This is a genomic window from Xanthomonas campestris pv. campestris str. ATCC 33913 (assembly GCF_000007145.1).
Taxonomy (GTDB): Bacteria; Pseudomonadota; Gammaproteobacteria; order Xanthomonadales; family Xanthomonadaceae; genus Xanthomonas; species Xanthomonas campestris.
The window spans coordinates 3,398,770-3,456,440 of the sequence record NC_003902.1 but is presented as its reverse complement, the minus strand read 5'-3'; the positions used below and the strand labels follow the sequence as shown (position 1 = coordinate 3,456,440).

Annotated in this window: 41 protein-coding genes, 1 other RNA gene and 2 pseudogenes (1 of these 44 running past the window's edge); 21 read left to right on the top strand and 23 right to left on the bottom strand. The window is 63.3% G+C overall.

Features of this window, described 5'->3' with window-relative positions:
- Window positions 1-64 precede the first annotated feature (64 nt).
- Genes XCC_RS15090 through XCC_RS15080 form a run of 3 tightly spaced genes read left to right on the top strand, consistent with a single transcriptional unit; the run spans window position 65 to window position 2,800 of the window.
- The gene (locus XCC_RS15090; RefSeq protein ID WP_221261838.1) at window positions 65-1,195 is read left to right on the top strand and encodes a cytochrome P450; all 1,131 of its coding nucleotides are present in this window, start codon (window positions 65-67) and stop codon (window positions 1,193-1,195) included.
- Window positions 1,188-2,102, top strand: a complete 915-nt coding sequence (locus tag XCC_RS15085; RefSeq protein WP_011038034.1) for a sulfotransferase domain-containing protein — start codon at window positions 1,188-1,190, stop codon at window positions 2,100-2,102. Before XCC_RS15090 ends, XCC_RS15085 begins: the two co-directional genes overlap by 8 nt.
- Window positions 2,099-2,800 carry a sulfotransferase family protein gene (locus XCC_RS15080; RefSeq protein ID WP_011038033.1) on the top strand — a complete coding sequence of 234 codons (702 nt, stop codon included), beginning with the start codon at window positions 2,099-2,101 and terminating at the stop codon, window positions 2,798-2,800. The genes XCC_RS15085 and XCC_RS15080 overlap by 4 nt, the downstream gene beginning before the upstream one ends.
- Before the next feature lie 386 nt (window positions 2,801-3,186).
- Here the strand turns inward: XCC_RS15080 and XCC_RS15075 are convergent, their stop codons facing one another.
- Window positions 3,187-4,254: a sialidase family protein gene (locus XCC_RS15075; protein ID WP_011038032.1), complete on the bottom strand. Its 1,068-nt coding sequence runs from the start codon at window positions 4,252-4,254 to the stop codon at window positions 3,187-3,189.
- 399 nt (window positions 4,255-4,653) lie between these two features.
- Between XCC_RS15075 and XCC_RS15070 the strand changes: the two genes are divergently transcribed.
- Window positions 4,654-4,977 (top strand): RebB family R body protein, encoded by a 324-nt coding sequence (locus XCC_RS15070; RefSeq protein ID WP_011038031.1) that lies wholly within the window; start codon window positions 4,654-4,656, stop codon window positions 4,975-4,977.
- Between the two features lie 68 nt (window positions 4,978-5,045).
- On the opposite strand, the gene XCC_RS15065 is transcribed toward XCC_RS15070, so the two are convergent.
- The 7 genes from XCC_RS15065 to XCC_RS15035 all read right to left on the bottom strand — a co-directional run bounded on the left by XCC_RS15065 (window position 5,046) and on the right by XCC_RS15035 (window position 14,182).
- A complete protein-coding gene (locus XCC_RS15065; protein WP_006448659.1) occupies window positions 5,046-5,261 on the bottom strand; it encodes a hypothetical protein in 216 nt (71 codons plus the stop codon).
- 415 nt (window positions 5,262-5,676) lie between these two features.
- Window positions 5,677-6,423: a SprT family zinc-dependent metalloprotease gene (locus XCC_RS15060; RefSeq protein WP_011038030.1), complete on the bottom strand. Its 747-nt coding sequence runs from the start codon at window positions 6,421-6,423 to the stop codon at window positions 5,677-5,679.
- On the bottom strand, window positions 6,420-9,710 hold the full coding sequence (locus XCC_RS15055) for a type I restriction endonuclease subunit R (protein WP_011038029.1): 3,291 nt from the start codon (window positions 9,708-9,710) through the stop codon (window positions 6,420-6,422). Before XCC_RS15055 ends, XCC_RS15060 begins: the two co-directional genes overlap by 4 nt.
- Window positions 9,707-10,954 carry a restriction endonuclease subunit S gene (locus tag XCC_RS15050; protein WP_011038028.1) on the bottom strand — a complete coding sequence of 416 codons (1,248 nt, stop codon included), beginning with the start codon at window positions 10,952-10,954 and terminating at the stop codon, window positions 9,707-9,709. Before XCC_RS15050 ends, XCC_RS15055 begins: the two co-directional genes overlap by 4 nt.
- 267 nt (window positions 10,955-11,221) lie before the next feature.
- A complete protein-coding gene (locus tag XCC_RS15045; protein WP_019237405.1) occupies window positions 11,222-12,076 on the bottom strand; it encodes a BRO family protein in 855 nt (284 codons plus the stop codon).
- Window positions 12,069-13,577, bottom strand: coding sequence for a type I restriction-modification system subunit M (locus tag XCC_RS15040; protein WP_011038026.1), 1,509 nt, complete (start codon window positions 13,575-13,577; stop codon window positions 12,069-12,071). Before XCC_RS15040 ends, XCC_RS15045 begins: the two co-directional genes overlap by 8 nt.
- A gap of 17 nt (window positions 13,578-13,594) precedes the next feature.
- Window positions 13,595-14,182: a restriction endonuclease subunit S gene (locus tag XCC_RS15035; protein ID WP_016944158.1), complete on the bottom strand. Its 588-nt coding sequence runs from the start codon at window positions 14,180-14,182 to the stop codon at window positions 13,595-13,597.
- Window positions 14,183-14,351: 169 nt separating this feature from the next.
- Here XCC_RS15035 and XCC_RS15030 point away from each other — a divergent pair, with 169 nt between their 5' ends.
- Together XCC_RS15030 and xopK are read left to right on the top strand one after the other, a co-directional pair.
- Window positions 14,352-14,612 (top strand): XAC0095 family protein, encoded by a 261-nt coding sequence (locus XCC_RS15030; protein ID WP_011038024.1) that lies wholly within the window; start codon window positions 14,352-14,354, stop codon window positions 14,610-14,612.
- 521 nt (window positions 14,613-15,133) lie between these two features.
- Window positions 15,134-17,707, top strand: coding sequence for a type III secretion system effector XopK (xopK, locus tag XCC_RS15025; RefSeq protein WP_268271665.1), 2,574 nt, complete (start codon window positions 15,134-15,136; stop codon window positions 17,705-17,707).
- 61 nt (window positions 17,708-17,768) lie between these two features.
- Here xopK and XCC_RS15020 read toward each other — a convergent pair.
- A non-coding RNA gene (locus XCC_RS15020) (sX9 sRNA) lies at window positions 17,769-17,844 on the bottom strand.
- Window positions 17,845-18,176: 332 nt separating this feature from the next.
- On the opposite strand from XCC_RS15020, the gene XCC_RS15015 reads away from it, so the two are divergent.
- The 3 genes and pseudogenes from XCC_RS15015 to XCC_RS15000 form a co-directional block, all read left to right on the top strand.
- Window positions 18,177-18,794, top strand: a complete 618-nt coding sequence (locus XCC_RS15015) for a hypothetical protein (protein WP_155247756.1) — start codon at window positions 18,177-18,179, stop codon at window positions 18,792-18,794.
- A gap of 41 nt (window positions 18,795-18,835) precedes the next feature.
- A protein-coding gene (locus XCC_RS15010) for an IS3 family transposase (RefSeq protein ID WP_087942063.1) occupies window positions 18,836-19,980 on the top strand; the annotation gives its coding sequence in 2 pieces (ribosomal slippage) (window positions 18,836-19,073 and window positions 19,073-19,980; 1,146 coding nt in all).
- A 30-nt stretch (window positions 19,981-20,010) separates the two neighbouring features.
- Window positions 20,011-21,752: pseudogene (locus XCC_RS15000) on the top strand (Ulp1 family isopeptidase); the annotation flags it as partial.
- A gap of 233 nt (window positions 21,753-21,985) precedes the next feature.
- Here XCC_RS15000 and galC read toward each other — a convergent pair.
- The 9 genes and pseudogenes from galC to XCC_RS14955 all read right to left on the bottom strand — a co-directional run bounded on the left by galC (window position 21,986) and on the right by XCC_RS14955 (window position 42,075).
- On the bottom strand, window positions 21,986-23,827 hold the full coding sequence (gene galC / locus XCC_RS14995; protein WP_011038020.1) for a beta-galactosidase GalC: 1,842 nt from the start codon (window positions 23,825-23,827) through the stop codon (window positions 21,986-21,988).
- 217 nt (window positions 23,828-24,044) lie between these two features.
- Window positions 24,045-26,390 (bottom strand): GH92 family glycosyl hydrolase, encoded by a 2,346-nt coding sequence (locus XCC_RS14990; RefSeq protein WP_011038019.1) that lies wholly within the window; start codon window positions 26,388-26,390, stop codon window positions 24,045-24,047.
- 136 nt (window positions 26,391-26,526) lie between these two features.
- Window positions 26,527-27,957 (bottom strand): glycoside hydrolase family 125 protein, encoded by a 1,431-nt coding sequence (locus XCC_RS14985; protein ID WP_164923359.1) that lies wholly within the window; start codon window positions 27,955-27,957, stop codon window positions 26,527-26,529.
- Window positions 27,958-28,131: 174 nt separating this feature from the next.
- Window positions 28,132-30,798 (bottom strand): glycoside hydrolase family 3 C-terminal domain-containing protein, encoded by a 2,667-nt coding sequence (locus XCC_RS14980; RefSeq protein WP_011038017.1) that lies wholly within the window; start codon window positions 30,796-30,798, stop codon window positions 28,132-28,134.
- A gap of 261 nt (window positions 30,799-31,059) precedes the next feature.
- Window positions 31,060-33,741, bottom strand: a complete 2,682-nt coding sequence (locus tag XCC_RS14975; RefSeq protein ID WP_011038016.1) for a beta-mannosidase — start codon at window positions 33,739-33,741, stop codon at window positions 31,060-31,062.
- A 37-nt stretch (window positions 33,742-33,778) separates the two neighbouring features.
- Window positions 33,779-36,220 (bottom strand): annotated as a pseudogene (locus XCC_RS14970) (family 20 glycosylhydrolase); the annotation flags it as partial.
- A gap of 149 nt (window positions 36,221-36,369) precedes the next feature.
- Window positions 36,370-37,431 carry a glycosyl hydrolase family 18 protein gene (locus tag XCC_RS14965; RefSeq protein WP_011038014.1) on the bottom strand — a complete coding sequence of 354 codons (1,062 nt, stop codon included), beginning with the start codon at window positions 37,429-37,431 and terminating at the stop codon, window positions 36,370-36,372.
- Between the two features lie 14 nt (window positions 37,432-37,445).
- Window positions 37,446-39,131, bottom strand: a complete 1,686-nt coding sequence (locus XCC_RS14960; protein WP_011038013.1) for an alpha-L-fucosidase — start codon at window positions 39,129-39,131, stop codon at window positions 37,446-37,448.
- A 202-nt stretch (window positions 39,132-39,333) separates the two neighbouring features.
- A complete protein-coding gene (locus XCC_RS14955; RefSeq protein ID WP_011038012.1) occupies window positions 39,334-42,075 on the bottom strand; it encodes a TonB-dependent receptor in 2,742 nt (913 codons plus the stop codon).
- Between the two features lie 562 nt (window positions 42,076-42,637).
- Here XCC_RS14955 and XCC_RS22260 point away from each other — a divergent pair.
- Window positions 42,638-42,784, top strand: coding sequence for a hypothetical protein (locus tag XCC_RS22260; RefSeq protein ID WP_016944149.1), 147 nt, complete (start codon window positions 42,638-42,640; stop codon window positions 42,782-42,784).
- A gap of 14 nt (window positions 42,785-42,798) precedes the next feature.
- Window positions 42,799-43,797, top strand: a complete 999-nt coding sequence (locus XCC_RS14950) for a glucokinase family protein (protein WP_029216849.1) — start codon at window positions 42,799-42,801, stop codon at window positions 43,795-43,797.
- 472 nt (window positions 43,798-44,269) lie between these two features.
- Here XCC_RS14950 and XCC_RS14945 read toward each other — a convergent pair whose 3' ends face one another.
- Window positions 44,270-45,004: a 16S rRNA (uracil(1498)-N(3))-methyltransferase gene (locus XCC_RS14945; RefSeq protein WP_011038010.1), complete on the bottom strand. Its 735-nt coding sequence runs from the start codon at window positions 45,002-45,004 to the stop codon at window positions 44,270-44,272.
- Window positions 44,995-46,413 carry an adenosylmethionine--8-amino-7-oxononanoate transaminase gene (gene bioA, locus XCC_RS14940; protein WP_011038009.1) on the bottom strand — a complete coding sequence of 473 codons (1,419 nt, stop codon included), beginning with the start codon at window positions 46,411-46,413 and terminating at the stop codon, window positions 44,995-44,997. The genes XCC_RS14945 and bioA overlap by 10 nt, the downstream gene beginning before the upstream one ends.
- Before the next feature lie 41 nt (window positions 46,414-46,454).
- On the opposite strand from bioA, the gene nudE reads away from it, so the two are divergent.
- The 8 genes from nudE to gcvH all read left to right on the top strand — a co-directional run bounded on the left by nudE (window position 46,455) and on the right by gcvH (window position 52,598).
- A complete protein-coding gene (gene nudE / locus XCC_RS14935) occupies window positions 46,455-47,003 on the top strand; it encodes an ADP compounds hydrolase NudE (protein ID WP_029216848.1) in 549 nt (182 codons plus the stop codon).
- Entirely contained in the window at window positions 47,000-47,800 is an 801-nt protein-coding gene (gene cysQ / locus XCC_RS14930; RefSeq protein ID WP_011038007.1) for a 3'(2'),5'-bisphosphate nucleotidase CysQ, read from the top strand. Before nudE ends, cysQ begins: the two co-directional genes overlap by 4 nt.
- 34 nt (window positions 47,801-47,834) lie before the next feature.
- Window positions 47,835-48,659: a nucleoside triphosphate pyrophosphohydrolase gene (mazG, locus tag XCC_RS14925; protein WP_011038006.1), complete on the top strand. Its 825-nt coding sequence runs from the start codon at window positions 47,835-47,837 to the stop codon at window positions 48,657-48,659.
- Entirely contained in the window at window positions 48,656-48,991 is a 336-nt protein-coding gene (locus XCC_RS14920; RefSeq protein ID WP_011038005.1) for a YnfA family protein, read from the top strand. The genes mazG and XCC_RS14920 overlap by 4 nt, the downstream gene beginning before the upstream one ends.
- Before the next feature lie 351 nt (window positions 48,992-49,342).
- Window positions 49,343-50,308 carry an SPFH domain-containing protein gene (locus XCC_RS14915; protein WP_011038004.1) on the top strand — a complete coding sequence of 322 codons (966 nt, stop codon included), beginning with the start codon at window positions 49,343-49,345 and terminating at the stop codon, window positions 50,306-50,308.
- A 3-nt stretch (window positions 50,309-50,311) separates the two neighbouring features.
- Window positions 50,312-50,746: an NfeD family protein gene (locus tag XCC_RS14910; protein WP_011038003.1), complete on the top strand. Its 435-nt coding sequence runs from the start codon at window positions 50,312-50,314 to the stop codon at window positions 50,744-50,746.
- 207 nt (window positions 50,747-50,953) lie between these two features.
- The gene (gcvT, locus tag XCC_RS14905; protein ID WP_011038002.1) at window positions 50,954-52,063 is read left to right on the top strand and encodes a glycine cleavage system aminomethyltransferase GcvT; all 1,110 of its coding nucleotides are present in this window, start codon (window positions 50,954-50,956) and stop codon (window positions 52,061-52,063) included.
- 139 nt (window positions 52,064-52,202) lie between these two features.
- Window positions 52,203-52,598 carry a glycine cleavage system protein GcvH gene (gene gcvH / locus XCC_RS14900; RefSeq protein ID WP_011038001.1) on the top strand — a complete coding sequence of 132 codons (396 nt, stop codon included), beginning with the start codon at window positions 52,203-52,205 and terminating at the stop codon, window positions 52,596-52,598.
- 218 nt (window positions 52,599-52,816) lie between these two features.
- Here the strand turns inward: gcvH and XCC_RS22255 are convergent, their stop codons facing one another.
- Window positions 52,817-53,110: a hypothetical protein gene (locus XCC_RS22255; protein WP_075287632.1), complete on the bottom strand. Its 294-nt coding sequence runs from the start codon at window positions 53,108-53,110 to the stop codon at window positions 52,817-52,819.
- Between the two features lie 60 nt (window positions 53,111-53,170).
- On the opposite strand from XCC_RS22255, the gene XCC_RS14895 reads away from it, so the two are divergent.
- The gene (locus XCC_RS14895; protein WP_129588912.1) at window positions 53,171-53,632 is read left to right on the top strand and encodes a hypothetical protein; all 462 of its coding nucleotides are present in this window, start codon (window positions 53,171-53,173) and stop codon (window positions 53,630-53,632) included.
- Here the strand turns inward: XCC_RS14895 and XCC_RS22440 are convergent.
- Together XCC_RS22440 and XCC_RS14885 are read right to left on the bottom strand one after the other, a co-directional pair.
- Complete coding sequence (locus XCC_RS22440; RefSeq protein WP_020372506.1) at window positions 53,626-54,066, bottom strand: hypothetical protein; 441 nt, start codon at window positions 54,064-54,066, stop codon at window positions 53,626-53,628. The genes XCC_RS14895 and XCC_RS22440 overlap by 7 nt on opposite strands.
- Window positions 54,067-55,614: 1,548 nt before the next feature.
- Window positions 55,615-56,958, bottom strand: a complete 1,344-nt coding sequence (locus tag XCC_RS14885; RefSeq protein WP_014508534.1) for a serine hydrolase domain-containing protein — start codon at window positions 56,956-56,958, stop codon at window positions 55,615-55,617.
- Between the two features lie 375 nt (window positions 56,959-57,333).
- Between XCC_RS14885 and XCC_RS14880 the strand changes: the two genes are divergently transcribed.
- Window positions 57,334-57,671: the 5' end (the start) of an NTP/NDP exchange transporter gene (locus XCC_RS14880; RefSeq protein ID WP_011037997.1), read on the top strand. 1,027 nt of this gene lie beyond the right edge of the window; only the first 338 of its 1,365 coding nucleotides appear in the window; it begins with the start codon at window positions 57,334-57,336; its stop codon lies off the right edge, out of view.

Below are 57,671 nucleotides of genomic sequence, written 5' to 3'. Positions count from 1 at the left end.
CATAGGGAAGGCTGACCCTGACCCGGACCCGGGCATGCGGCGCCCTGCATTCCCTGCTTCTGTGATGAACAGCTCGGGCGCGGTCTGGCAGCATAAGCGGCGGACGCTTATGCCTGCATTTCGCGCTGCGCTGGTACGCGAATCTGCAATGCAGGCGTCGGCGGCCACCCGCTCGCTCTTGCATGAGCTGGGCGACTCATGCGCGACACAAGACATGCGCACGCTGATGACTGGGCTGTGCGCGCAGTTGGGAGCTGGCTTCCTGCTTGGAGATTCGGCGAATGCAGCGGACTTGCTCCGCATGCTGCCCATGGTCGATGCCATCTCCAAGCAGACGCGTCGTCAATCCCTGGCGCCGACCTGGTGGCCATCATCAGGCCGGCGTCGCTTGCGCCGCTTACGCGCGGACATCGACATGGCGTTGGATCGGATATTGATGCAAAGCACGCAGCGTCCGCCGCGCGCAGCATCGGTGCTGGCGCTACTGCTAGCCGAAACCGCGCGAGACGACGGCGACTGGTGCCGCGACGAAGCGGCGGCGATACTGATGTCGGCACTGGAGCCGATGTCGGCAGCGCTGACCTGGACCTTGTTATTACTGGCTCAGCACCCGCACATCGCGCAGGAGGTGGCGCAAGAAGCCAGCGCACTGGACGGCGCCGATGTCGCTTCAGGCACCAGCTTGCTTGACCGGTTGCCGCAATCGCGGGCCTGCGTCAAGGAGTCAATGCGTCTGTATCCACCGGCATGGATAACCGCAAGGATTGCGCAACGCGACGCCACATTGAATGGCTTCCATGTTCCACGTGGCACCCAATTGCTCGTCAGTGCATGGGTCGTGCATCGCGACGGGCGCCATTTTCCCGACCCTGAGATTTTCCTGCCCGCGCGCTGGCTTGACGACAGCGCCACCCACTCGCTGACGCGTTATAGCTACTTCCCCTTTGGCGGTGGCCCACGTAGCTGCATTGGTTGCATGTTGGCGCTGACCCAGATGACCATAGTCATCGCTACCGTGTTGCATGCATGTAGCCTGCATCTGGCTCCTGACGCGCGGCCGTCGCCCTTTCCCGCTCTTGTGTTGCGGCCAATGGATGTGCGTATCGCGCTGCGGCCACGAGTGATACGCTCAGTTGTGCCATCGCGGGCGCATGCCTCCCCGGTACGTCTCGCTTCGGTAACGCCCAATGATTAGTCAGCATGTTCGAAAGAAAACGCGGGAATATCCCAACCGATTTTTCGATTCCAGCGTATGGAATGATCTGGCGCTACGCCGGGGCGATATCGTAATCGCCAGTTACGCCAAAGCAGGCACGACCTGGCTGCAGCAGATTGTGGCCCAACTGATCTTCGGCGGTGAACCGAACATTGATGTCTCTGCCATCTCCCCTTGGGTAGACGGGGTCTATCCGGATAAGGCGACCAAGCTCGCGCTGCTGGAGGCGCAGAGCCAGCGGCGCTTCATGAAGACACACTTGCCGGCCGATGCGTTGGTGACTAGTCCGCTCGCCAGATACCTTTACATCGGCCGCGACGGCCGCGACATTGCACTGAGCCTGTACGACCATCAATGCGCGGTAAGCCAGGATGCGCAGGCACGCGTGCACGCTAATGGCGGCAAATCCGGCAAGTTGCGTGTGGTGTCGCCGCCGGGCCTGCCGCGTGATGCCTACGTGGCGCATTGGCTCGAATACGATGGAGCGCCGTTCTGGCCATTATGGGAAAACGTGCGGTCATGGTGGGAACGACGCGAGGACGCGAATGTGCTGCTACTGCACTACGCCGATCTGCTAGATGACCTGCCCGGCCAGATCCGTCTCATTGCCGCTTTTCTCGGCATTACGGTCGCTCAAGACAGGTGGGATGCGATTGTGGCGCACTGCCGCTTCGACTATATGCGGCAGCATGCGGCGCGCTACGTGCCGCAGGGTACCGGTTTGTGGCGCGAAGACGGAAAGGCGTTTTTCAACCAGGGCCGAATCGGCCGCTGGCGTGAGGTCTTGCCGGCTGAGCTAAATACCGCTTACTCCCGGCGCGCAGAGGCGGAGCTAGGCCGGGACGCAGCGCAGTGGCTGGCCCACGGCCAGACGCAAACGTCGTGAGTCTCCAGTTCATTGGAGCCGGCCTGGGTCGTACGGGCACTCTTTCGCTAAAGCTGGCGCTCGAACGGCTCGGTGTGGGCCGGTGCTATCACGCTATGGAATTGGCGGCGAACCTGCGTCAGGACTTGCCGCAATGGGAGTCTGCCATCGACGGGCGCCCCGACTGGGACAGAATTTTCGCCGGCTATGCGGCGACCACCGACTATCCCGGCTGCTGTTTTTGGATGGAACTGGCCGCGCGTTATCCACATGCCAAAGTGATTCTGACCGTGCGCGATCCTGACGCGTGGTTCGATTCGGTAAGCGCGACGATTTTCTCGGGTAGTAACAATTTACCGTCGCTGTTTGGTAGCCGTGGGCAGCGCCTGAGTCAGTTCCTGCGCCGCGATCTGGGCGCGCGCCTTGGAGAGCGCGCTTTTATGACCGACTACTTCCGACGCTGGAACCAGGCTGTGATCACGCATATACCGGCGCCGCGCCTGCTAGTGCTCGATACCGATACCGAATCGAGCTGGGAACGACTGTGCGCGTTCTTGGCGCTGCCAGTGCCGGCGTTCCCCTATCCGCGTGTCCATATGCGCGGAGCCAGCGTGCCACAGCGTCCGCTTCCAACGGAGCCTGCACTAATCGAACAACGCATGCGCACTTATCTGGACCGGCTCGCCGAGGAGGCCTTTGCTCCGCCGACGGCCCCATAGCGGCGGCATATGTATATGCATGCGCATGAGCGAGACTGGGCGGGAGCAGCCTTGCATGCCGCGAGCGGGTGGAAAAGGTGCGCGGTTGGGTCACCTGTAACGTTCGGGACTTGGGGTTGACTGCGGAGGCGGTGCCTCGGTGACAAGAAGCGTTGCGTCTGAGCAATTAATCATGGCAGAGCGTGGGCATGCGGACATCAAGAGTGAACACGGCAGATGCAGGTGCGGTGGTATCCGAAGACATCAGTGACGCCCGCATGATTCTTCCTATGTCCTTGAGGGTCCACGCAGCATCCTCCGTTGACCACTCGCTGTATCAGCTGTCGCGAACCCTGCAACCGTCTTTATGGAGCATCAGACCCGCTCACTCAGCGCACCAATCCCAATCAACGCACTTTTAATTTCGCCGGGTCGATCACCACATGCTTGATGCGCTGGCGCTTCCAGGTGTAGCTGATGTGCACCAGGCCATCGCGGGTTTGGATCACGGCCGGGTACGAGAATTCATCTTTCGGGCTGTCTTCCAGGGTGAGCACGCGGCGCCACTGCACGCCGTCGTCTGACACCGCAACGGCCAGCGTGCCGCGGCCATCCCACCATTGCTTGCCGGCAATGCCCGGGTTGTAGACGAGCAGGGCACGGCCGTCGTGCAGCATCACGGCATCCGTGCCGCTGTTGGGGTTCTCCACGTCCAGCAATTGCATTGGCTGCCAGTGCAGCCCGCCATCGTCGGAGAAGGCACTGAACAGTTTGTTTTGCTGGCTGCGGCCAAGCGCCTGCAGGCGGCCATCGGCGTGCAGCAACAGGCTGGGCTGGATGGCGCCGATGGTGGCGGCGTCGTTGAGCGGCAGGCCTCGCTGCCAGTGCGCACCGTCGTCGTCGCTCCATTCCAGATGCGCGCGCCAGCCACGGTCTTCGCCGCTGCTGGGTGCCAGGATGCGTCCGCTCGGCAATTGCACCGGCTTGTTCTTGATCGGGCCGAGAATGCCGTTGGGCAAGCGCTGCGGGGGCGACCAGTGCGCACCGTTGTCGCTGGAGGTGATGCGCAGGCCCCACCAATCGCGCGGATTCGGGCCGAGCTTGTAGTACAGCTGCACCGGCCCGGTGGCGGACTGAAACAGCACCGGATTCCAGGCCGGCAGTGCGGCGCCATCCACGCCTGCGTGTGCGCCGTCTGCGATGCGGCGCGGTGTCTGCCAGTGCTGCGGGCCGCGTTGGGCGAGCCAGATACCGACATCGGCCGCACCCTCGTGTGCGCCGCCGAACCAGGCCGCCAGCAGCGTGCCGTCGCGGGTTTCCAACAGCGTAGAGGCGTGCGCCTGTGGCGTCGGTGCCTGGTCGGCAATGAACTCGCTGAGCATGATCGGTGAGGGCGGCGGCATGGGCGATTTGGCTTGAACTGCGTAGGCAGCAAGGCTCGCAACAAGGCAGGTCAGCAGGCGTGACAGCGGCATTGTGGTCCAGTCCTGTGTAGATTTTAAAGATACCTATTTATCATCTATTAAATACCATGTGCTCTGGTCAACCCAGGCGGCCGTGGTCGCCGACCACTGCGAGGACCCGCGATGTCGTCACACCCGCTCTCCCCATTGCGCTGACTGGCCGCACTTGGCCTGACCGCGTTGACCCTGCCCACTGCCATCGCGCAGAACTTCGCTGCGCCTGCGATGTGCATTGCGTAGGTGTTGTGGGGATTCAGTCGCACGCGCGCAGGCCGTTATCGAGATGACACGGTGTGCGTGGGCTGCTGCATGGTCAGCGCACCGCGCGCAGTAGGCAGGTGCGGTTGGCTTCCAGCGCAGATCGGTCTGCAAACGCCCATGCCGTGTATCCGTCCACTCAGGAGCGCGCACATGGCTTTTCCAACCGCAGTCAACGATCACATCACCGATGCCGTCACGCAGACCAACGTCAAGGTGATCGGCGAAGCGCCTGCAATGGCGATGGGTACGATCTACCAGAGCATGGCGCATGCGACCGGCACCCTGTTTCAGAACGCGGCGCAACAACAGCAATACACCTTGGCGCAGGCGGCAACCACGCAGGGCGTGATGCAGATCTACAGCATCGATACGACCGCTACGGCGGCGGACGTCGAGAAGGTCGCGCAAGTGGGCGTGGCCGACAATCTGACCAGTCTGCTCACCGTGCTCAAGGCGTTCAACGGCGGCAAGTAATGGCGATTGGCGACAGCTGCAGTGCTGTCGCCACTGGTGCAGTTGCTGACGCGAGCGCGTCGTCTCGCTCAGGCCGCATCGTTGTCGCGCGCTTGTGGCGGCAGCAGGATCTGCGGCTGTTTGGCCGAGTGGGTCTGGCACAAGAACGTCATCAGGTGCGCCGCTTCGGTGCTGCCGATCGGCTGGCTGGGCGCGGGCTTGCTGTGGACGTGTTCGGCAAAGGCGTGCTGGGTCTGCTCCGGAACCGCGGAGACAGGGTCTTGCGTAACGGTGGACGACGACATGAAACGCTCCTGGAACTCACCAACCGACCGTCGCTCGATGGAACGACGGGAATGCGCCACTGCCTTCCACAACGGCGTGAGCCGGTGATCTTGCCTGTAATGCCATCCGTTCGATACAACAATTGGTAGCAGACGCTGCGCAGGCGGCGGACGTACAGATAACGGCGCGGGCGCGGCGGTCTGAAGGGCTGTTGCTGAGAGATGCAAACATCTCTGGCAGATCCGGTTCACGTTCTGGCAACGCATGCAGCGGAGTCAGCCAAGAACCATTGCCCCAGCAGACAGCAGACAGCAGTCAGCAATAAGCAGTAAGCAGTAAGCAGTAAGCAGTAAGCAGTAAGCAGTAAGCCTCCACTACGCCGACCACCCGAACGCTTGCCCCAGGCGGTCGGAGAAGCCCGACTGATCTAATTGCTCAGTGACGCAACGCCAGCTCGGCCAGACTATCCAGGCGTTGTTTGATCTCCCGCCAACCAGGCATATGGGCATCGAGCAGGCGATAGAAGGCCTTGCCGTGGTTGTGGATTTTCAGATGACACAGCTCATGCAGGATGACGTAATCGATACAGGCGCCCGGGACACGGATAAGACCGAGATTCAAGCTGATCCTTCCCGAGGGTGAACAACTTCCCCACTGGCGCTGCATCATCCGCAGTGAGAGAGGGGGCATCTGTTTGATCCAGCGGAGTTGGGCGGCCATGTTGGCCACGCGCTGCGGTATTAGCAACCTGGCGCGCTCGCGTTGCCAGTCTTCCAGCGCTGCGCGCACCACCTCGGGCGCACGGCTGGGCACCCGTGCTTCGACGTAACCGCAACGCAGGCGGACGTCATGCATCTGGTCGTCAAGGATTACCTTTAGCCGGTAGCGGCGCCCCAGATACAGCACAGTTTCGCCACTGACGTATTCGCGTGGGGTGACATGCCGCAGGCGTTGTTCGATCTCCACCAAGTGCAGGTGGATCCAGCGTGCGCGCCGGGTCAGCGCGCGTCTGATCTGAGTATCGGTCGCCTGCAGCGGCGCATCCAGCCGTACGCAGCCATCGGGTTCCACATGGATGGCCACGCGTTGGGTGCGCCTTAGCGCGGATCGCCGGATCTGGCAGTGGATGCGGCGCTCGCCGTAGCTCACCACCATCTCGGTGTCGGTCTGACCTGGTGTCACGTGCGGCTGAGCCCAATGCGCGTGATGTGCACGACCTGCTCCACGATGGCCTTGGCATGGTCCAGCCCGACCAGATCGAAGATGGGCGGAAGCAAGGTCTGGCGAATCTGCGACTCGATGCTGTGCAGGTTCAACGAGTTCTCGGCAATGGCGGTGCGCACCACGCCATCGATCGTCAGTGCCAGATCGGCCAGATGCGTTGCCTCGGCAGCGCTCTTGGCGTGCATGGCATCCTCGCCCAATTCCAGCAGGATCGCGCCGTAATAGGCACTGGCATGGGGGTTGTCGGCCAATGCCACCGGAATACTGGGGATCTGCCTGACCTCCAGGCGCTGCTCGAAGGCCTTGAACACGGCGTACTGCTTCAAGGGATGATCGAACATGGCTTCTGCCTCGGCAATGGCCTCGCGCAACAGCTCGCCGAAGACTTTTTGCGCGTACGGGTCGCTGGCCAGCTCCTGTTCGATGGTCTTGCGCAGACGCGTCTGGATCAGATCGGCCTCGTTGCGGGTCTTCTCCTCCGACCAGGTCTGCGGATCTTCGCGCTTGCCCAATTCGTGCACGACGTAAGCACCCGAGGATTCACGCACCTCGCGGCCAATCACCTGTTTGTCCACCAGCTTGCGGATCTGCTCTTCGTAGATGCTGTAGTCCACGGTTTCCATCGCATCCTGGCGTGCGGTCCTGCGCAACCCGGAGAAAAAGCGCAGGTCGTGCTTGTAGCGGTCGATCAATGCATCCGGAAAAGCGGCGTCTTCAAAGAAGCTGCGCGAGGAGAGTGCAGTCTGCAGGCACAGGCCGAACTCGGTCAGCACGGCGGAGAAATCGTCGCGCAGTTTCTGCCGCTCGTCGTAATCGGCGCCCTCTTCGTCAGCGACGAAGCGCGGGCTCAGGCGCTGCCTGAACTGCTCCGGATCGTCATGGCTGGCTAGCCCGTCAAAGAACGCCCATAACCTTGCATTGAGCGCAGGCAAGCGTCGGTACTCGGTACTGATCGCCTGGTACAGGCCCTCGATATCGGCCACATCGAAGCCGCCTTGGGTACGGGTTTCCAGGTCCTGATACGCGCGTACCGCCGTGTCCAGTTCGGTCAGGATGCCGCGGTAGTCCACCAGGATGCCGTAGCGCTTGGCGTCGTGCAGGCGGTTCACCCGTGCCACCGCCTGGATCAGGTTATGGCCCTTGAGCGGTTTGTCGATGTAGAGCACCGCATTGCGCGGCTCATCGAAGCCGGTGAGCAGCTTGTCCACCACGATGAGCAGATCCGGATCGCCATCGCCACCGAAGTCGCGTACGGTCTGCCGCTCGTACTCCTGCGGATCCAGCCGTTGGTCGGTGATGGCCTGCTTCCACCATTTCTGCACCTCGGGCAGGGTGTCTTCATCGACGTCGCTGTTGCCCTCGCGGGTATCGGGCGGGGAGATCACCACCGCGCCTGTCACCAGGCCGGTCTCGTCCAGGGCGCGCTTGTAGCGGATCGCGTCGCGCTTGCTGTCGGTCGCCAGCTGCCCCTTAAGGCCCAACGGTTTGATGTTCTCGTTGAAGTGCGCGGCAATGTCCCAGGCGATCAGCTCGATGCGGTTGGCCGCCCCATAAATGGCGCGCTTGCTGGCGAACTTCTTTTTCAGATCCGCGCTCTGCGCGTCCGAGAGCCCGGCGGTGATCTTGTCGAACCAGCGCGTGACCGCCGCCGCGTTGACCTCTAGCTCCGGCACGCGTTCTTCGTATAGCAGCGGGGCCACGGTCTGGTCTTCGACTGCGCGCTGCATGGTGTAGGCATGCAGGATCGGGCCGAACGTGTTGGCGGCTTTCTCGTTCTTGAGCAGCGGGGTGCCGGTGAACGCCAGATAGGCTGCATTGGGCAGCGCCTTGCGCATGCGCTCATGGGTTTCGCCGCCGTGGCTGCGGTGGCCTTCATCCACCAGCACGATCAAATCGGCCGAGGCGTTGTGGCACTCGGGCAGCTTGGCGGCGGTGGTGAACTTCTGCACCAGCGAGAAGGTGATGCGCTCGCTGCCCTGGCCGATGCGGCGCGCCAGATCGCGGCCGGTCGTGGCCTTGCTGCGCTCACCTTCTTTTTTGGTGCCGACGGCCGAGCCAAACGCGCCGCCGCTGATGAAGTTGCGCGACAGCTGCGCCTCCAGGTCGGTACGGTCGGTCACCACCAGCACCCGGCACTGGGTCAAGGCCGTATCCAGCACCAACGCCTTGGTCAGAAACACCATGGTGAAGCTCTTGCCCGAGCCGGTGGTGTGCCACAGCACGCCGCCCTGGCGTCCGCCGTCGGGGCGACGCGTGCGGATCTGCGCCAGCAACGCGCGGATGCCGAAGAACTGCTGGTAGCGCGCCACGATCTTGCCGACCTTGCGGTCGAACAGCACAAAACCGCGCAGCACCTCCAGCAGCCGGGCCGGGGTGAGCAACCCGGCCAACAGCAGGTCCTGCTCGGTGGGCAGCATGGGCTTGGCCCACAACGCCTGGCAGTAGGCCCGCAGCGGCGCCGGCTTGTCTGCCAGCAGGGCATCGCGGGTAGCCGCAGGCAGTGGCAGGTTCTTGAGGCGGCGCAGCTGCGCCTGGTCGAACTGCTCGTCGCGCCAACGCGCCCAGAATTTGGCCGGGGTGTGCGTGGTGCCGTAGCGCGCCTCGGTCAGGCTGATGGCAACCAACAACTGCGCATAGGCGAATAACTGCGGAATCTCTTCTGCCCGCTGGTTGCGCAATTGCTGGCTCACCGCTTCGGCCACCATCGACTTGCCGGCATGCCCGGCATCGGCGCGCTTGGTTTCGATCACCACCAGCGGGATGCCGTTGACGTAACCCACGATATCGGGCGTGCGCGTATGCGTACCGTGGGCGGAGAGCACCTCGCATTCTTCGGTGATATCCCACAGGTTGTGGGCTGCATCGCCCCAGTCGATCACCGCGATGGTGGGCTGGTGCTTCTTGCCGTCGGGCATGAACTCGGTGACGGTAATGCCCAGCGTCAGCAGTTGATACAGCCGCTCATTGGCGGCCAGCAGCCCATCGCCCAGCGGTAGCGCCGACAGCTCGCGCACGATCTGGTCGATGCCGCTCGGCGAGAGCGGGTAGGTCTGCCCCTTGTAGTCGAAGCGACGGCTCTGCAACGTCTCAATCAGACGCGGCAGCAACAGCACCTCGCGGGTGCTGCCGCGCAGCGCCAGGCAGTGCGCACTGCTCAGGTAGCGCCAGCCCAGGTTGCATAGCAGGTGCAATGCGGGCAGCTGCGCGCTGGCCTGTTCGCGGGTGTCCGGGGCGCTGTGGGTCATGCGTGTGCGGCTTCGTCGGTGGGCAGGCGCACGCGGCGTTTGCCGGTGAGGAGTTGGGACATCAGAATGACTTTTTCCGCCTTGAGTCGAGCAAGCTGATCGCGGAGGTTTTTTACTGTTGAATGGGCTCCGCCGAGGATCGATGCTATGCGCTTTTGCTCGGCAATAGATGGAAGGGCGAGTTCCATGCGCATCACATTCGCTTTGGAAATATTGAAGCGAGTCGAGCCTTGCGCGATTTGTGTCATGAGAGCCCTAATATGAGGTGCGCGCAGTACAAATCCTGCATATTCTGGCAATAAGGTTTTGAAGTCGTTTAGTCGATATCCAAAGCAAAAACTATTCAAGTAAAGTTCGTTCACGTCATCAAGCAGTACCGATGCCATGCCGACCTCATTGGGTGTTTCAGAAGAAATTGTGAAAATAATGTCTCCTGACTTGACTCGAGTTTGGTTTTCGTTTTCCGATATTTTTACTAAGGAAAAGTCTTCAATGTCAATACGATTATTTTTGAAAACGTTGGTGTATGGGATGAATTTAGCGCCGAATCCAAAGTCCTCGCCTTTTTTTCCGGAAAGGCCGCTATAAGTCCGACCAAGCTCACCAAGTGTGAACTTTGCCCAAGGTGAAGGTGTCGAGGTTGTTCGCTGTGTCCCGAGAGTTAGGTCGCGCAGAAGTATGTCCATTTGCTTCTGGCTATTTTTAAGCAATCGTTCCGTGGTGGCGATGGCTTGATCCCAGGTGGAGAGAATGTGGGCGATGCGGCGTTGTTCTCCCAAAGTGGGCAGAATGACCGGAAAGTCACATACGTTTTCGCGTGTGATGTTTGGATCTTTTCTGCTGCTGGCAGCGTAGTTTTTCCACGTCTCAACGCTTCCATTTAGCCAATGTAAGACAAACTCTGGGTCCGCTTGGTTTCGTTCAATATCAATTGCAGAGATCGCTTGATTGATAGCGCTTTTCTCTCGCAATAGCCCTGTGCGGCCGATTTGCTTGAAGCCTCCGTACATGGCGACTAAGACGGTGCCGGCAGGGAAAAGCCTGCAAGAAGATTCCGCGAGCGCTGCATCGGTGATGACTTCGTCTGTTGTTAATATCTCTGAATTTGTGAGGTCCATGGTTTTAACCCATGGCCACTTTCCATCTACGAAATAGCGGTCATGTTGAGAGCGTGCGGGCGTGCTGCCAGATTTGACGGAGCCAATATTCCCAAGCGTTGTGCGTCGCCAGCCGTCAGGAAGCATCACTTTTCCTAATTTTAATTTTCAGCACCATGTTGGGCTGGTTGAGGTCAGCGCGTTCGACCATGCGTTGCGCAGCGGTCTTCTGGCCGTCGGCGGCAGTTGTCACGGCTTGTTTGACAACTGACGCCCCGATCCGGGCTTGTAATGCGGATCCCCGTCGCTGCAAGCCAGGTAAGGCGGTGGTCCGGATTGCGCTGGGAAGGGGGGGGTCAAATTGACCCCCCCCTTGCGGCAAGTGCTTGATTTGCCATGCGCCATGCTGGCTGTTCATTTCTTGGCCTTGTCGTTGCCCGATGCCGGCCTGGCGTCCTTCTGCAGCCGCTTGATGCTGGTTTCCGGTGCGGGCAGGTTTTCCGGCAAAGTTCCACCCAGTTCCTGAATGGTTTTGCGCACTGTCTGGCCCACCTCCAGATGCGTCCGGTTGGCGGCCGTCTTGCCCTGCACGTTGTCGCGGCGCAGCTTTTCTTCGGCCTGCGTGGCACGGAACAGGTTGGCGGCCAGTTCGGTGCTGCCCATGTGGTCGAGGATCGTCTGGCTCTTCTTCAGGGCTTTGCGCGCATGGATGTCCTTTGCGCCCAGGCCGCCATACAACCCCTTGTAGCCGTGGTCCTGGAAGACGGCGTACTCCAGCGGCGTCTCTACACCGGCCTGTTTCGCTGCGGCGGCCAGATCCTTGTTGTGCTGGCTCATCTGGTCGCGCAGGAACAGACGTCGCTGGTTCTCGCTCAGGGCATCGAAATCGACGGCTTCTTCGCCCTGGAGACGTTCGTTGCCGATGCGCGCCAGCCAGCGCTTGAAGGGTTCGGCCTTTGGCGAGGGGATCGATTGAATGATGCGTAATGCGCCTTCCAGCGTTGTGCAATTCAACAACTGCGGCCCGCCCGCCGTGGTGACGCGCAAGGGCATCACCAGGGCGTCCCAACTGCCGGAAAGTGCTTCGTCGCGGCGACGCAAGTTGCGTAGATAGTTTTCCGGACTCTCCGAGTCTGTGAGTGCGACGACCACGTCGATGACCGCAAACCACCATTGGCCTTGGTGCCATGTGCGCCGGACTGCGGCACTGTCGTGTGCCGGGAAGCCCTCGTCAGCATGTGTGGCGATATCTTTTTTTTCGTCACTCATAGCCAAGCTCCTTGAGATAGGCGGCCATCTGCATTTCGAGTGTTGCCAGCTCGCCCTTCAACTGCTCGCGCTCGCGGCGCACTGCCATCAGGTCGATCTCTGCTTCTTCCTCGAAGGTATCCACATACCGCGGGATGTTGAGGTTGTAGTCGTGGCCGGCGATCTCGTCCGGGCTGGCCAGGTAGGCGTACTTGTCTACATTCTGGCGCGCCTGCACCGTGTCCAGGATGCGTTGCAGGTCGCTCTCGCGCAGCAGGTTCTGATTCTTGCCGTCCTGGTACTGGCGGCTGGCGTCGATGAACAGCACTTTTTTGTCTTTCTTCTTGGTGCGGAACACCAACACTGCTGCCGGGATGCCGGTGCCGTAAAACAGCTTCTCCGGCAGGCCGATCACCACGTCCAGCAGGTTCTCTTCGATCAATTTCTGGCGGATGCGGCCTTCGGCGGCGCCACGGAACAACACACCGTGCGGCACCACCACGGCCATGCGGCCGGTGCGCGGCTTCATGGTGGCGATCATGTGCAGGATGAAGGCGTAGTCGCCCTTGGTGCGCGGCGGCAGCCCGCGACGGAAGCGGTCGTGCGGGTCGGTATCGGCGCTGTCGTGGCCCCACTTTTCCAGCGAGAACGGTGGGTTGGCCACCACGATGTCGAAGTGCTTGAGATGGTTGCCGGCCAGCAGCTTGGGATTGCGAATGGTGTCGCCCCATTCGATGCGGTGGTTGTCTTCGCCATGCAGGAACATGTTCATCTTGGCCAGCGCCCAGGTGCTGCCGATCGCCTCCTGGCCGTAGAGCGCGTACTTGCCGCTGCCGGTGCGCTCGCGGATCAGCCGGCCGCACTTGAGCAACAGCGAGCCGGAGCCGCAGGTGGGGTCGCAGATCTCGTCGCCTTGCTGCGGATCCATCAGACGCGCCATCAGTGCGGAGACTTCCGGCGGGGTATAGAACTCGCCGGCCTTCTTGCCGCTGCTGGAGGCAAAATTCTTGATCAGGTACTCGTAGGCATTGCCGATGATGTCGAGCTGCCCAATGCGTGAGGGGCGCAGGTTGAGCGCGGGCTTGGCGAAGTCTTCCAGCAGGTGCCGCAGCAGGTCGTTCTTCTGCTGCTCCTCGCCGAGTTTGTTGGCGTTGAAGCTGATGTCCTGAAACACGTCGCGTAGCTTGCCCAGGTTGGCGTCTTCGATGGCGTGCAGCGCGGTGTCGATGCGCTCGCCGTTGCCGGGGCGGTGGCGCTGGTCGTACAGGGTGTAGAAGTTGGCGCGATGCGGCAGTACGAAACGCTCATTCTTGAGCAGCTCTTCGATCAGGCCGGGCTTGTTGCCGTGCTTGGTTTTGTAGTCGTCGTAATGGTCCTGCCAGACGTCGGAGACGTATTTCAGGAACAGCATGGTCAGCACGTAGTCCTTGTAGACGCTGGGGTCCACGGTGCCGCGGAAGGTGTCGCAGGCAGTCCAGACGGCGGCGTTGATGGTGTCCTGGGCGATATCTGTCTTGTTCATGGGGGGTTTCCAACGTCTTAGGCGAGAAGGCGCTCGGCGAGGATCGCCAGCTCGGCGGTGCGGTTGTTGATCAGTGCGTGCAGGGCGGCGCGCTCTGCCTGTGCGGCCTGCTCCAGCGCAATGACCGCCTGTTGCAGTGACAGTGGAGGCAGGCGGATGGGGGTCATGTCCAACACCGTGCGGCGGATACTCAGCTGGTTGCTGCCCTCGGCCGACTGGCGCAGATAGCGTTGTGCCGGCGCCTGATTGAGTTGCCACGCGAGAAAGGCGGGCAACAACTGCTGCGGTGCCTTCACCCGGATGACATAGATGTGCGGGGAGCACAGCGTGCGTGGCGGCGGTGCCTGCACCAGCGCCGCGAAGGTGTTGGCCCCTCTGGCGATGAACACGATGTCCTGATCCAGGAGCCAGTCGGGGTGTTTACGACCTTCCACCTCTGTTGCGACAAGCGTGTCGTAGGTGCAGAGCCGGGTGCGTGGGACGTCCCTGATTTGGACGACGCGCACGCTGCCCCCGGCAACCTCAGGAATCGACCCGCGAAACGGATAGCCCATGCGGACGTCCGCGTGCTTGGCAAGGGTGGCGATAAGTGCATGATTGGCCATGAAGCGCACAATGAGGTGGAATCCACTTTTTGTCAATAAAATTTTGCTTCATTTGATTTGATGCAATAAAAATGGATGTGCGAAAGCCCGTTGCTTGGTAATCTCATGGTCAAGGAGCGGTGTCTCCTGACGTGAGAACAGGCCATGCGGTGTGCGATGGGAGAAAAGAATGCAGCAATCTTTTGACGGTGATGGCTCCGTGCTGGGTTATTACCTGCCCGAGCACGCGCAAGACCGCCTGCAGAAGCTTGGCGAGCACATGCGTTTTCTGGCGCGGATTGCGGAGCCGCGCACGCGCGCAGAAGAGCAGTCCCCGCAACTGGCGATTCGCATGGACGAGCTGGCGCTCTGTCTAGAGTTGCTGGCAGAGCAGGTGCGTCTGATTCTTGATGAGGCACGCTGGCCGGCGACGCTGCACGCTTCGGTTTGAAGGATGCGGGTGGGTGATGGTGTCGGCGCGGATGCGTGTCAATCCGTATGCGGCCCGTGCAGTGTTTAATGCGTTCGTTGCCCGCGATATGGATGCGTGGCAGCCAAGCCTTGTGCACTCGGCACTAAGCGACGTCCTCCCGCGCTGAGTAGCGATCGGGTTTAGAGTGCGGAGTGGATTTGACCCGCCCCCGATTCCAGGGCCATTAGTCGGTAGAGATTTCGGCCTGATTTGGCGCCTTTGATCGGCCAGTGAGAAGAGTCAGTGCGGTTGAGACACTCCGCTTGCAGGCGTCCGTTGAAGCTCTCTATCGAGGCGCTACCGGTTTGGCGTGCCGCGCCGGGAGAAGTTCAGCTCCCGCCCGTTTTGATACGCCAGCGAGTCATCAATTTATATTCGAGATGAATGCTGTTCGATTTCATGTCGGCTGTTCTCTCCAAGGCAAGGAATTTCGCAGTTGGAGCGAGTCCTGCAGATAGAAGGCAGACTATTTCCGCACCGCATCATGTGGATATTTGGCTATGCGCATTCAAGAGCACGCAAACAGCTCTGCCCGCTCGTTTGATTTGTCTACTCCCGACGCCCTTGCTTCAGCGAACGATCTGCCAGCTGCCGATGGCTGGCCCATGAGTCTGGAATCGTTAAAGCGAAAGGCTTCCCAACGAAAGCCCGTCTCCGGCCACGCTTCAAAACACAAAGCTGGCGAAAATGCCATGGCCGAAATTCAGGAAGCAGAGGCGGTCTATGATGCATTCGTGGTCGCCAAGTATCTTGCCGATCCACTGCATGGCACTGTAGACAATACGGCGGAACTGATCGCGGAAATGCCCAACGCTGGCGAACCGGAACATTCCCCGGAAGCCGACCAACCCGCGCATTCACACGAACACACGCCGATCGATCACACGCCAGTGTCGGCAGACCATCAGACGCAGCATGGTATCGGCGCGGAGCACTCTCTGGATCCGCATCCGATCGAGCCTGCAGCGCAAGAGAGCCTCCTGCACACCCTGGCTGAGGAGGGGGCGCCGGAAGGCGTTGCCGATCTGGCAATGAGCTTGAGCATCAGTGGCGCCATGCTGCCGCTCTCTGGCCTTGCGATCTACGCCGCCTACAAGGAAACCCGCGAAGTGGCCGAACAACGCGGCGCCCTGCGGCAGCGCGAACGGCAGCTGCGGTCAGAGATGGCATCGTTGCGAACTGTGCCGGAGAGCGGCCCATTGAATGCAGTTGCAGGCGCTCAGGTCCATGCCTTGAGCGAGGCGATTGATACAGTCGCTTACCAACAACAGCGCAACGCACGTGATGGCGCTATCGCGGTGACCTCGATGGCGTCCGCAAGCGTGATCTTTACCAAGGCCACGACAGAACTCGGCATCCAGGGCGGGTTGGCACTCGGCGCCAATAACGCAAATGCTGCTGGCTTGATCGGCCACAGCACCGCCGCCGCAGGCGTCGCGTCGGCGGCCGGTATTGCCGGCACATTTGTGTTGGCTCCGCTGGCAAGCGTCGCTGCCACCGCGCTTGGCGGTACGTTTCTGCACCAGTCACGCAAGGAGAAAACGCGCGTGGTTGCCGATGTGGCGCGTGTCGAAGACTTCATGCAACGCCTGGAACCGGGCGAGCTCAGCCCTGGCGCACAACGCTACCAGCACTTCTTGAGCACCAAGCTGACCCAGCGCAGCGGATTCGCCGGCAGCTTCAACAACTGGAACAAGGGCTTTGTCGTTGGCGGCGTCACCTACACGGCCAGCACTTTGACCAAAACCGGAGTCAGTGCTGCTGTTGTGCTGGGTGCAGCCACCGTGACCGGGCCGGTGGGCACCGGTTTGGTGGTCGGTGCCGGTCTGCTGGGTGCGGTCACGATGGGTGTTGGTGGCCACCAGTTTCTGCTGGCGCATGGCAAGCAAAAACGGTATCGCAACTACGAGACTGCGGAGATGCCCAGCGTGGACCGGGCATTGCTTGCCATGGCCGACCTGCTGCCCACGCCCGAGGCGGGCGTCGCTGCCTCACCGGGGGAAGTGGATCCGCATGGCACACCACGCGTCAGTGACGGTGCCTCGGGAAAAGCGTCGGACACCGTCGTGACGACGGGCACTGGTGACCAGCTGGAGTCTGACCATGTCATGCCCGGCCCAACCGAACACACGGTGGCTGCCCAGTCGGTAGCGGCAAAACAGGCATCGCCTGCAGCCGACGACGCGTCAGCCGCGACGGAGGCGACTGTTGCCGTTCCGCAGCATGGATTCGAACTGCGCAGCGCCCTGTACGCCTGTATCGACGGTCAGGAAAAAGCACGGGACGCGCTCTTGCAGAGCTGCGCCAACGACATGAAGAAACGCTATCGGGCAGTGCCTCGCTCTACCGATCAGAGCCCAGCAACTGGTCAGGCGGCTCAACCGTCCTCGCTCGCCAAGCGAGCCAGGGCAGCGCTTTTTGCTGGGGCGACCTACGGGCGAGCAGTGCTCACCGGCAAACCCCGCGTCGCTGGCGAAAAAGCCGCGCGAAGCTATGCAAAACATACCGATACATTGACCGAAACAGCGTTGAACCAGTGGCTGCAAACGCCAGGCTCGGTCAAGTCGCAGGTTGCGTACATGCAAAGTTGCCTGGAGTTACAAAAGAAATATCTAGACTCGAAACTGCGCTTGCGGGTGGAGCTGCCGGCGGAGGATGCTGCCAGTGGTGCAATCCCAGACACAGAGGCCACAGCCACGACGGCTGCGCAGGCGCACGCACGCTTGACCACGCAACTGCATCAAGCGCGTGAGCGCGACGAGTTCCAACTGCGATCTGTCAGCTTGATGTTGGAAGAACTGGGCATGGCAAACGAGGAGCTGGAAAGTTCGGACATGAGAAAAATCCAGCGCGCAGAAAACAGGATGCAGGGGCTGCAACAGCGCCTGATCGCTGCGTTGACCGCAAACGCGATCACGCCGCAGCCAGGAAGTGCGGGCTTTGCGCATTTCTGCATGAAACAGGCCCGGCGGCACACTAGCGATGTGCGCGGCACGTTGCTGGCCACCGAAATGCAGGCCGCGCGCATCCGCGAAGGCGCTGCGGCCGCGGCAACGCCGTCATTCAGCCCTTGAGCGATCAGCAACAGTGGCGTCGTTGCCAGTGGAATGCACACCTGCCGCCACGGCCTGGAGTGGCTGACAACACTTGGCGAGCAGTCTTCAGTGTATGCGGGCTGCGCGCTCAGAACCGCAGCGTATGAGTGGTACGTACCTGTCTACAAAGCCTTGGGCGTATCAATGCTTCGTCGCCTCAACCAGGACTTGGGTGAGCCACCGCGAAACGGAGCGCTGCTCGCCAAACCGCGACACGGGAAGATCGCTTTCAAGAAAACGGATTCGCCTCCGAGAGTTACTTGCATCGTGAACGCCTGGCAATATCAAAATTAGCTCCAATAGGTACTTCAAATGATGGACGGATTATTTAATTTTGACTATAAAAAATATCGCGGAATGACGGAGGCGGCGGATGATCACCGCAATTCTACGCCCCCGGAAGAATACAGGGAAAACCACAGCGCGGGTTATAACATGAATCCGCTGCTTGAATCCCTCCCGCGAAGAATCCACGCAAGTGCATGCCCATAGCTCGGTCCATCAGATGCGCGCAGCCGCGCCGACCTCCAAAACCCATAGAGATTACTCAAAAGTATTAGAACTAATCGGCGCCTATGGCGATGGCGAAGATATTACCGAGCTACGAAGAAGATTTCCAGGTTTTTCTGGCTTTTTGGCAGAAAGCAGCCTGTCACGTATGAGTGGCATGCAGATGCTTCGGGAATTGAACGAAGGTCAACGCGACGAGGTCATACATCAAATAATGAGACGAATTGAGAATGTCTTGGTTCCTGAAGATCGAGAAATCGCGCTGAGCAACCTGGAGTTGGCTTGCAGTCAAAATATGGTGCTGAGCCAAGCCGCTTTGGATCGCATTGCCGGAGCCAAAGCCAAAGCCAAAGCCAAAGCCAAAGCCGAAGAATCCGAAGAAGTCAAAGAAGCCAAAGAAGCCAAAGAAGCCAAAAGCGCGATCAGCGAAATTATGGGATATCTACCAAGATATGAAGCATTAGAGAAAGTGCCAAGCGCTGTGAGATTCCATAATTACTTGCGTGGTGATGGCTCATTCGGCCGGGCGCTACTTGATACGCCCAGGGTTTCCTAGACATCTCAAGGCCATGGAAAATGGTCGATTCGGAGGTGTCTATGAGCAGCAAGCGATATACGGATGAGTTCAAGATCGAGGCGGTCCGGCAAGTGACTGATCGTGGGTTCAAGGTGGCAGAAGTCGCCGAGCGGCTGGGTGTCACCACGCACAGCCTGTACGCCTGGCTGCGCACGTTCGGCAAGTCTGGCGTGGTGCATCGCGCCGAGGTGGACCAGAGCGCCGAGGTTCGGCGGCTGAAGGCAGAGTTGCGTCGAGTGACCGAGGAGCGCGACATCCTAAAAAAGGCCGCCGCGTACTTTGCCAAGGGGTAAAGGCAAAGTACGCCTTCATGCAAGCCCACTGCGAGGAATTCAGGGTGTGTGCAATGTGCCGGGTATTGCGGGTCAACCGGTCGGGTTATTACGCCTGGTTGTGCTCGCCCAACAGTGAGCGCGCCAAGGAAGATGATCGCTTGCTTGGACTAATCAAGCACCACTGGCTGGCCAGCGGCAGTGTCTATGGGCATCGCAAGATCACCACGGATCTGCGCGATCTGGGTGAGCGTTGTAGTCGTCATCGGGTGCATCGGCTGATGCGCACCGAGGGACTGCGTGCCCAGGTGGGCTATGGTCGCAAACCGCGCTTCCATGGAGGAATGCAGTGCAAGGCGGCGGCCAACCTGCTTGACCGACAGTTCGACGTGACGGAGCCGGACACGGCCTGGGCGAGCGATTTCACCTTCATCCGCACGCATGAAGGCTGGATGTATTTGGCTGTTGTGATCGATCTGTTTTCCAGGCAGGTCGTCGGCTGGGCGATGCGCGATCGGGCCGACACCGAGTTGGTCGTGCAGGCGGTGTTGTCTGCGGTGTGGCGGCGCAAACCCAACGCTGGTTGCTTGGTTCATTCGGACCAAGGGTCTGTCTACACCAGCGATGACTGGCGCAGTTTCCTGGCGTCCCATGGCTTGGTGTGCAGCATGAGTCGGCGTGGCAACTGCCACGACAATGCACCCGTGGAGAGCTTCTTCGGCCTGCTCAAACGCGAGCGGATCAGGCGGCTGACCTATCCCACCAAGGACGCCGCTCGCGCCGAGGTATTCGACTACATCGAGATGTTCTACAACCCCAACCGCCGCCACGGTTCAACTGGCGACCTGTCACCTGTAGAGTTTGAACGGCGCTACGCGCAACGAGGGTCTTGAGTGTCTACGGAACCCTGGGCGTATCAACTTAACATCCTTCCATACATCACCCCGGATCAGAAGAAAAGATTTGATCTGGCAAGCGAGAGACGCAAACTGGCCTTGGCCGCTCCAAAAAGCAAGCCCGCTCCAAAAAGCAAGCCTCTAAAAGGCGTATTCCGGACCCTCCGTCAAAACCCAGATTTGCTTCTTGCCATTTCAGGCAAATTCAGCAATAGAACGTGCAGTATCGACGATGCAAGCAGCGGATATTTATCACAAGCAAACCTCGAAGAAATGGTCGACGAGGAAACCGGCGAACTGACTCGTCTGGGTGAAGCAGTGATTTCAGGAGCATCCCAAGGCATCCAGACGGCAATTCGCGCCAACTTCAGAATGCGTTATCAACAAACGGATCTGCCTCCAAACAGCCCCCCTCAGGCCTTCCATCGGCCAGAAGAAACGTGGAATCCCAAGACCCGGCGGGTTCTTCCTATTCTTCCTATTCGTCCCTGATCCCGCCCACCCCCTCTGGCGGTTGGCCGCAGAACGCATCAGGTGAGTGGTATCCCGATACTCCGGCTGATTCTTCCTATCGTGCATGGCCAGCCCGGCCCGAAGCGTCGAGTTCCACCTTCGATGATCTCGAGTCCTTGGACTCCAGGCGGAACTATAGTTATCGCGAATTCGACCTCAACACCCCCCAGGAAATCGAGCAGCCAGGGTGGTGGCAGCACGCCACGTCGGCGGGTTCTTCCTATCGTGCATGGCCAGCCCAGCCCGAAGCATCGAGTTCCACCTTCGATGATCTCGAGTCCTTGGACTCCAGGCAGAACTATGGTTATCGCGAATTCGACCTCAACACCCCCCAGGAAATCGAGCAGCCAGGGTGGCAGTACGCCACGCCCGCCCAAAGCACGGACTCGACCTTCGACGGCCTCTCCTCCATGAGCCATTATGGCCGCGAATTCGACCTCAACACCCCCCAGGAAGAAGATGAGCCTTGGGACTACGGCACGCAGACTCCCGTGGGGCACTCGGCCATGAGTCCCGAGAGGATCGATGTGGACAATCTGCCGTCGCCCCAGGACGTCGCAGACCCCGAGCTTCCTCAAGTGACGGACACTTCGTGGCTGCTGGATGGACATTTGCGCGCCTACACCGACGACCTCGCTCGCCGATTGCGAGGGCAGCCCAATGCCCATTTACTTCACTTTGCCGACTCGCAGGTAGTGACCATGCTGAGCTCCACAGATCCAGGCCAACAGGCCCGCGCACGGCGCCTTCTTGTCGGAGACGACGTCCCACCTATCGTGTTCCTGCCGATCAATCAGCCCAACTTTCATTGGTCATTGCTCGTCGTCGACCGTCGCAACAAGGACGCTGCCGCAGCCTACTACTACGATTCCATGGCACAGACGCAGCCACAGCAACGCTACCTTGCCGACATGGCGGCCTATCACCTCGGCCTTGATTATAAAGAAATTCATGAAATGCCCACCGCGATACAGCCGGACGGTTATTCCTGCGGCGATCATGTGCTGACCGGGATAGAGACGCTGGCTCACAGGGTGATCGACGGCACGTTCGACTCTGCGGACGGCAGGGACCTGAGCGAGATCGCACCAGGCCGCGGCCTCATCACGGATCGTCTTGCCCAAGCCCAAGCCCAAGCGGAGAGGGATCGTCTTGCCCAAGCGGAGCAAGCTCCAGCAGAAAGCAGCGTCAGGCAAGTTTCCGAACGATCTATCGAACAGAAGAAAAAGAAAAGCAAGTGGTGGAAAAAGTTCTAGCAATTTGACAATCGGCGATAGAGAGGGTCGGCAGGAATCCGTAAAAAATTTCTTGCCTTACAGCAAGTTAGCTCACTTTTGGCTATTTTTTACACGAATCCCTGCCAACCCTCATTCCGAGCACCGACTGCGACCGTCTGGTGGCCACGCAGTAGTTTTGTTGGCGGCTCTTAACCGATCGAAGCGAACGCTGCGCCCGTCTGATGATGAGCGCGGTGGTTTCTTGGCCGCGCTTACTCCTTCGGCGTGATCCACACCTGCTGCTGCAAACCACGCACGCTGGGCTTGGCGGTGCTGTCCAGATCGAACACCACCACGGTGTTGTCGCCCTTGCGCTGGAACGGTGCCGGGAAGTACAGCGCACGTTGCGGGCCGATGTTCCAGTGCCTGCCGAGGTTGACGCCGTTGGCCCAGGCGATGCCTTTGCCGAATGCGCGCATGTCCAGGTAGGTGTCGGCGGGCGTGCCGATGCGCAGGTTGCCGCGATGAAAGGCGGGGCCTTCCACTGTGTTACGCGTCCAGCCGCGGATGCTGTCCGGCGAGCGCATGGGGAGCGGGAAGGCCTGCCAGTTGGTGAGTTGCTGGTTGTCCAGCAGTACCGGGTCGACCAGGCCGGCGCGGCCGTCGGCCATGCGCGGGCCGTAGTTGATGCGGCCGCTGTTTTCGACCAGAACATCCAGGGTGTGTTGGCCAGCCGGAATGTCCACCTCGGTGGCGACCTGTTGCAGCCGGCGTTCGACGCTACCAACAGGCTTCTGATCCACATAGACGCGTGCTACGTCGCGTACCTCGCCCAGATACAGCGACTCCTTGCGCGGGCCGGTGACGGTGGTGCGATACAGGATGTAGCCATAGTCCTGGCCGAAATGTTCCATCGGCTGCGGCGTGTCGATGGCGATGGGCGCGGGCAGGTTGTCCCACAGCGAGGCCGACTCGCGCAGCGGTGCGTCTTTCAGCGCGGCCATGGCGATCGGTGCCGGCAAGGCCGGCGGCTGCACGCCGGTGACGCGCGTGATGACATCGCGCATCAGCGCGAACTTGGGCGTGGGGCGGCCGGCTTCGTCCAGGATGGCGTCGTAGTCGTAGCTGGTGGTCTGCGGTGCGTAATGGTCGCTGGGATTGCCCTGAAAATTGGCACCATTCATGAAGCCGAAACTGGTGCCGCCGATGAACATGTAGAGGTTGGCGGAATGGCCCTGGCGCAGGATCCATTCCAGTTCTTCGGTTTGCTGCTTGGCGTTGGTGCTGGCGTGCGGCGTGCCCCAATGGTCGAACCAGCCGGCCCAGTATTCGCCGACCATGCGCGGTTGGTCTGGCTGAAACTTGATCAGTTTGTCGAACGCACTCTTGGCCTCGCCCGGGGCGAAATTGACCACGGCCAACGTGCCCGGCAGGGTGCCGTTGGCGAGCATGTCTGCGCCGTCGGAGGTAAACAGCAGCGCCTTGTCGAAGCCGGCCTTGACGAACATGGCGCGGTTGTCGGCCATGTAGGCATGGTCGTCGTCGTAGGAGCCGTATTCGTTCTCTACCTGCACGGCGATGATCGGGCCGCCGTTGTGGTTGAGCAGTGGGCGCACCTGCTGCGCCACTGCATCCAGGTAGGACTGGCTGGCGGCGAGAAAGCGCGGGTCGCGGCTGCGTATGCGGATGTTGTCCTTGCCGAAGAGCCAGGCCGGATACCCACCGGCTTCCCATTCCGCACAGGCGTACGGGCCCGGCCGCAGGATCACGTTGAGACCTTGCGCGGCGGCCTCGCGCACGAACGCGGCCACGTCGTTATTGGCGTTGAAATCGAATTGCCCCTGCTGCGGTTCGACCAGGTTCCAGAACACGTAGGTTTCCACCGTGTTCAAGCCCAGCGCACGCGCTTTTTGCAGGCGGTCTTTCCAGTAGGTACGCGGAATGCGCTGGAAATGGATGGCACCGGAAAGCACTTGGTACGGCTTGCCGTCGCGCACGAACTGCGTGCCCTGGGTGGCGAAGGTGGGCCACTGGTCATCGCTGGCGGCCGTGGCGGTGATGGGCAGTGCGATGGACAGGGCCAGGACAAGCGGGGCAAGCGTGGTACGCAACATGGGCAATTCTCGGCGATGACGAATGACGAATGACGAATGACGTGGGGCGAGTGATACGAACGGATGACGGGCCAGGCTGCAGTGCGGTGCTGTGCGCGCACCGCAGGCGGACTGTCGTTGCGCCATGCAGCAGGCCGCGATGGCGCGCGAAGCGGCTTGAAGGAGCGCACCAGGTGTGGCCGCCAACGCGTGGCGCTGACGCAACGATCGCACGCGCTCAGGCGAAGGACGGCGGCAGGTCCTCCTTGCTTGCACCAAACGCCAGGTTGGGCGTGGCCCCCATGCGGAATTCCAGCGTGCCGCCGGCGGCCAGGTCGGCATGCCGCATCCAGCTGCGCGTGATCGGCGTGCCGTTCCAGGTCAGCGACTGCACGTAGAGGTTCTTGGCGCTGGTGTCGCGGGCAATGATGCGCAACGTGCGGCCGTTGCCCACGTCCAGCTCGGCGCGCTTGAACAACGGGCTGCCGAGTACGTAGTTGCCGCTGACCGGGTCCACGGCGTACAGGCCTAGTGCGCTGAGCACGAACCACGCACTCATCTGCCCGCAATCCTCGTTGCCGGACAGACCATTGCGCGCGTCATGGTATTGCTCGCGCAGCAGCCGGCGCACCATCGCCTGGGTCTTGTACGGTTGCCCGGCGTAGGCGAACAGGTACGCCACATGGTGGCTGGGTTCGTTGCCGTGCGCGTACTGGCCAACCAGGCCGTCGATATCCGGCGGTGCGTCGGCCGGCAACTCGGAGCTGGTGGAAAACAGCTCGTCCAGCTTGGCCAGGAAGCCATCGCGGCCGCCGTACAAATCCATATAGCCATACAGATCGTGCTGGTTGAGGAAGGTGGCCTGCCAGGCATTGGACTCGGTGAAATCGCGCCACTTGGCGATGTGCCCCATGCCACGCGGGTCGAACGGTTTGGCCCAGCTGCCGTCTTCCAGGCGCGCCTGCACGAAGCCGCTGTCGCGGTTGAACACGTTACGGTAATTGCGCGAACGGTCGCGCAGTGTGCGTGCATCCTCGGTGGCGCCAGCGGCTTGCGCCAGGTGCGCACAGGCCCAGTCGTCGTAGGCGTATTCCAGGGTACGGCTGACCGCCTCGTCCACCTTGTCGGCGGGGATGTAGCCAAGCGCGCGGTAATACGCCAGGCCGTGCGTGGTGTCGTCCATCGCGCGTTTGCGGTAGGCCGGCCAGGCGGCTTTGTAGTCGATGCCGGTGAAGCCCTTGGCGTGCGCTTCGGCCAGCACCACTGCGGAGTGGTAGCCGATCATGCAGCCGGTTTCCACGCCCTGCAGCGGCCAGATGCCCACGCCGTCCGGGCACTCGTTGGCGCCGCGCACCAGGCACTGCACCAGGTCCGGCACGCGCTCGGGTTGCACCAGGGTGAGCAGCGGATGCGCAGCGCGGTAGGTGTCCCACAACGAGTAGGTGCTGTAGTTGTGATACCCCTTGGGTGCGGTGTGGATCTGCAGGTCCATGCCGCGGTAGCGGCCATCGACGTCGCTGAACAACGTAGGCGCCAACAGGCTGTGATACAGACCGGTGTAGAAGATGCGCCGTTGCGCCTCGTCGTCGCTGTCGATGCGCACGCGCCCCAGTTCCTTTTCCCACGCGGCCACGGCTTGCGCATGCACGCGGGCGAAGTCGAAGTCGGGAAGTTCGGCATCCAGGTTGGCCAACGCGTTGTCCGCGCTCACCGCCGAGATGCCGACCTTGATCAGCAACGGCGCCTCGGAGGCATCCGGATAATGCAGTGCGGCCTTGAGATGCACGCCATCGGCGCTGCGCAGCCCGGCGGCGAGGGGCTGGTCTTCGTTGTACAGCTGTACCTTTTCGAACGGGCGCGACAGCCGCATGGCGAAGTAGATATAGCGGCCCTTGGCCCATTGATAGACACGGCGACCGCCGGTGATGGTCTGTGCGTCGACCACGCGCAGCTGCGCATCGCTCACGCGGGTGGCGATGCCGGGTTTGTCCTGCATGCCATGGCACAGGTCCAGCAGCACATGCGCGGGCTTGCCCTTGGGGAAGTGGTACCGGTGCAGGCCGGCGCGCGCGGTGGCGGTGAGTTCGGCATGCACGCCGCTGTCCTTGAGCCGCACGCGGTAGTAGCCAGGCGAGGCCGCTTCATCCGCATGATCGTAGCGCGAGCGATAGCCGGCGTCGGGATCATCCAGCGGGCCGGGCACCAGCTTGACCTCGCCGGTGGCTGGCACCAGCAACACATCGAGCATGTCGCCAATGCCGGTGCCGGATAGATGCGTGTGCGAAAAGCCCATGATCGAGCCATCGGACTCGTGGTAGCCCGAGCACGAATCCCACACCGCGTTGTAGGTGTCCGGGCTGAGCTGCACCATGCCGAACGGCAGCGTGGCGCCGGGGAAGGTGTGGCCGTGGCCGCCGGTGCCGATGAAGACATCGACATGGCGGGTGAGGTCGGCGCGGGTGCGCGCATCGGCCGGCAGTGCGTAGGAGCCGGCGCGTGCGCGGGCGAGGCCTGTGGCCAGAGCGCCGCTACCGAAGAGGGCTGCTGCGATGGCGCCTTGTAGAAAACCGCGTCGTGTTGCCATGTGTCTGGTCTCGGAGTTTGCGGGCCGATGCCGGGGCACCCTCATCCGCCCTTCGGGCACCTTCTCCCGGCGGGAGAAGGGAAGATCAAGTGCGGTGTCGTTCCGCCTGGAAAGGAAGATCTAGCGCTTCGGACAATCAACTACTGCGCAGCAGCTGCGGTTTACGCTGATGCAGGTCGATGATGAGTTCGCCGAACAAGGTGTTGGCCCAGGCGAACCAGTCACGCGTGAATGTGGCCGGGTTGTCCTTGTCGAAGGCCTCATGCATGAAGCCGGTGCCGGCATGCGTGGTCTTGAGCCACTGCAGGCATTGGCGCAGCTGCGTGTCGTCGTCGCTGACCAGCGCGTACTGGACGATCGCCATTGGCCAGATGGTACCCATGCCGCTATGCGGGCTGCCCACGCCTTCGGCCGCGGTGCCGCGCGAGAAGTACGGGTTGCGCTCGCTCCAGGCCAGTTGACGTGTGCGCAGGAACACCGGGTCGGCGCGATCGCAACACCCCAGGTAAGCCAGGCTGAGCAGCCCGGGTGCGTTGGCGTCGTCGATGAACAACTGGTTGCCGTAGCCGTCCACTTCAAACGCCCAATACGCCTGCCCGTCGCTGTCGCGCATCTGCCCGAACTGGCGTGTGGCGGTTTCCACTTCGTCGGCCAGCGCCGTGCAGTCGGCCGCGAACGCGCTGTCGCGATGGATCTGCGTGCTCATGCTGGCCAGCTGCCGCAGCGAGGCCACCGCGAACAGGTTGGCCGGCACGAACAACGGGAATACGCAGGCATCGTCGGACGGGCGGAACATCGAATGGATCATGCCGTTGGGCTTGGTCGGCTGGCCGTAGCCTTCCAGCACCAGCGTCTCGGTGGCCAGCGGCGAGGGGCGCTGGAACACGTACGGGCCGCGGTTGTCCTTGCGCTGCTGTTCGCGGAAGGTGCGCACCACCACGTGCATCGCCTCACGCCAGTCGTCGTCGAACGGCGCGGTGTCGCCGGTGGCGCGCCAGTATTCGTGCGCGATGCGGATCGGGTAGCACAGCGAATCGATTTCCCACTTGCGCTCGCCCACACCGGGCTTCATCTCGGTGATGTCGTTGAGCGACCACTTCAGGCGCTGGGTCTGGCCATCGGGCAGGAACGCGTTGGCATACGGATCGAGCTTGATGCAGGCCGCCTGGCGCTGGATCAGACCATGGAACATGCGCCGCAGCGCGGGGTCCCGCTTGGCCAGCGGCACGTACGGATGCACCTGCGCGGACGAATCGCGCAGCCACATCGCGTGGATGTCGCCGGTGATGACGAAGGTGTCCGGCTTGCCGTTGCGGGTGCCGGTTTCCACCGTGGTGTCGAGCGTGTTGGGGTAGCAGTTCTCGAACAGCCAGGCCAGTTCCGGGTCGGCGATGCGCGCCTTGATCTGGGTGATCTGCTGCTCCACCGCGGTGCTGACAAAGCGGCGCTGCGCCTTGGGCGGACGCTTGCTGACAAAGCCCGAGGCCGGCGACGAGGTCGCTGCGCGTGCACCGGGAATGCCGCCGATCAGCGCGCTGCCTGCGGCGGCGCCGAGCATGCCCAGCATCGTGCGGCGCGAGACGGCGGCGGTGGTGGGTTGCGTGCTGTCGTCGCGCGCTGGCTCGGTGATGCTGTCTGTGGGGATCTTACGCATGGATACTCCTGATGCCGCGCCCGTGCTGCGGGCGCGTGGTGTTCGTGACGCGCATGCCGGCACTGCGCCGGCGCGCTGCGAATGGCCTTACTTTGGCAGCGGTGCGCGGCCCTGGATGGTGAGCGCCACGCTCTGGCCGGGGGCGCCGGTGTCTGGCTGGCCACCACCGACGAACAGCCGGTAATCGCCGGCTTCCACCGCGCGCGTGCCTGTACGGTCCACATCGCTCAGGGCGCGCGCATCCAGGGTGAAGGTGAGCGTGCGCTGCTCGCCCGGTTGCAGATGCACGCGCTGGAATCCAACCAGGCTGCGCAATGGCGACTGCGGGCGGTCTGGATACTGCAGATACACCTGCGCCACTTCATCGCCAGCCCGCGTGCCGGTGTTGCGCACCGTGGTGGTCACTTGCAACGGACTGCCGGCTTGCAGCGTTGTGCTGGACAGCTGCGGCGCATCGTAGGCAAAGCTGGTGTAGCTCAACCCGTAGCCGAACGGAAACAACGCCTCGCCCTTGAAATAGCGGTAGGTGCGGCCCTTCATGTCGTAGCTGACGTACGGCGGCAGGTCCTTGGTGGAGCGATAGAACGTCACCGGCAGGCGCCCGCCGGGGTTGTCGTCACCGGCCAGCGCACGGGCAATGGCGGTGCCGCCGGACTGGCCGGGGTACCACGCCGCCACGATTGCATCGGCATGGGTCTTGGCCCAATTCAATGCCACTGCGCTGCCGCTCATCAACACCACCACCAACGGCTTGCCGGAGGCCTTGGCACGCTCCAGCAAGGCCTGTTGCGCGGCGGGCAGGGCGATGTCGTTACGGTCGCCGCCGTCGAAGCCGGGCACGTCGATGCGCAACTCTTCGCCTTCCACATCGGGCGAGAGCCCGACGAAGGCCACCACCGCATCGGCCTGCGCCACGGCTTGTTCGGCTTCGGCCAACTGTGCGGCGGCCGGCGCCAGCCACTCCAGGCGCACGCCCTGGTCCTGGCCGCGGTGTTCGAGTTCCAGGCGGATCTTGCGTGGGCGGGTGTCGTCGAAATGCAGCACCGTCTCCACGCTGCGGCCGTCAGCGTTGTGCATGCCGGCAGGCACGTGCTTGTCTTCGGCGTTGCCGGCAACGACCAGTTTGTCGTCGATGTACAGCCGCACCGGGTCGTGGCCTGTGCAATCGAAGCACCGCGCCACGCGCACTGCCAGCGTGTAGTCGCCAGTGCCGGGCGGCAGCAGCTCGCCGCTCCAGCGCACGGCGTAGCGATCGGCGGGCACACCCTTGGCCGGGCTCACCTGGTCCCAGTTGAAGCTGATCGCGCGGTCCTGGCGCGTCACGCGCGGTGCGCCTTCCAACTCGACATTGTCGAAATACTCACCGCGCAGCCCGGGCTTGCCGTCGCTGCGCAGCGCGGTCTCCGGAATCATGCCCGGCACGCCAGCGGCCAGCGGCGCGCCTTGCGCGTAGCGCACCTGCTGCGCGCCGAAGCGCTGGCGCAGGCCGAGCAGCGGCGTCACCGGCTGCGATGAGGTGCCTTGGTAGTTGGCTTCCAGTGCAGCCAATGCATCGGCGTTGGGGCCGATCACCGCCAGCCGTGTGCCGGCCTTCAACGGCAGCGTGGCGTTCGCGTTCTTCAGCAGCACGATCGACTCGGCGGCTGCCTGCAACGCCAGCGCTCGGTTGCCCGCATTGTCGATGTCCTTGGCGCCGAGCCTGGCGTAGCGGTCCTTGCGCGGCGCCTGCAGCTCGCCCAGGCGGTAGCGTGCGGCGAACAAGCGCACCAGCGATTGATCGAGCAATGCTTCGTCCACTTCACCGCGTTCGATCGCGGTGCCAAGCGCGCGATAGGCAGTGCCGCAGTTGAGATCGTGGCCGGCCTTGAGCGATGCCGCCGACGATCCGGCGTTATCCGGGCGGAAATAATGGAACTGGGTCATGTCGTCCACCGCATCGCAGTCGGAGACCACAAAGCCCTTGAAGCCCCAATCGCCGCGCACGCGGCCGTTGAGCAACCAGTCCGCCGCGCATGCCGGCGTGCCGTGCAGGGAGTTGTAGGCGCACATCACCGAGCCGGCCTGGCCCTCGACCAGCGCGGCGCGGAACGCAGGTGTGTAGGTCGCTTCCACATCGCGCGGGGAGACGTCCACATCGAAACCATGCCGGCCCGGCTCCGGGCCGCTGTGCACGGCGATGTGCTTGGGCGTTGCAATCGTGCGCGGATGTTCCAGGTCATCGCCCTGCAGGCCGCGAATGAAGCCCACGGCCAGTTGCCCGGTGAGGAAGGGGTCCTCGCCATAGGTTTCCATGCCACGTCCCCAGCGCGGGTCGCGGAAGATGTTGATGTTGGGCGACCAGATGGTCAGGCCTGCGTAACGCTTGTGGTCCTTGCCCGGGCCGCCGGCCTGGTTGAACTTGGCACGTGCCTCGGTCGACACCACCGTGCCCACCTGCTGCATCAGCTGCGTATTCCAGCTGGCGGCCAGCCCGATCGCCTGCGGAAACACCGTGGCGTAGCCATTGCGCGCAATGCCGTGCAGGCCCTCGCTCCACCATTCGTAGGCGGGGATGCCCAGGCGCGGAATCGCTGGCGCCGCGTTCATCGCCTGGGCCACTTTTTCCTCGCGGCTCATCTGCGCGACCAGTGCAGCGGCACGCTGTTCCGGCGTGCCGGTGGGCGCTGCGGCCTGAGCGGGCGCACTGGTCAGCGGTGCAGCCAAGGCAAATCCGAGAGCGAGGGCCAGGCGATGCGGAAACACGGACAACGACATCATTTCACTCCTGCCGTGCGGCAGTGGCTGCGCGGCGTTGCATTGGGGTACCCGTCGCGTGGCGACGGGCAGGGATGGATCTGGATGCGGCAGGCCGTGTATCGGCGCTGCCGCGGTAGTGCGACTTCTGGCTCGCGCTGCAGTGCAGGTGCAAAGCGGTGCGATGGTGCGGGCGTGTGCGTCGCGCGTTGCACCAACGATGATGTTCACCGCGGTGCACGCGCCGCGCTCACTGAGCGCAATGTGCAGCGAACTGCAACGTCATTTGCTCTCGGCCGGCTCCGGTGGTGCACCCGCCAGCGTGCTGGCCAGGTCGCGGACCTGCAGCGCAGACTGCAACTGCGCCAGCGCTGTCTTGCTGGTCACGTGCACGGTCAGCGGCTCGCCCGGCAGCAGATCGAAGGCGTTGTCCGACAGCGCGGCGTCCACGTCGCCGAAGGATAGCCACACCTCGCGCGCCAGCGTCTTGCTGGACAGCGTGAGCGCGTAACCATCGCCATCAGCGCGCCACTGGCTGTCGATCGTGGCGGTGGGCAATGCCAGCTGCTTGGCGGCCGCGAAGAACACCACTTCGCGTGAAAGCACGGTATCGCCATCCAGCAGTTCGAACACCGCGTAGCTGCGCTTCGGATCGGCGTTGCCCAGCAATTGCTTGTCGCTGAAGTTGCCCACCTGCAGGCTGCTCAGCGGCTTGAGCGTGGCTTTTTCTTCGCGCTTGCTCAGCACCTTGCCCTCCATGCTCATCACGCGCATGCGCCAGCGCGCCTGCAGCGGCGTGGTGCGGTCGGACACCAGCGAGACCTCGGTCTGGCCCTTGTCGTTGCGCAGCGCGGCGATCATCTCCGGCGCATAGAAGCGGCGTGCGTGGTAGTGCAGCGCCTTCCAGCGGCCGTAGTAGTCCACGCTCGACCAGGAGGCGCCGGGCCACACGTCGTTGAGCTGCCAGTACAGCGAGCCCATCGACTGCGGACGCGAAGCGCGTAGATGCGAGGCGGCCAGGTTGATGCCCTCGGCCTGCATCAGCTGGCTCAGGTAGACGAAGCTTTCGAAATCCTTGGGCTCGCCGAATTCGCGGCGGATATACAGCATCAGCCGTTTGTTGCCGTTGCCCTTGTCGAACTTCTGATGCACGCGCATCACCGGCGATTCCGGATCCATGTCGCCGGGTTCGGCGAACGCGCGCACGGTACGCATGTCCGGGAACGACTGCAGGCCGTATTCGGACATGAAACGCGGAGTGACGTTGAGGTATTCGGTGACCGGCAGCGCCGGGCCGCCCCAGACCTTCCAGTAATGCATGTCGCCGTCATTGGCCTGGTCGGCGGCACCGTCGAAGTTGGTGCCGGGCGAGGTGGACCAGTACGGCACATCGCTGTCGTAGGTGGCGACCACTTCGCGGAACACGGTGCCGAACAGCGTGGTCATGCCGCGCTCGATGCGGCTGCGTTCTTCCGGGTCCACCGACTGCTTGAACTTGACCCGGTCGCCCCAGTTTTCCCAACCGGTCTGCACTTCGTTATTGCCGCACCACAACACCACGCTGGGATGGTCGCGCAGGCGTTTAACCTGCTCGATCGCTTCCTGGCGCGTGTTTTCGCGGAACTCCACGTCATACGGCGGCACCGCGCCACCGAACATGAAGTCCTGCCAGATCATGATGCCCAGCTCGTCGGCCACCTCGTAGAAGTGGTCGTCCTGGTAATGGCCGCCGCCCCACATGCGCAGCATGTTCATGTTGGCATCGCGCGCATCCTGCAGGGTGCTGCGCATGCGCGCCTGGCTGACGCGCGAGGGGAAGGCATCCAGCGGAATCAGGTTGGCGCCCTTGGCAAAGATCGGGATGCCGTTGATCACGATCTCCATGCTCTTGCCGAACTTGTCTTTTTCGCGGCGCAGCTCCACCGAACGCAGGCCGGTGATGCGCTTGATCTGCTGGCTGTCGCCATCGGCATCGCGCACCGTGGCCACGAAGGTGTAGCGGTCCTGCGCGCCGTAGCCGGCCGGGAACCAGCGCTTGGGCTTGGCGATGCGCACCGCCAGATCGATGCGGTTCTGGCCCGGGTCGACCACCGCGTCCTGGGTGAACTGGCCCACGCGTTGGCCATTCGGGCCGAGCACGTCAAGGTTGACCTGCACCGGGCCGCTGCGGCCGGCCTGCAACTCCAGCTGCGCCTGCAACTGCGCACTGTCGGCATCCACGCGCTGCTGGGCGATATGCAGCCCATCCACGCGCACCGCATCCCAGGCTTCCACACGCACGTCTTTCCAGATGCCGGCGTTGACCATGCGCGGGCCCCAGTCCCAGCCGAAGTTGTACGGCGCCTTGCGCACGTAGGTGGAGCTGTGCCGCGATTCGGGCTCGTCGCCGAAGGCCGAATCGTAGGCGCCCGGCAGCGCGTACGGCTGCTTGGCGAGCCATGGCTGGATCTTCTTGATCGGCGAAAACAGCTTCACTTCCAGCACGTTGTCGCCGCGCTTGAGCAGCGCCTTGGCGTCCACGCGCCACTGCCGGAACATGTTGTCGGCGCTGAGCAACGGCTTGCCGTTGAGGGTGACCTCGGCAAACGTATCCAGGCCATCGAACACCAGCTCCACATGCTCGCGCGCGAGCGTGGCAGCATCCACGGTGAAGCGCGTCTGGTACTGCCAGTCGCTCAGGCCGGCCCACTGAATCTTGCCTTCGTTGTCGCGGTAGAACGGGTCCGGCACGACCTTGGCGGCGATCAGGTCGGTCTGCACCACGCCCGGCACCTGCGCCGGCAACCAGGCGGCGGCCTTGGGGTAGGTCTTGGCCTGTTCCTGCCCCGGCACCAGCCGCACCTGCCAGCCGCTGTCCAGCGTCACGGCCGTGGGCGGCGCCGCCCAGGCCTGCGACATGGCGAAGGCGAGGGCAAGCCCGAGGCGGGCGGGTGCAGGAACACGACGGTGGCGGGACAGGGACATGCAGGGTTCTCCTTGGAGGGATCAGCGCGTGGCGGCGGGGGGGCGCCTGCGCGGTGGTTTCAATCAGATGGACGGCGCCGATGGCATACAACGGGCCGGTGATGGGGGCGGTGAAGCGCAGGCACAGATCGTGCGTGCCGGTGCGTGCAGGCAGCGCGCTTTCCAGTGTGAATTGTTCGCCGAGCGCGTTGCCCTTGGGCAGCGGGATGCGCGCGAGCAGCTCGCCTTCGCAACCCAGGCGCACTTCGAGTTCGCCGCCGGGTGTCTTGGCCGGGTACTTCTGCACCTTGGACTGCTCGTGCGCCAGGCCGAAGTTGCGCGCCAGGCGTGCGGCGTCCACCTTGATCGCGCCCACACCATCCAGCCGCGCCTGCGGATACAGGCGGCAGGCATGGAACAGGTCCACGTTGTAGACCGGCGTGTCGGCGCCCGGCAGGTCCGGCAGCAGCGGCAGGCGCAGGCCCAGCGCCCCTTGCTCGACACAGTGGCGCAGACCCTGGGTGTCGCGGCTCAGCAGCGCGGCACGGTCAAAGGTGCGGCTGCGTGGGGCGGCCAGTGCAATGCCATCGTCGGTGAAGGCTGTGGCCTTGACGGTGGTGGGCAGCTGAATCGCGAACGGCGCCGTGTAGCGCGGTGCATCCGGCGTGGGGTCGCTGCCATCCACGGTGTAGTGCAGGCTGCCGGCGCCGCTCTGGTTGCCAAGCGATACCTTGGCCGGGCCACCGGCCAGTACCGCGTTGACGTCGCCGTCCAGATCGATGTCGGCGGCAAACGCGCCATCGCTGTAATCGATGCCCAGCGCCTGATAACGCTGCAGCTGCGCCGGCATCCGCGCCAGGAAATTCTTCCAGTCGCGCGCGGCCATCGGCGACCACGTCACTTCGGCTACCGCTGCCAGGCGCGGGAACAGCGCGTGGTCGACGTGCCAGCGCGAGGGAATGTATTCGGCCCACAACGCGCCCTGCGCGCCGAGCACATGCCTGGCCTGCTCGGCATTGAGCGCGGCCGGCACCGGGTTGAACGCGTAGACCTTCGAGAGCGGCAGCGTGGTCAGGCGGCCGTTGGGTTCATCGCTGCGCGTGGTCTGCAGGTTGTCCAGATACAGCGAATCGCCCGGTGCCAGCACCACGTCGTGGCCTTGCTTGGCGGCGGTCACCGCGCCTTCGATGCCACGCCAGGACATCACGGCCGCGCTGGCCGGCACGCCGCCTTCGAGGATTTCGTCCCAGCCGATCATGCGCCGGCCATGCTGGGTGAGGTACTGGGCCAGCTGTTCGTTGAACCAGCCTTGCATCGCGTGTGCGTCCTTGACGCCGAGCTTGCGCATCTGTGCGCGAACGGCCGGCGAGGCTTCCCATTGGTCCTTGACTGCCTCATCGCCGCCGATGTGGATGTAGGTCGACGGGAACAGCGTGAGCACTTCATCCAGCACATTGGTGATGAAGGTCAGGCTGCGTTCGCTGGTGTTGAACAGGTACGGGTTGACGCCCCAGTCCACACCCACCTGGGTGCGCACACCGGGGACGCCCACCTCTTCGGGGTAGGCGGCAACGGCCGCCTGCGCATGCCCGGGCATATCCAGCTCGGGCAGCACGGTGATGTGCAGGCGCGCCGCGTAGGCCACCACTTCGCTGATCTGTTCCTGCGTGTAGAAGCCGCCATAGCGCTCCGGTGTGCCGTGCTGGCCCGCGCCCGGCGGCGTGCGCCACGCACCCACCTCGGTGAGCTTGGGGTAGCGCTTGATCTCGATCCGCCAGCCCTGGTCATCGGTGAGATGCCAGTGCAGCACGTTGAGCTTGTGCACGGCCATCGTGTCGAGCACATGCTTGACCGTTGCCACGTCGTGGAAGTGGCGCGCCACATCCAGATGCTGGCCGCGCCAGCTGAAACGCGGCCAGTCGCGGATGGCCACCGCCGGTACCTCGACATCGCCCTTGCGTGCATCCGGGGTCATCAACTGCCATGCGCTCACGGTGCCGTAGAACAACCCGGCGCCATCACGCGCCTGGATGCGGAGGCCCTTCGCGTCGCTATCCAGGCTATAGCCTTCCTTCTGCGCTACCGGTGCCTGCGCGCTGCGTTCCAGGCGGATGCTGCCCGGTGAGGCGCTGGTTTCGTTGCGCACTTCCAGCGACAGGCCGCGCGTGCGCTTGAGCAGCTCGGCGAGATATTCGGCGCTGCGGCGTGCATCGGCATCGCCACCGACGATCGAAATCACCGTGCCGGCACCGATGTGGAAACTGCCACTGCCGCGTGTGACCTGCGCCGGTGCCGGAATCAGGGGCAGCGGTGTGTTGGCGGCAGGTGCCGCGGGGGCGCCTGCACTGGCAACGGCCGGTGCAGTGCCGGCCTCGCGTTGACCACATCCAAGCAGGGCGCTGACTGCAACGCAGCAGACAAGCAGGCGCGACGGCAATCGTGTGGACAGCAGCCGTCGCGACGACATCATGCGTGGAACAGGGCCGGTGTTGGAGATCATGCAATCACATCCCGATGTGGCAATCAGCGCGTGTCATGCAGCTTGCCACGCGCCAGGACACGGCAGCCACGCACAGTAGCAAAGCCGTGGCGAACAACGCAGGGACTGGCGCACGCTTCGTGCGCGCGCCGCCCTGTTGCATGGCGGGCTCAGCGCTGCGCCACCGGCAGCTCGTCCCACACCTTCGGATCTTCAGCGCCCAGCACCCAGCAGCTGAAGCCTTCCAGACCGTACTGCTTCACCATGTCGTAGCGTGCCTTGAAGCTGCGCGCATCCGGGCGGAATACCCACTCGCGCATATCGTCGCGGTAGAAGTAAAACCACGATTCCTGCTCCACCGGATCCCACTGCACGGTGGCGTTCTGTTCGATCGCCAGCGGGAAGGATTCGTCGGCATCGATATACGTGGCCGAGATGTTCGACGCTTCGGTGCCGTCTTCCTTCACCGGGTTGCCGGTGTACCAACGGTAGCCGTAAGTGGCAATACCCAGCGAGAGCTTTTCCTTCGGTACCTGGGTGATGGCGTAGTCCAGGTGCTTCTTCATCCACACCATGCCATCCACCGGGCCGGGCGTGGTCCAGCGGGTGTGCTGGTCGTAGGTCATGATGCTGACCAGATCGGCGGCCTGGCCCAGTGCTTTCAGGTCATACGCACCGCGCCAGTATTCCCACATCCACTTGGAAAACTGGCCGCCTTCGGCATGGCCCGGCGCATTGGGCACCACTGCCACCGACATCTTGAAACCGGCCTTGTGCAGCGCATCGGCGGTCTGCTTGACCATCAGCGTGTAGGCATCGCGATCGGTCCAGGCGATGTTCTCGAAATCGAACTGGAAGCCGTAGTACTTGTGCTGCTTGCCGTGGATCAGCAGCGATTCGATCATGCGCTTCTTGGCCGCTTCGTCATGCATCAGCTTGTGGAAGCCGTCGCGGCCGGTGGTCATCGACAGGATCGGCATCACGCGCAGATTTTTCTGCTTGGCGATGTCGTACAGATACATGTTGGGCGTGCCGTTGACCAAGCCGTTCTGATCCACGCCATACCAGGTGGGCACCACCACATCGATCTTGTCGACATTGGCCAGGAACGAATTGGTCGATTTCTGCGTGTTCATCAGATAGAACAGCGCCGTAGGGTTCTTGGCCAGCGCCAAGGTGGGCGCGCAGGCAACCGCCAGCGCGAGCAACATCCAGGTCAATCGCTTGATCATGAAGACAGGATCCGTCAGGGAGTGGAAGAGGGCGCAAGGTCGATGCGGAACACGTAGGCGCTTTCGCCGACCGGCTTGGCCGGCAGCCGCAGGTGCAAGCCATCGGCCTGTTGTTCGAAGGGAACCTTTTTGCCATTGGCCAGCAGCGTCACCCCGCGCACGCCATCGGCGGCGGTGAGCGAGCGGATCACCGCCTTGCCATCGGCCGGCCAGCCCAGTTCGATGGCATATAGCGCGCCATCGCGGGTGGTGAAGCGGAAATCTTCAGCCGTGTACGGCTTGGTCTTGACGTCCTGGAAGGTGCCGCCCACCACTTCGGTGGGGCCTTCGCCATACACGCGCCACGGCTTGCTGTCGTAGATCGCGCCGCCATTGGTCTTGAGCCACTTGCCGATCGAAAGCAGGATGCCGCGCTCGGTGTCGGGGATGGAGCCATCGGCGCGCGGGCCGATGTTGAGCATCAGGTTGCCGTTCTTGGCCACCACATCGGCCAGCATGTGGATGATGAAGGTGGGCGACTTGTAGGTGTCGTTTTCGATGTAGCCCCACGACGCATTGCTCACCGAGGTGTCGGTCTGCCAATGCGTGGGGTGGATGCCGGTGAGCTGGCCGCGCTCGATATCCAGCGTGCCGGCGCCTTCGGGGAACGCACCCAGCTTGTAGTTCACCACCACGCCACGGTCGGCTTCGGTCCGCGCCGCGCCCTGGTTGTAGTAGTACGCCAGCATGGTCGGCAGGCTGCTGCGGAAGGTGGGATGGGCGATCCACCAATCGAAATAGATCAGGTCCGGCTGGTAGACATCGATCAACTCGGTGGTGCGCGCCAGCCAGTCGTCCAGCCACGCCTGCGACACCGGCGTCCAGTCGTTGGCGACGTCGGCGTCGTCCTTGCCGGGCAGGCGCACCTGCGCGGGGCCATACAGAGCCGCATAGCGCGGGTCGTTGACGTCCGAATCGAACTTGCGCCCGCCATCGAAGAACCAGTTGTGCTCGGCGCGGTGAGAGGACAGCCCGAAGTGCAGGCCCTGCGCACGGATCGCGGTGGACAACTCGCCCAGCAGGTCGCGCTTGGGCCCCATCTTCATCGCCGTCCAATCGGACAACTTCGAGTCGTACAACGCAAAGCCATCGTGATGCTCGGCCACCGGCACCACGTAGCGCGCACCGGATTCACGGAACAGCTTGGCCCAGCCAGTGGGGTCGAACTTGGGTGCGGTGAACTTGGGAATCAGGTCCTTGTAGCCGCTGCTGGCCTGCGGGCCATAGGTCGCCACGTGGTGCGCGAATTCCTTGGAGCCTTCCAGATACATGTTGCGCGAATACCATTCGCTGCCGAAGGCCGGCACCGAAAACACGCCCCAGTGAATGAAGATGCCGAACTTGGCGTTGTCGTACCACGCAGGCGATTGATACGCCTTCAATGCGGCCCAGTCAGGGCGGAACGGCCCCTTGCGCGCGCCGGCTTGCGCTTCGCGCACCAGCCGTGCGCGTTCGGGCGCGTACTGCGCGGTGGCGTCGAGCCACTGCTGGTCGATGACCTCGGGGCTGAGCGTGGTGGCGGTCGGCGCGGTGGGCGATTGCGCAGCGCTGAGCGTGGCGGCAGGCAACGCGAGCAACAGACCGAGCGCGAGCATTCGCGTTCTGGGTGCAGCTCCGGCGTGGCGGCGGGATGGAGCCGCAAGGCGGCTATCGGTCGTCATGGGAACTGCACTCCTGTGGGCAAAGACGCACCGGCATCAGGCATCCGGCCCGTGGTTGCGGAAGCGGGACTGGCCATCATCCTTCAGCGAAGGGCGATGGCCAGGTCCACTCAATGTGCACTGCATGCACTGTCGTTGCCCCATGCAACGACAGAAAAAAAGGCGCGCCACCGTGGAGGGTCGGTGGCGCGCCGTCACACCATCAGAACTTGAAGTTGAGCTGTGCCTGGTAGCCGCGGCCGTTCTTGTAGAACGCGGTCGGGGTATCACGCGTGTTGCTGAAGACCCGGTAGGTGGAATCCAGCAGGTTGGTCGCGCCGAAGGTGATGCCCATGTAATCGGTGATCTGATACGAGGCGTTCAAATCCAGCTGCTTGTAGGCATCTGCAAAGTCACGCGACTGCAGGCGACCGATCTGGGTGAAGTACTTCGAGCGGTAGCTGTAGTTCACGCGCACCGTCCAGTCGCCGTGTTCCCAGTACGGAATCACGTTGTAGGTATCGCGCGACAGGTACGGCAGGTTCAAGCCGGAGCTGGAATCGGATTCGGCAAAGGTGTAGTTGGCCTGCAAGCCAAAACCCAGACCGAAGGTCTGCTGGTAGTTGACCGACACGCCGGTGACCTTGGCGTCCGACACGTTGACCGGCGTGGTGACCTGGTAATCGCCCGGCCGGGCCGGCGGTGCCGGATTCAACGGCTGCGTGGTGGTAGTGCTTACGATGTAGGAGCTGATGTCGCGATAGAACACTTCACCGGACAACATGCTGGACGGGGCGAAATACCACTCGGCCGCCAGATCGTAGTTGGTGGATTCGTACGGCTTCAGATCCGGGTTGCCGCCGTTGGCAGTCAGGTCACCGGTACCGCTGTTGATGGTGAACGTGCCCGCCAGGTCGGCATAACGCGGACGTGCAATCACCTTGGCCGCCGAGAAGCGCAGCACGGCATCGTCGGTAACGTCATAGGCGATATTGAAGCTTGGCAGTGCTTTGCGGTAATCGTTGGTTTCGGCCACACGGTCGAAGTTGGCGCCGCCGTCGTTGCTCTGCCAGAACTCGGATTTATTGGTTGTGTCGACCAGGCGCACGCCGACGTTACCGCGCCACTGGCCGGATTCGAAGTTCAACTGCGTGTAGACGTTCTGGGTGATTTCCTTGACCTGGAACGAGGCGCCGAAGTCGGTGAGGTACGGACCCTGCGGCTGCGACAATAGATAGTTGCGCACCGAATCCAGACTCGCGGTCGACCAGTTGGTGAGATCGCCACTGGCACCCAAACCGTCGTACAGGCTGCTGGGCGTTCTGCCGGGATTGAACTGCGTCAACGACACTGCGTCGGTGGAGTTGATGCGATTGCCGCGTGCCTCTACGCCATTGTTGTGGTTGATGTACTTGTAGCCGAACTGCAGCTTGGTGAACGGGCCCCATTCCAGGTCGCGCGAGGCGTCCCACTGGAAGTACTTTTCGTCGTCCTTGCTCTTCTGGTAGGCGATACCGCCGGCCTGCATGATAGGCGTCCCTGTACCGGGAACATTACCCACCTGACCTGGTGCCAGGCCTGCCGGATTGCCCGGTAACACCCAGTTGGCCGCGCCACCATTCTCATAATTGACCGCAGTGTTGCGGCCATCAAAGGCGTAGTTATAGCCGCCATCCTGCATCAGGTACTTCATCAGGTATTCGGGGTTCTTGCCACCCGTCGCCTCGGTGTAACCACCCTGCGTGGTGAAGACCCACTTTTCGCCCGACCAGTCGTGACGCAGGTTCAGGCTTTTGGTGGTAACAGTACTTTCGCGATAGATCGTGTCCAGCTGCGAATAGGGTTGGGCAAGACCGTTATCGGCGAAATTTGCAGACGTGACCACGCCATCCTGTACTGTCGCCCTATCGATCAGACGCATATTGTTGATCTGGACCTGGTTTCCGTTCGCGTCCAGCGACCCATCGGCTGCCGGAGAAGAACAGTTCGGGCAGACATAGCGCGCCTGGCTGAAGTTGTTGTACTTGCCCTTGATGTACAGACCGGTCAGGTTGAACTCGTTCTGCTCGTTGGGCTTCCACTGCAATGCACCCTGCAGGCCGCTGCGCTCGCGGGTCTGCTGGAAGAATGCACTGCTGATGCCGGCCGGCACGCGGGCGGTGGCCACATCGCTGCCGTCGCCGGTGATGGTGGCGCTGGCGGGGATGTTGGCACCGGTGGTGTAGCCGAAGTATTCGATACCGGCGCGTGCCAGGTCCTGCTTGTCGTGCGTGGCGGAGATCAACGCGCCGAAGGTTTCGTCGTCGTTCTTCCAGCTCCACAACGCCGAGCCGCGCGGGTTACCTTCTTCCGAGCGATCGTTGTAGTTGTAGCCGATCGAGCCGCGGATGGTGTTCTTGGGCAGGTCCAGCGGCTTGCGGGTGTGCACGATCACGGTGCCGCCGATCGAGCCTTCGTCGATGCGCGCCTCGGGGGTCTTGTAGACCTCCATCAGGCCGATGATTTCCGGCGACAGCAGCGTGTAGTTGAAGGTACGGCCGCTGGTGTCGGTCGGGTTGCCGCCCCAGTCGCCGGAGGCGATGGTCTGGCCATTGAGCAGCACGCGGTTCAATGCCGGGTCGGTGCCGTTGATGCTGACCTTTTCGCCTTCGCCGAACTGGCGGTCGACGCTGATGCCCGGCAGATGCGAGAGCGATTCTGCCGCATTGATGTCCGGGAACTTGCCGATGTCTTCGGCGCTGATGGCGTCGACGATCGAGTTGGCCGAGCGCTTGACCGCCTGGCTCTTCTCCAGCGAAGCGCGGTAGCCGGTGACGGTGATCGTGTCCAGCTCGGTGGTGGACGAGGGCGCGTTTGGAGCAGCTTGCGGAGCGGCTTGCTGTTCTTGTCCGGCAGCCATGGCAGCGCCGGAGTAGTACAGGGCGGCGGTAATACAGAATGCTAACGTCGTGGTGCGGCTGTGCATGGCTAAACCTCGTTGGTTAGTGCTTTGAGCGCGGATGGCCCGTGGTGAGGCGCAACGCGCTCGGCGTGGCCGGCAAAACAACACGCCCTGACCGATCGCGGTGATCGCCTGACCGAACTTCGGGCGAAGTGCGGCTGCGGTAATTCGCGTGGTAGAGGAGGTGTCCCCCGTGTGGTGGTGCAGTGGAGCGAACGCGACATCTGCGAGTGCAGCGCCCCATGACGCGTGGCTCGCAAATCTGGATGTTCCGGGCGAGGGGCGCGCCAATCCGTACAGTCGTAAAACAGTCCATGGCCCCTCCTGCCTGAACTCCGATTTGAATCGAGTCTCGCGTAGCGTTGACAGCGTTGTCAACACATCGTCACAGATCTCTGAAGTGGCTGCGATTGCGCTGCAATGCAGCATTTTTGTGCGGTGGTTTGCGGAACGCCAGCGGCGCTGCGCAATTGGGCCGCACGCGATGTGTGCAGCCATCGGCCGTTTCTATGGCTGATGTGCAATTCAAGCCGACATCACTAAAGTTTGTGCCGGAATCACCATTACCAGCGCTGATATTTGTTGGATGATGGAATTTGCCGCGCGCGCGACGCAGTACGCGCGCGACGGTTGCGTTACAGGACGATTGCTGACAACGTTGTCTACCCGCTCGCCGTTCGTCGGCCAGCAGGACGATGTCGGCCCCGCTGCCACTTATCAGGAGAATGCGTGAGCGCAAGCAGCCCAATGGAAGCGGTGGCATTTCCGCGCCCCGAAACCTTCGTTGCCGCCGATGTCGGAGGAACGCATGTGCGCCTGGCGCTGGCCTGCGAGAGCAACGATCCGCGCAAGCCGGTCACCGTGCTGGATTACCGCAAGTACCGCTGCGCTGATTACCCGGGCCTGGCCGAGATCATGGCCGCGTTCTTTGCCGAGCTGTCCTGCGCGCCGGTGCGCCGTGGCGTGATCGCCAGCGCCGGGTATGCACTGGAAGATGGCCGTGTGATCACCGCCAATCTGCCGTGGGTGCTGGCGCCGGAGCAGATCCGCCAGCAGCTCGGCATGCAGGCCTTGCACCTGGTCAACGATTTCGAAGCGGTCGCCTACGCGGCCAATTACATGACCGGCAATCAGGTCATGCAGCTGTCCGGCCCCGCCCAGGGCGCTCCTGGCCCGGCATTGGTGCTCGGCCCGGGCACTGGCCTGGGCGCGGCGCTGTGGATTCCCAATGGGGGGAACTCGGTGGTGCTGCCGACCGAGGCCGGCCACGCCGCACTGGCGGCAGCCAGCGATCTGGAAGTGGCCTTGCTGCAGGAGTTGCGCCGCACGCGCACCCATGTGGCGACCGAACACTTTCTCTCCGGCCCGGGCTTGCTCACGCTGTATACCGCGCTGGCCACGCTGCGCGACGCGCCGGCGGTGCACGCCACCCCGGCTGCGGTCACTGCCGCAGCACTGGCGGGTGACGACGTGCTGGCGCACGAGGCGCTGCAGACGTTCTGCGGTTTCATGGGCAGCGTGGTCGGCGACATGATGCTGTTGTACGGCGTGCGCAGCGGTGTGTATCTGGCCGGTGGTTTCCTGCCGCAGATTGCCGACTTCATCGCCCGCAGCGACTTCGCTGCCCGCTTGCTCGACAAGGGCCCGCTGCGCCCTGCGCTGGAGCAGGTGCCGGTGCGCATCGTCGAACATGGCCAGCTTGGCGTGATCGGTGCCGCCAGCTGGTTCCTGCAGCACGGCCGCTAAGCGCCCGGGTTTCGCGGGGCGCGGAGGCAGCATGCGTTCGGTACGCAGCGCTACCACGCGCCTGGTGTAGCCGGACACACGTAGGAGCGCTCTCGGGCGCGATGAAGCTCTACCGGTAGAGCCCTCGCGCCCAAGGGCGCTCCTACATAAGAGCGGATCGCCTCACAGCCAGCGCCTGGTCCGCGGAATGCTTGGTCAGCGCGGTACGTGCCTGGCTGAAGTCCGCCCTAAGATTCCCAATTCGACTGCTGCGCGCCGTCATCACGCAACCCGCTGATGCCGATGTCGAGATGCGCGGCTTTGATAGGTAAGCAGGGATAAGTAAGCAGGAAAGTCACAGCACATCGTAGGAGCGCCCTCGGGCGCGATGAGGCTCTACCGATAACGCCCTCGCGCCCGAGCGCGCTCCTACAGAAACGTAGCCCTGACAGGGCGTGCCTGGCCAGTGCCGCACACACACGAACAACCGGCCCTACAAATCCCCAAATCGCGACTGCAGCGCCGCAATCGCTGCCAATCCCGCGGTTTCGGTGCGCAGGATGCGGGGACCCAGGCGCAAGCCGGTAAAGCCGGCCTCGCCCAGCGTTGTGCGGTCGCGCGGTGACCAGCCGCCTTCCGGGCCAATCGCCACAATCAGCTCTTGCCCGGGCTGCACCGCCAGCGTGCCCAGGCGATGTTCGCCGTGCGGGTCCAGCGTCAACCGCAGCGCCTGTGCATCGCTTGCACGCGCGGCGTCCTGCAGCGAGGAAGGCGGTGCCAGCGAGGGAATGCGTGCGCGCCCGGATTGCTCGCAGGCCGAGACAATCACGCTGCGCCAATGCGCCATGCGTTTTTCCAGGCGCGCGGCATCCAACTTCACCTCGGTGCGCTCGGCATTGACCGGCACGACCGCTGTCACGCCGAGCTCGGTGGCTTTCTGCAGAATCAGGTCCATCTTCTCGCCGCGCGCAATGCCCTGCAGCAGGGTGATTGCCAGCGGCGGTTCGTTGCTCACTGCCTCGACGCGCTCGACCACAGCCCGCGCCTCGCGCTTGCCGGCCACGGTGATGCGTGCGTGGTAGTCACTGCCGTCGCCATTGAACAGCACGCAGGCATCGCCTTCGCGCAGCCGCAGCACACGCAGCAGGTGGTTGGCCGATTCCTCCGGCAGCGTGACATCGCCGCCGCTGTGCAGCGGCAATGCAACATACGAACGGGTCAGGCGCATGCAACGGCCTTGGCGATGGCGTGGCGGGTGGTGTCGGCAAGCAGCGCAAGCTGTGCGTCGTCCACGCAATACGGCGGCATCCAGTACAGCACGTCGCCCAACGGGCGCAGCACCACGCCACGTGCCAATGCAGCGCGGTAGGCCTGCAGGCCCACGCGCGCGGCGGCGGGGAAGGGCGTGCGCTTGTCGCCGCCCTGGGTGAGCTCGAAGGCCACGATCATGCCGGCCTGGCGCACGTCGGCCACCGCGCTGTGCTCGCCGATCTGCGCAGCGAGCTGGGTCATGTGTGCAGCGGTACGTTGGTTACGCGCAATGATGTCGTCGTCGGCGAAGATCTGCAGCGTCGCCAGCGCCGCCGCACACGCCAGCGGGTTGCCGGTGTAGCTGTGCGAATGCAGGAAGGCGCGCTCGCGCGAGTCATCCAGAAACGCGTCATACAGCTGCTGCGTGGCCAGTACCGCCGACAGGGGCAGGAAGCCACCGGTGAGTCCTTTCGACAGGCACAACAGATCCGGCATCACGCCGGCCTGTTCGCAGGCGAACAAGGTGCCGGTGCGGCCAAAGCCGGTGGCGATCTCGTCGGCGATCAGGAACACGCCATGCGCATCGCACAGTTCGCGCGCGCGGCGCAGGTAGGCCGGGTGATACATGCGCATGCCGCCGGCGCACTGCACCCGCGGCTCCAGGATCAAGGCGCAGATTTCGCCCGGGGATTGCTCCAGCAGATGCTGCAGTGCATCGGCCGCCTGCAACGCGTAGTCCTCGGCGCTCTGTCCCGGCTCGGCCAGGTACGCATCGGGCGAAGGCGCGAAGATCGATTCCAGCAACAGCGGCGCGTACACGCGGCGGTACAGCGGAATGTCGCCCACCGACAGCGCACCGATGGTCTCGCCGTGGTAACCGTTCTCCAGCGCGATGAAACGCGTGCGGCGGTGCTCGTCACGGTTGTGGAAATAGTGGAAGGCCATCTTCAAGGCGACTTCCACCCCGGCCGAGCCATTGTCGGCGTAGAACACCTTGGCCAGTGGCGCGCGGTCGGGCTGGCGCGGCGCGATGGCCAACAGCCGCTCGGCCAGTTGCACGGCGGGCGCATGCGTGAAGCCGGCCAGCATCACCTGTTCCAACCTGCCGGCCTGCTGCGCGATGGCCGCGCCGATGCGCGGTTCGGCGTGTCCAAACAGGTTGGTCCACCAGCTGCTGACCGCATCCAGATAGTGGCGGCCATCGTGGCCGATCAGCCAGGCGCCGTCGCCACGTGCGATCGGCACCAGGGGTAGTGTGTGCGGGTGCTCGCGCATCTGGGTGCAGGGGTGCCACACCACCGCAAGATCGCGTTGCCGCCAATGTTCGGCAGCTTCGAAGGCTGCCGGGTCTGCTAGGATTTCGGGCTCATGAACATGTCGATGCATCTGCCTATTCTATCGGCCGGCTCCGCCGCTGCGTGCTGCGCATGAGCACGCGTCTGCCGACCATCCACAAGATCACCGATCTGGGCGAAGGGCCGTTCCGGCGTCAGCAGCTGGATCTGGAATTTTCCAACGGCGAGCGGCGCCTGTACGAACGTCAGCTCAGCCAGGGCCACGGCGCGGTGGTGGTGGTGCCGATGCTCGATGCGCAGACCGTGCTGCTGGTACGCGAGTACGCCGCTGGCGTGCACCGCTACGAGCTGGGCCTGGTCAAGGGCCGCATCGATGCCGGCGAGACGCCCGAGCAGGCCGCCGACCGCGAGCTCAAGGAAGAAGCCGGCTACGGCGCGCGCCAGGTGCAGGTGCTGCGCGCCATGACGCTTGCTCCTACTTATATGAGTCACCAATCCTGGCTGGTGCTGGCGCGCGACCTCTACCCCGAGCGTCTGCCCGGCGACGAACCCGAAGAACTGGATGTCATCCCCTGGCCCTTGGCACGCCTGGACGAACTGATGCTGCGCGAAGACTTCTCCGAGGGCCGCTCCCTGGCGGCCCTGTTCATTGCGCGCGAGTGGCTGGAGCGCAACCCATGATCCGCATCCCGATGGAATTGCGCGAGACCGTGATCGCGATCGCGCGCCAGGCCGGCGACGCCATCATGGAGGTGTACGCGCAGGATTTCGCTGTCGAGATCAAGGCCGACGCCAGCCCGTTGACCCAGGCCGACCTGGCCGCCAACCGCGTCATCGTGGAAGGCTTGCGCCGGGTCACGCCGGATGTGCCGGTGTTGTCGGAAGAGTCTGTCCACGTGGCCTGGGAAGAACGCCAGTACTGGACCAGCTATTGGCTGGTCGACCCGCTGGATGGCACGCGCGAGTTCGTCAAGCGCAACGGCGAGTTCAGCGTCAACATCGCCCTGATCCACATGGGCGCGCCGGTGCTCGGCGTAGTGCAGGCGCCGGTCGATGGACGGGTCTGGTATGCGGCGCGCGGTGAGAACGCCTACCGCCGCGATGGCGACCGCGACGAAATGCTGCATTCGCGCACGCCCGCTGCTGCCCCGCTGCGGGTCGCCGCCAGCCGCTCGCATCGCGATGCACGCACAGCCGCAGCGCTGGAACGCATGGGCCAGATCGACGTGGTGGCGCAGGGTTCCTCATTGAAGTTCTGCCGCATCGCCGAAGGCGAGCTGGATGTGTACCCGCGCTTCGGTCCCACCTCCGAGTGGGACACCGCCGCTGGCCAGTGCGTGCTGCATGCCGCCGGTGGCGCGTTGCTCGCGGCCGGCACCGGCAAGCCGTTCCGCTACAACCGCCGCGACACCTTGCTCAATGGCGACTTCATCGCCCTGGGCGACCCCGGCCTGCCGTGGCGCGACTGGCTGGTGTAAGCCTGCCGCCCCGCCGCACCCAACGAGAGATCCAATGAGCCAACCTCCTTCCAGCGGCGATATCGCGCACCTGCTGCAGCTGATGGCGCGCCTGCGCGACCGCGAGCAGGGCTGCCCGTGGGATGTCGAACAGACCTTCGCCACGATTGCGCCGTACACCATCGAAGAAGCCTACGAAGTGGCCGACGCGATCGATCGCCACGACCTGCCCGGCCTGCAGGACGAATTGGGCGACCTGTTGTTGCAGGTGGTCTTCCACGCGCAGATGGCGTCCGAGCAAGGTGCCTTCGGGTTTGCCGACGTGGTCGCCAGCATCAGCGACAAGCTGGTGCGTCGCCATCCGCATGTCTTCGGCGCGCAGCAGGTGGATGGCGCGCAGGCGGTGAGCGTCAACTGGGAACAGATCAAGCGCGAGGAGCGCCGTGCGGCGGGAGAGAAAGACAGTTCCGCGCTGGCCGGCATCGCACGCGGGCTGCCGGAGTGGCAGCGTGCCACCAAGCTGCAGTCGCGCGCGGCGCGGGTCGGTTTCGACTGGCCCGGCCCGGCGCCGGTGCTGGAAAAACTGCAGGAAGAAATCGATGAGCTGCGCGTGGAGTTTGCGCGTGGCCCGGTCGCCGATAACCAGGCGCGACTGGAAGACGAGTTGGGCGATGTGCTGTTTGTCTGCGCCAACCTGGCCCGGCACGCCAAGGTGAATGTTGGCGCGGCGTTGCGCCACGCCAACCTGAAATTCGAGCGTCGCTTCCGCGCGATGGAGGCATATGCCCAGGCCGACGGTACCGCGCTGGACGCGCTATCGCTGAGCGAACAGGAAGCGTTGTGGCAACGCGTCAAGCGTGACGAGCCCGCCGCGCAGTGAGCGTGGCGCTGACCACGCTGCTGTTGTTCGTGGCCACCGCGGTGGCCGAATTGGTGGGTTGCTACCTTCCTTATCTTTGGCTGCGCAAAGGCGGCAGCGTGTGGCTGCTGTTGCCGGCGGCACTCAGCCTGGCGGTGTTCGTCTGGTTGTTGACCTTGCACCCGGCCGCCAGCGGCCGCGTGTATGCGGCCTATGGTGGCGTCTACATCGCCACCGCACTGCTGTGGCTGTGGTGGGTGGACCGGGTGACGCCCACGCGGTGGGATCTGCTCGGCGCCGGCTGCTGCCTGCTGGGCATGGCCATCATCATGTTCTCGCCGCGCTCCGGTTGAGTGCGCTCGTGCGTCTGGGCCACAGGCATGCAGTGCCTCGCCATCGCGCTGCACGTTGAGGCGGTATCTCTCCACACCTTCTTATGCGTCGCAGCGAGAACTGCCTTCGGCAAGTCCGAGACAGATCGCCGTGGCTGCTGCACTGCGCCATGCGAGGGGATCACGCGCGTACTGATCAAGCGCCGCGCACACGCGTAAGGTTGGTCATGCGCAGCGCCTATGCGCCGCCTGCCTGATCGCACCCATCGATGATCCTACGTGCATGCCTCCCGCCTTCCAGCGCATTCGGGCAGTCCCACGCACAGGCCTATACTTGGGCAAGGATCGTTCGCATCGGGGAAGGAGTGACACATGTTTCCAACATCGTTCTTGGCAATCGTGGTTCTGGTCGCTGGCGTCATCGTGCTGTTCAAGACGGTGCGCATGGTGCCGCAGGGATTTGAGTGGACCGTGGAGCGCTTCGGCCGCTACACCCACACGATGACGCCGGGCCTGCATTTCCTGATTCCGGTGGTCTACGGCGTGGGCCGCAAGATCAACATGATGGAACAGGTGCTCGACGTGCCCAGCCAGGACGTCATCACCAAGGACAACGCGGTGGTGCGCGTGGACGGCGTGGTGTTCTTCCAGGTGCTGGACGCGGCCAAGGCCGCCTATGAAGTGTCGAATCTGGAAATCGCCAGCATCGCGCTGGTGCAGACCAATATCCGCACGGTGATCGGTTCGATGGACCTGGACGAATCGCTCAGCCAGCGCGAAACCATCAACGCTCAGCTGCTCAGCGTGGTCGACCAGGCCACCAACCCGTGGGGCATCAAGGTCACCCGTATCGAGATCCGCGACATCCAGCCGCCGCGCGACCTGATCGATTCGATGGCGCGGCAGATGAAGGCCGAGCGCGAGAAGCGCGCGCAGATTCTCGAAGCCGAAGGCTCGCGTCAATCGGAAATCCTGCGTGCCGAAGGCGAGAAGCAGGCCGCCGTGCTCGAAGCCGAAGGCCGCAAGGAAGCCGCGTTCCGCGATGCCGAGGCACGCGAGCGCCTGGCCGAGGCCGAAGCCAAAGCCACCCAGGTGGTGTCCGATGCGATCGCACAGGGCAGCGTGCAGGCCATCAACTATTTCGTTGCGCAGAAGTATGTGGAAGCGTTCAAGGCACTGGCCACCGCGCCCAACCAGAAGTTCGTGCTGATGCCGATGGAATCCAGCGGCATCATCGGCTCCATCGCCGGCATCGCCGAGCTGGCCAAGGAGGCCTTAGGCAAGCCCGACGCGCCGGTGGTGCACGTGCCGCCACTACCGCCGCGCGCGGGAGGCTGAGCGATGCGCTGGGACGTGGTCGCCTGGGCAGTGCTGGCCCTGCTGTTGATCGCCGCCGAGACGCTGGCGCCCGGCGCGTTTCTGCTGTGGATGGGCATCGCGGCCGCAGCGGTGTGCGTGCTGGTGCTGGCCGTGCCCGGCACCTCGGTACTGTTGCAGATCGTGGCATTCGTGGTGCTCAGCTTCGTGGCCATCCAGGTGTATCGCACCTGGTTCCGCGGCAAGGGCCGGCAGAGTGATCGGCCCTTGCTCAACCGGCGCGCCGAACAGTTGATCGGCCGCAGTGTGCTGCTGGATCAGGCGATCGTTGACGGACGTGGCCGCGCTAAGGTGGACGATGCGTTCTGGGTAGTGAGTGGCCCGGATCTTCCCGCCGGTGCGCTGGTGCGCATCGTTGCGGTCGACGGCATGACCCTGCAGGTGCAGCCCAACACCTGATCCACCCACGGGCGCGTGATGCGCCCGTCTTGCGCCGTACGCCGCTCAATCGGGAACTCATCGGTCGCCGCTGGTCGGGTGCGTCCAAGCGGCGCACGCACCCCGATGCCCACGCACCGGCCGTGCGTTGCGCCAGTGGCAATCCGCGGTTTCCCCCAAGCGTGGCCGGCCGGCGATAATGGTCCTCTTTCCCTTGGACCGGCGCTCATGACCCAGAAGACCATCCTCAACGACACCCATCGCGCGCTCGGCGCCAAGATGGTCGACTTCGGCGGTTGGGACATGCCGATCCACTACGGCTCGCAGATCGACGAACACCACCAGGTGCGTCGCGACGCCGGCATGTTCGACGTCAGCCACATGACCGTGGTCGATCTGCACGGCGTGCGCGTGCGCGAGTTCTTGCGCTACCTGCTGGCCAATTCGGTCGACAAGCTCAAGGTCTCCGGCAAGGCCTTGTACACCTGCATGCTCAACCCGCAGGGTGGCGTGATCGACGACCTGATCGTGTACTTCATGCAGGAAGAGTTTTTCCGCCTGGTGGTCAACGCCGCCACCCGCGACAAGGACCTGCAGTGGATCGGCGAACAGGCCGCACGCTTCGAGGTGCGCGTGAAAGAACGCGCCGACTTCGCCATGATCGCGGTGCAGGGACCGAACGCGCGCAGCAAGGTGATCGACCTGCTCGACCCCGCCGACGCTAGCGCTGCGAGCAAGCTCGGCCGCTTCGCTGCGCTGCAGACGCGCACGCGCGATGGCGTTGCGTTGTTCCTCGCGCGCACCGGCTACACCGGTGAGGACGGTTTTGAAATTGTGTTGCCGCAGGCTGATGCGGTCGCGTTCTGGAATGCGCTGCTCGCGCATGGCGTGGCGCCTGCCGGCCTGGGCGCGCGCGACACCTTGCGTCTGGAAGCGGGCATGAATCTCTACGGCCAGGACATGGACGACAACGTCACTCCGTACGAAGCCGCGCTGGCCTGGACCATCACGCTCGACGAAGGCCGCGACTTCATCGGCCGCAGCGTGCTGGAGTCGCAGAAAGCGCAGGGCGCACCCCGCCAGATGATCGGCGTGGTCATGGACGAGAAGGGCGTGCTGCGTCACGGCCAGAAGGTGCTCAGCGCAGGCGGCGAAGGCGAGATCCTGTCCGGCACGTTCTCGCCCACCCTGGGCAAGGCCATTGCCTTTGCACGCGTGCCGGCCGGCAGCATCGACGACCTGCGCGTGGACATCCGTGGCAAGCAGGTGCCCTTGCGCGCGGTGAAGTTTCCGTTTGTGCGCGATGGCCAGGCCCAGCCCGGCGTACTCGGCGCGTAAGCCTGCCGCTGCCGGTCGTTCGCGCGGCCGGCAGCAGTGATCCATCGGCATTGCCATCACGCGATGCCAGCACCTGACGCACGGCCTTGGTTAAACTAGCGCCTTGTCCCCGAACCCTACGTTTTCCCGGAGCACACCCATGAGCGAGATCCCTGGCGACCTCAAGTTCCTCAAATCCCACGAGTGGGCCCGCGTCGAAGGCAATGGCCGCGTCACCGTCGGTATCTCCGACCACGCGCAAGGCTTGCTGGGTGACCTGGTCTACGTCGAACTGCCAGCCGTTGGCGACACCGTCCAGGCTGGCAACGGCGCTGCGGTGGTGGAGTCGGTCAAGGCCGCCTCCGACGTCTACAGCCCGGTCACCGGCACGGTCGTCGAGGTCAATGCCTCGCTGAGCGACAAGCCGGAAACCATCAATGAAGACGCGTACGGCGAAGGCTGGATCTTCGTGGTGGAGATCGACGACAAGGAACAGCTCAACGAACTGCTGGCCCCGGACGATTACGCCGAGCTGCTGGAAGACGACGCGCACTGATCGCGCCGCCTGCTGCATCCCGATGGCCGCTCATCCGAGCGGCCATTTTTTTTGCCTGGCGGGCGGTGGTTCGGCGGCCGAGCACAGAACTGCATGCCGTCGTTTTCTAGCTGGGGGTGATGCATGCCCAGGTGCAGGGCGTCGGCGCGCGGAGCAGTGGTCGACCGAATCGATGTCATCGCGGTCGCATCCGTCACGGGCGATGGTCGGCCGATGCGCTACATGCGGGCGGTCGATTGTTGGTCAGGCGTGTGCGGTCGTTTTTCGTCGCGTCGGAATTCTGGCGTGAGCCACTCGTGAGGAGTTGGCGTGCGCTCGGTGAAAAAGTGGTCGTCGTACTGCCATTGCCGATGTCGCGAACCAACGCATGCGACTCCATCGGTGCGCGTGTGCCGCACCGCATGCAGTACAAAACGGCGCAAGAAGTTTGCGCATTTGTGCTTGTGCGACGCCGGAAGCGGCAACGCCGGCAAAAAAATTTTCAGCTGGCGGACAGGCGGCGCAGCGGTCATCGCAGACACCGCGTCGTGTTGCTGGCGCGCAGTGCCTGCGTATGTGCTTGAACGGCATGCATGAAAAAAACAGCGCAAAAGAAGTGCTTTTTAAAAAACCACTGCGCAAGCGTCTGTGCGAATGCGGGGTTGGTGATCGCCGGCAACGCCGGTTTGCGTCGCCGCTTGCCGACGCGTGGCGACACCAGACTGAAAAATATTTGCAAAAGAGTGTTGACAGTAAAAAAAAGCGTGATTAGGTTTCGCCCAGCAGACATTGCTGCGGAAGAGAGTGAGCAGAATCGACATCAGGCCGACACGCTTGTTCCAGATGTCCACCGAAGCACCATCAACGGTGGAGTCGGGTTCGCTTCTCTCCAAAAAAAACGCAGCGGTCGTTCCGATCACGCACCCGTGTCGCCGTTCGATGCGGGTGTTTCTGTATCCGTCCCGTCGCGCATCACCTGCGGACGGTTCCCGACGACGGCATGCCGTCACGGGGTTTGCTTCAACTGGGCGTTTTCCAACTCCATAGTTCACTGACGAGGAGCCAAACACATGGCCACCACTAAAAAAGCTGCGAAAAAGAAACCCACCGCCAAGAAGGCAGTGAAGAAGACTGCCGCCAAGAAGGCCGTCAAGAAGGTCGCGAAGAAGGCGACCGCCAAGAAGGCAGTGAAGAAGACCGCCGCCAAGAAGGCCGTCAAGAAGACTGCAAAGAAGGCAACCAAGAAGACTGCTGCCAAGAAGGCCGTCAAGAAGACTGCGAAGAAGGCAACCAAGAAGACTGCCGCCAAGAAGGCAGTGAAGAAGACTGCAAAGAAGGCGACCAAGAAGACTGCCGCCAAGAAGGCCGTCAAGAAGACCGCCAAGAAGGCAGCTCCGAAGAAGGCGACCAAGAAGTCCGCCACCAAGAAGTCTGCTGCCAAGAAGCCTGCTGTGAAGAAGGTCGCCAAGAAGAAGCCGGCCGCTCGCAAGAAGAAGGCCGCTCCGGTCGCGCTGCCCGCAACCCCGGCACCGCTGATCTGATTTGTAACACCCGATCGCCGTAAACATCGAGCTCTCTCCCCGACGCCCAGCGGGGAGGGAGCTTTTTTATTGAGGCGGATGTAGTTGGGCGGATTGCCGCGGCAGAGCATCGTCGCCGACGCGGCGGATGGATGCAGGCGGCTGGAGCACGCGCTTGTGGGTTCTCGGGTTCGTACACTGCGAATCGGCAGCGCAATAGGGCAGCGGGCAGTACGTTAGGGCGCAAGTGCGGCCTGTTCCAGGCCCAGCCGGCGCAGGACGTCGCGCCCTATGCCACGGGCTGCAGCCCAGGGACGGAGGAGCACCTCGGGCTTGCAGGCTGCGTTCCACAGCCGACAAGGTGCCATAGCCACGCCTGCCGACAGCTCGACGCGGTACTTTACTGGACCGACCAATGACCGCCGAGTTTCTCCGCGTCGGCTGTATCGCCCATCACCAGCGGCTAGCTCTTAGTCTTAGGTGTAGTTGCAGCGACCGATCTCCAGCTTAGTTTGGGCACCACCCCTGCGACTTCCTTGCAGTCGCTGTGGATCGCCCGAGTCGATCCGCCGATCGCATCACCGGCGTCGTTTTCTAAGTGCTCGATGTGCATCCGCCTGCACATCGCTGTGACGCCGCCACTACCTAGCGGGCATTGGCATCTTCCTTCCAGCATCAGGCGCGGAATCTGTTCGCAGCAACACGAGCTTCGGGGTCTGCCCGCCAGTGGCTGTCCATCACCAACCCCGGAATCTGTCTGCCAAAGGCCAACGACACAAGCCTCGTCATCTGTCTGCCAGTGGTCAGCCGGTACGGGCTTTGAGCTATCTGCCAGTGGCAGGCCAACATGAGCTTCGGGAGGTGGCTGCTAGTGGCCAGCCGGTACCGAGCGTGCCGATCAGCACGCTCTTAAAGGCATCAGTGGCGCAGGCTCGCTTGGCCGAGTGCAAAGCACTGAGCGCTTGCTGGTTACCAGGTATGTAAATACAGCAAGATCGTCGTGACGCATCACGTCTGGCCAGCGTTCGTGCTGCCAACCGGCATCGGACCGCTCTCGAGCGGACAAGCAATCAAGGCTGTTTGCGGGATGTGCTACTGCTGAGGCCAGTCGCTAGTCGTGGGTTTTGCGGATGCCGCTGCGCAGTCTTCCAGGGAGCATTGGCAGCCAGCCGATGACCAACAGTTCCGACGCCGAGCATCAAGGACCAAGACACCCCCGATTTCAATATGGAGTAATGCTTCACCCGACCTCCGCTGCTGCCGCCATCCAATCCTGCAGGCACGGCTACCGAGGATGCATAGCGACACGGCATCACCTACCAGCTCGGCAACTTCACTTGCCGTGGCTGGCATCGCACCTCAGGCACCTCAGCCACGTACGTGCATGTAGGCACTGGTGCACCACTTCTGAGCGCCAGCGATCGGCTGCCACGAAATCCATCGCACCGCCTCCCAACAAGGCAACAAAAAAGGCGGCCGAAGCCGCCTTTCGATCTATGCGTTATCCAGCCACCAGGTCAGCGCGGCGATGCCACCGACTTGCCGGACGAGGCGCCCTTACCGGCAGGATCCGGACGCTCGGCCAGCATGTTCTCGCTGCCGAAGTCGCCGTCCACATCGATATCCAGCCAACGCTTGGCCGGCAGGCCAAGCGCGCGATCCAGGATGGTCGGCAGCATGCCCGAGGGCAGGCCGCTTTCGCCGTTCCACATGATGGCAATGCCGAGGTCGCGTTCGGGCAGCAACGCCACCAGGCCGCGATAGCCCTGCACGGCGCCGGCGTGGAAGATCACCTGATGCCCGGCGTAGTCGAACACGCGCCAGCCCAGTGCATAGCTGGCTGCGTCCACGCGCTCGTGGCGCCAGCCCGAGCGCATTTCGCCCGGTGTGGAGATCAGCGGTGCGTGCAATGTCGCCAGCAGCGGCGCAGGCAGGACGTCGGTGCGATGCCCGGTGTGGGCGAGCAGCCACTGCGCCATGTCGCTGGCGCTGGCATTGACGCCGGCGGCCGGTGCCAGGCGGTAGTAGGTCGGCTTGGGCGTCAGCGACACCCAGCCATTGCGGCTGCGCACATGCGGGCGTGCCCAATGCGGGCTGGCCTGGATACCGGCCAGGCCCATGCTGGCATCGTTCATGCCCAGCGGCTTGAAGATGCGGCGCTCCACTGATTGCTCATAGAAGCTGCCCGATGCCGCGAACACCACATCACCGACCAGGCTGAAGGCGACGTTCTGGTAGGCATAGCAATCGCCAGGCGCGCAGCGCAGTGGCGCGGCTGCCAGCTTGTGGCTGAGCGAGTAGTAGTCGGCGTTGGATTCGATGTCGCGGTCGTAGGCGTTGCGGGTCAGGCCGACGCGGTGGCTGAGGACTTCGGCTACGGTGAGCTGACGGGTGGCAGTGGAGTCGCTGAGCTGGAAGCCGGGGACGTAGTCCACCACCTTGCTGTCCCAGCGCAGCACGCCGTCGTTGACCAGCAGCCCGGCCATGGTGCCGGCAAATGCCTTGGACAACGACGCCAGCCGGAACACGGTGTGGCCGTCGACAGGCTGCGGATGATTGACGTCGGTGACGCCATAGCCGCGCGCGCTGAGCACCTTGCCGCCCTGCACGATGGCCATCGCCATGCCAGGTACGCGGTTGCCGTAGGTGAGCTGGTCGGCCATCGACTCGAACGAAGGCACATCGAAGCCAGCGGCAGGCGCCAGCACGCTGCTGGCAGGCAGCGACGTGCGGTAAGGCAACGGAGCAGTGGGCGACTGCGCGGCGGTCGCCGGCTGCAAGCTATTGGCAGTCAGGGCAGGGGTCTGCGCGGTGGAAGAAAGCGCCAGAGGCAGCAATGCCCCGAACAGCCCAACGGCCAACGGACGGAACCGTCGGCGCCTGCGTATTTCTGTCATGGTGTTCCCGCCTGTTCCACTGCCTCCGGCGATTCTAGCGCCGCGCTTTGCAATAGCACAAACTGCCGGAAGATGAATGGGCATCGTATTGATCCTATTGATGATTCTGCTTGTGAAAAAGCCCGCATGCAGCGCGCCTGGGCGGGCATGCAGACGCCACGATCAGGCAGCTGCAAGCCGCGTGCCCAGGTGCCGAGCAGGCCTCGCCAGGACCGTTAAAACCGCGCAAGTGCTTGGCGCCGCTGGCTGCGAACGCGTGCATCGGCTAACTTGCGCGCTTTCCTGCGGGCGCTGCGCTGTCATGGTCTTGTTGTCGAGCTCGCCGCACCGAGCGCTGTCATGCCGATGAACGGCCAGTCATCTTCGCGTCGATCGGTGGCCCACCTGGCGGGTGCTTTGCGCAGTTCCCCGCCGTTGGCGTGGTCGTTCCTGTACTTCTTCTGCCTGCTCAGCGGCTACTACGTGCTGCGCCCCGTGCGCGAAGCGATGGGTGCATCGGCGGATGTGGCGGCAATTTTTCCGGCCGGCATGATCGCGTTCTTCGGTGCACACGGCATGCCGCTGAAGGACTTCACCTTGCAGGTGCTGTTTACCTGCACCTTTTTGATCACCCTGCTTTTGCAACCGATCTACGGGGCCCTGGTGAGCCGCTACCCGCGCCGCGTATTTCTGCCGGT

Coding starts and splice junctions, on each gene's coding strand:
- cysQ (WP_011038007.1), top strand. CDS start 47,000: ATGATCCGCATCCCGATGGAATTGCGCGAGACCGTGATCGCGATCGCG.
- XCC_RS14960 (WP_011038013.1), bottom strand. CDS start 39,131: ATGACGACCGATAGCCGCCTTGCGGCTCCATCCCGCCGCCACGCCGGA.
- XCC_RS15030 (WP_011038024.1), top strand. CDS start 14,352: ATGCAGCAATCTTTTGACGGTGATGGCTCCGTGCTGGGTTATTACCTG.
- XCC_RS14915 (WP_011038004.1), top strand. CDS start 49,343: ATGTTTCCAACATCGTTCTTGGCAATCGTGGTTCTGGTCGCTGGCGTC.
- XCC_RS14895 (WP_129588912.1), top strand. CDS start 53,171: ATGAAAAAAACAGCGCAAAAGAAGTGCTTTTTAAAAAACCACTGCGCA.
- bioA (WP_011038009.1), bottom strand. CDS start 46,413: ATGCATCGACATGTTCATGAGCCCGAAATCCTAGCAGACCCGGCAGCC.
- XCC_RS14980 (WP_011038017.1), bottom strand. CDS start 30,798: ATGTCGTTGTCCGTGTTTCCGCATCGCCTGGCCCTCGCTCTCGGATTT.
- gcvT (WP_011038002.1), top strand. CDS start 50,954: ATGACCCAGAAGACCATCCTCAACGACACCCATCGCGCGCTCGGCGCC.
- XCC_RS15065 (WP_006448659.1), bottom strand. CDS start 5,261: ATGTCGTCGTCCACCGTTACGCAAGACCCTGTCTCCGCGGTTCCGGAG.
- XCC_RS14990 (WP_011038019.1), bottom strand. CDS start 26,390: ATGGCAACACGACGCGGTTTTCTACAAGGCGCCATCGCAGCAGCCCTC.
- XCC_RS15040 (WP_011038026.1), bottom strand. CDS start 13,577: ATGAACAAGACAGATATCGCCCAGGACACCATCAACGCCGCCGTCTGG.
- xopK (WP_268271665.1), top strand. CDS start 15,134: ATGCGCATTCAAGAGCACGCAAACAGCTCTGCCCGCTCGTTTGATTTG.
- XCC_RS15055 (WP_011038029.1), bottom strand. CDS start 9,710: ATGACCCACAGCGCCCCGGACACCCGCGAACAGGCCAGCGCGCAGCTG.
- XCC_RS15035 (WP_016944158.1), bottom strand. CDS start 14,182: ATGGCCAATCATGCACTTATCGCCACCCTTGCCAAGCACGCGGACGTC.
- XCC_RS15090 (WP_221261838.1), top strand. CDS start 65: ATGAACAGCTCGGGCGCGGTCTGGCAGCATAAGCGGCGGACGCTTATG.
- XCC_RS14965 (WP_011038014.1), bottom strand. CDS start 37,431: ATGATCAAGCGATTGACCTGGATGTTGCTCGCGCTGGCGGTTGCCTGC.
- XCC_RS14950 (WP_029216849.1), top strand. CDS start 42,799: ATGGAAGCGGTGGCATTTCCGCGCCCCGAAACCTTCGTTGCCGCCGAT.
- galC (WP_011038020.1), bottom strand. CDS start 23,827: ATGTTGCGTACCACGCTTGCCCCGCTTGTCCTGGCCCTGTCCATCGCA.
- XCC_RS14945 (WP_011038010.1), bottom strand. CDS start 45,004: ATGCGCCTGACCCGTTCGTATGTTGCATTGCCGCTGCACAGCGGCGGC.
- XCC_RS14955 (WP_011038012.1), bottom strand. CDS start 42,075: ATGCACAGCCGCACCACGACGTTAGCATTCTGTATTACCGCCGCCCTG.
- XCC_RS15085 (WP_011038034.1), top strand. CDS start 1,188: ATGATTAGTCAGCATGTTCGAAAGAAAACGCGGGAATATCCCAACCGA.
- XCC_RS14910 (WP_011038003.1), top strand. CDS start 50,312: ATGCGCTGGGACGTGGTCGCCTGGGCAGTGCTGGCCCTGCTGTTGATC.
- XCC_RS15045 (WP_019237405.1), bottom strand. CDS start 12,076: ATGAGTGACGAAAAAAAAGATATCGCCACACATGCTGACGAGGGCTTC.
- XCC_RS14985 (WP_164923359.1), bottom strand. CDS start 27,957: ATGCTGGGCATGCTCGGCGCCGCCGCAGGCAGCGCGCTGATCGGCGGC.
- XCC_RS15075 (WP_011038032.1), bottom strand. CDS start 4,254: ATGCCGCTGTCACGCCTGCTGACCTGCCTTGTTGCGAGCCTTGCTGCC.
- XCC_RS15050 (WP_011038028.1), bottom strand. CDS start 10,954: ATGCTTCCTGACGGCTGGCGACGCACAACGCTTGGGAATATTGGCTCC.
- gcvH (WP_011038001.1), top strand. CDS start 52,203: ATGAGCGAGATCCCTGGCGACCTCAAGTTCCTCAAATCCCACGAGTGG.
- XCC_RS15070 (WP_011038031.1), top strand. CDS start 4,654: ATGGCTTTTCCAACCGCAGTCAACGATCACATCACCGATGCCGTCACG.
- XCC_RS22255 (WP_075287632.1), bottom strand. CDS start 53,110: ATGACCGCTGCGCCGCCTGTCCGCCAGCTGAAAATTTTTTTGCCGGCG.
- mazG (WP_011038006.1), top strand. CDS start 47,835: ATGAGCCAACCTCCTTCCAGCGGCGATATCGCGCACCTGCTGCAGCTG.
- nudE (WP_029216848.1), top strand. CDS start 46,455: ATGAGCACGCGTCTGCCGACCATCCACAAGATCACCGATCTGGGCGAA.
- XCC_RS22260 (WP_016944149.1), top strand. CDS start 42,638: ATGATGGAATTTGCCGCGCGCGCGACGCAGTACGCGCGCGACGGTTGC.
- XCC_RS14975 (WP_011038016.1), bottom strand. CDS start 33,741: ATGTCCCTGTCCCGCCACCGTCGTGTTCCTGCACCCGCCCGCCTCGGG.